Annotated in this window: 37 protein-coding genes, 1 pseudogene and 1 riboswitch; of the genes and pseudogenes, 20 read left to right on the top strand and 18 right to left on the bottom strand. The window is 67.1% G+C overall.

Translation table 11 applies throughout. The annotated features are described in order from the left end of the window. Positions 1-165 precede the first annotated feature (165 nt). From AC6CID_RS23770 to AC6CID_RS23750, 5 genes and pseudogenes are all read right to left on the bottom strand, one after another. The gene (locus tag AC6CID_RS23770) at positions 166-1323 is read right to left on the bottom strand and encodes a helix-turn-helix transcriptional regulator (RefSeq protein WP_498354588.1); all 1158 of its coding nucleotides are present in this window, start codon (positions 1321-1323) and stop codon (positions 166-168) included. Between the two features lie 148 nt (positions 1324-1471). Beyond that, positions 1472-1627: pseudogene (locus AC6CID_RS23765) on the bottom strand (3-hydroxybenzoate 6-hydroxylase); the annotation flags it as partial. Between the two features lie 139 nt (positions 1628-1766). After that, the gene (locus AC6CID_RS23760) at positions 1767-2147 is read right to left on the bottom strand and encodes an excalibur calcium-binding domain-containing protein (protein WP_120281937.1); all 381 of its coding nucleotides are present in this window, start codon (positions 2145-2147) and stop codon (positions 1767-1769) included. 217 nt (positions 2148-2364) lie between these two features. Then, on the bottom strand, positions 2365-4248 hold the full coding sequence (locus AC6CID_RS23755; protein WP_064060112.1) for a 3-oxoacyl-ACP synthase III family protein: 1884 nt from the start codon (positions 4246-4248) through the stop codon (positions 2365-2367). Positions 4249-4294: 46 nt separating this feature from the next. Next, positions 4295-5128, bottom strand: a complete 834-nt coding sequence (locus AC6CID_RS23750) for a 3-oxoacyl-ACP reductase family protein (protein ID WP_498354587.1) — start codon at positions 5126-5128, stop codon at positions 4295-4297. A gap of 672 nt (positions 5129-5800) precedes the next feature. Here AC6CID_RS23750 and AC6CID_RS23745 point away from each other — a divergent pair. Together AC6CID_RS23745 and AC6CID_RS23740 are read left to right on the top strand one after the other, a co-directional pair. Then, positions 5801-6580, top strand: a complete 780-nt coding sequence (locus tag AC6CID_RS23745) for an alpha/beta fold hydrolase (protein WP_033097343.1) — start codon at positions 5801-5803, stop codon at positions 6578-6580. Between the two features lie 97 nt (positions 6581-6677). Then, positions 6678-7058 (top strand): hypothetical protein, encoded by a 381-nt coding sequence (locus tag AC6CID_RS23740; protein ID WP_498354586.1) that lies wholly within the window; start codon positions 6678-6680, stop codon positions 7056-7058. 73 nt (positions 7059-7131) lie between these two features. On the opposite strand, the gene AC6CID_RS23735 is transcribed toward AC6CID_RS23740, so the two are convergent. Then, complete coding sequence (locus tag AC6CID_RS23735; RefSeq protein ID WP_064060109.1) at positions 7132-12609, bottom strand: ATP-binding protein; 5478 nt, start codon at positions 12607-12609, stop codon at positions 7132-7134. A gap of 793 nt (positions 12610-13402) precedes the next feature. On the opposite strand from AC6CID_RS23735, the gene AC6CID_RS23730 reads away from it, so the two are divergent. The 6 genes from AC6CID_RS23730 to AC6CID_RS23705 all read left to right on the top strand — a co-directional run bounded on the left by AC6CID_RS23730 (position 13403) and on the right by AC6CID_RS23705 (position 18727). Then, positions 13403-14605 carry a hypothetical protein gene (locus AC6CID_RS23730; protein ID WP_498354585.1) on the top strand — a complete coding sequence of 401 codons (1203 nt, stop codon included), beginning with the start codon at positions 13403-13405 and terminating at the stop codon, positions 14603-14605. A gap of 152 nt (positions 14606-14757) precedes the next feature. Beyond that, the gene (locus AC6CID_RS23725; RefSeq protein WP_231780921.1) at positions 14758-15216 is read left to right on the top strand and encodes a hypothetical protein; all 459 of its coding nucleotides are present in this window, start codon (positions 14758-14760) and stop codon (positions 15214-15216) included. A 95-nt stretch (positions 15217-15311) separates the two neighbouring features. Then, positions 15312-16169 carry a ParA family protein gene (locus AC6CID_RS23720; RefSeq protein ID WP_498354584.1) on the top strand — a complete coding sequence of 286 codons (858 nt, stop codon included), beginning with the start codon at positions 15312-15314 and terminating at the stop codon, positions 16167-16169. Continuing rightward, a complete protein-coding gene (locus AC6CID_RS23715) occupies positions 16166-16678 on the top strand; it encodes a hypothetical protein (RefSeq protein WP_006553962.1) in 513 nt (170 codons plus the stop codon). The genes AC6CID_RS23720 and AC6CID_RS23715 overlap by 4 nt, the downstream gene beginning before the upstream one ends. Before the next feature lie 145 nt (positions 16679-16823). After that, positions 16824-17549, top strand: coding sequence for a hypothetical protein (locus AC6CID_RS23710; RefSeq protein WP_033097347.1), 726 nt, complete (start codon positions 16824-16826; stop codon positions 17547-17549). A 194-nt stretch (positions 17550-17743) separates the two neighbouring features. Then, positions 17744-18727, top strand: a complete 984-nt coding sequence (locus AC6CID_RS23705) for a TauD/TfdA dioxygenase family protein (RefSeq protein WP_498354583.1) — start codon at positions 17744-17746, stop codon at positions 18725-18727. Positions 18728-18832: 105 nt separating this feature from the next. On the opposite strand, the gene AC6CID_RS23700 is transcribed toward AC6CID_RS23705, so the two are convergent. From AC6CID_RS23700 to AC6CID_RS23690, 3 genes are read right to left on the bottom strand one after another with little or no spacing between them, the layout of a single operon-like run. Beyond that, the gene (locus tag AC6CID_RS23700) at positions 18833-18991 is read right to left on the bottom strand and encodes an acyl-CoA synthetase (protein ID WP_498354589.1); all 159 of its coding nucleotides are present in this window, start codon (positions 18989-18991) and stop codon (positions 18833-18835) included. Next, on the bottom strand, positions 18919-19185 hold the full coding sequence (locus AC6CID_RS23695; protein ID WP_230810126.1) for an AMP-binding protein: 267 nt from the start codon (positions 19183-19185) through the stop codon (positions 18919-18921). The genes AC6CID_RS23700 and AC6CID_RS23695 overlap by 73 nt, the downstream gene beginning before the upstream one ends. Beyond that, on the bottom strand, positions 19179-19508 hold the full coding sequence (locus AC6CID_RS23690; RefSeq protein ID WP_064060106.1) for a hypothetical protein: 330 nt from the start codon (positions 19506-19508) through the stop codon (positions 19179-19181). Before AC6CID_RS23690 ends, AC6CID_RS23695 begins: the two co-directional genes overlap by 7 nt. A gap of 219 nt (positions 19509-19727) precedes the next feature. On the opposite strand from AC6CID_RS23690, the gene ctaD reads away from it, so the two are divergent. Next, positions 19728-21476 carry an aa3-type cytochrome oxidase subunit I gene (gene ctaD, locus AC6CID_RS23685; protein ID WP_065996090.1) on the top strand — a complete coding sequence of 583 codons (1749 nt, stop codon included), beginning with the start codon at positions 19728-19730 and terminating at the stop codon, positions 21474-21476. 59 nt (positions 21477-21535) lie between these two features. Further along, positions 21536-23107, top strand: a complete 1572-nt coding sequence (locus tag AC6CID_RS23680) for a flavin-containing monooxygenase (RefSeq protein ID WP_231780917.1) — start codon at positions 21536-21538, stop codon at positions 23105-23107. Here AC6CID_RS23680 and AC6CID_RS23675 read toward each other — a convergent pair. Further along, positions 23004-23690, bottom strand: coding sequence for a TetR/AcrR family transcriptional regulator (locus AC6CID_RS23675; RefSeq protein ID WP_071934601.1), 687 nt, complete (start codon positions 23688-23690; stop codon positions 23004-23006). The two genes, AC6CID_RS23680 and AC6CID_RS23675, sit on opposite strands and share 104 nt — an antisense overlap. Positions 23691-23864: 174 nt before the next feature. Here AC6CID_RS23675 and AC6CID_RS23670 point away from each other — a divergent pair, with 174 nt between their 5' ends. The 6 genes from AC6CID_RS23670 to AC6CID_RS23645 are packed head-to-tail and all read left to right on the top strand — an operon-like array spanning position 23865 to position 30633. Beyond that, positions 23865-24713 (top strand): urea amidolyase associated protein UAAP1, encoded by an 849-nt coding sequence (locus tag AC6CID_RS23670; RefSeq protein WP_024103516.1) that lies wholly within the window; start codon positions 23865-23867, stop codon positions 24711-24713. Next, complete coding sequence (locus AC6CID_RS23665) at positions 24710-25360, top strand: urea amidolyase associated protein UAAP2 (protein ID WP_064060103.1); 651 nt, start codon at positions 24710-24712, stop codon at positions 25358-25360. The genes AC6CID_RS23670 and AC6CID_RS23665 overlap by 4 nt, the downstream gene beginning before the upstream one ends. A 7-nt stretch (positions 25361-25367) precedes the next feature. After that, positions 25368-27338: a 5-oxoprolinase/urea amidolyase family protein gene (locus AC6CID_RS23660; RefSeq protein WP_006550406.1), complete on the top strand. Its 1971-nt coding sequence runs from the start codon at positions 25368-25370 to the stop codon at positions 27336-27338. Next, positions 27335-28102 (top strand): hypothetical protein, encoded by a 768-nt coding sequence (locus tag AC6CID_RS23655; protein WP_498354582.1) that lies wholly within the window; start codon positions 27335-27337, stop codon positions 28100-28102. Before AC6CID_RS23660 ends, AC6CID_RS23655 begins: the two co-directional genes overlap by 4 nt. Further along, positions 28099-29130, top strand: a complete 1032-nt coding sequence (locus AC6CID_RS23650) for an isopenicillin N synthase family dioxygenase (protein WP_094980754.1) — start codon at positions 28099-28101, stop codon at positions 29128-29130. Before AC6CID_RS23655 ends, AC6CID_RS23650 begins: the two co-directional genes overlap by 4 nt. 21 nt (positions 29131-29151) lie before the next feature. Next, positions 29152-30633: a high affinity choline transporter 1 gene (locus AC6CID_RS23645; RefSeq protein ID WP_498354581.1), complete on the top strand. Its 1482-nt coding sequence runs from the start codon at positions 29152-29154 to the stop codon at positions 30631-30633. A 52-nt stretch (positions 30634-30685) separates the two neighbouring features. Here the strand turns inward: AC6CID_RS23645 and AC6CID_RS23640 are convergent, their stop codons facing one another. Both AC6CID_RS23640 and AC6CID_RS23635 read right to left on the bottom strand, forming a co-directional pair. Then, entirely contained in the window at positions 30686-31582 is an 897-nt protein-coding gene (locus AC6CID_RS23640) for a type IV toxin-antitoxin system AbiEi family antitoxin domain-containing protein (protein ID WP_037215797.1), read from the bottom strand. 85 nt (positions 31583-31667) lie between these two features. Continuing rightward, positions 31668-31790: a hypothetical protein gene (locus AC6CID_RS23635; RefSeq protein ID WP_498354580.1), complete on the bottom strand. Its 123-nt coding sequence runs from the start codon at positions 31788-31790 to the stop codon at positions 31668-31670. A 280-nt stretch (positions 31791-32070) separates the two neighbouring features. On the opposite strand from AC6CID_RS23635, the gene AC6CID_RS23630 reads away from it, so the two are divergent. Continuing rightward, entirely contained in the window at positions 32071-32991 is a 921-nt protein-coding gene (locus AC6CID_RS23630) for a phosphodiesterase (protein WP_064060100.1), read from the top strand. On the opposite strand, the gene AC6CID_RS23625 is transcribed toward AC6CID_RS23630, so the two are convergent. Beyond that, positions 32988-34460, bottom strand: a complete 1473-nt coding sequence (locus tag AC6CID_RS23625; protein ID WP_064060099.1) for a stealth family protein — start codon at positions 34458-34460, stop codon at positions 32988-32990. The two genes, AC6CID_RS23630 and AC6CID_RS23625, sit on opposite strands and share 4 nt — an antisense overlap. Positions 34461-34746: 286 nt before the next feature. Continuing rightward, positions 34747-34838: riboswitch (TPP riboswitch) on the top strand. A gap of 54 nt (positions 34839-34892) precedes the next feature. Here AC6CID_RS23625 and AC6CID_RS23620 point away from each other — a divergent pair. Continuing rightward, positions 34893-35657, top strand: coding sequence for a 3-oxoacyl-ACP reductase (locus tag AC6CID_RS23620; protein ID WP_363888450.1), 765 nt, complete (start codon positions 34893-34895; stop codon positions 35655-35657). Continuing rightward, the gene (locus tag AC6CID_RS23615; protein WP_498354579.1) at positions 35657-36961 is read left to right on the top strand and encodes an LLM class flavin-dependent oxidoreductase; all 1305 of its coding nucleotides are present in this window, start codon (positions 35657-35659) and stop codon (positions 36959-36961) included. The genes AC6CID_RS23620 and AC6CID_RS23615 overlap by 1 nt, the downstream gene beginning before the upstream one ends. Positions 36962-36976: 15 nt before the next feature. Here the strand turns inward: AC6CID_RS23615 and AC6CID_RS23610 are convergent, their stop codons facing one another. Both AC6CID_RS23610 and AC6CID_RS23605 read right to left on the bottom strand, forming a co-directional pair. Beyond that, positions 36977-37921: a type IV toxin-antitoxin system AbiEi family antitoxin domain-containing protein gene (locus AC6CID_RS23610; RefSeq protein WP_498354578.1), complete on the bottom strand. Its 945-nt coding sequence runs from the start codon at positions 37919-37921 to the stop codon at positions 36977-36979. 133 nt (positions 37922-38054) lie between these two features. Beyond that, positions 38055-39335: a serine hydrolase domain-containing protein gene (locus AC6CID_RS23605; RefSeq protein WP_220665992.1), complete on the bottom strand. Its 1281-nt coding sequence runs from the start codon at positions 39333-39335 to the stop codon at positions 38055-38057. A gap of 180 nt (positions 39336-39515) precedes the next feature. Between AC6CID_RS23605 and AC6CID_RS23600 the strand changes: the two genes are divergently transcribed. Next, on the top strand, positions 39516-40562 hold the full coding sequence (locus tag AC6CID_RS23600; RefSeq protein WP_498354577.1) for a zinc-dependent alcohol dehydrogenase family protein: 1047 nt from the start codon (positions 39516-39518) through the stop codon (positions 40560-40562). Positions 40563-40574: 12 nt separating this feature from the next. Here AC6CID_RS23600 and AC6CID_RS23595 read toward each other — a convergent pair whose 3' ends face one another. The 3 genes from AC6CID_RS23595 to AC6CID_RS23585 form a co-directional block, all read right to left on the bottom strand. After that, a complete protein-coding gene (locus tag AC6CID_RS23595; protein WP_498354576.1) occupies positions 40575-42812 on the bottom strand; it encodes a glycoside hydrolase family 3 C-terminal domain-containing protein in 2238 nt (745 codons plus the stop codon). After that, positions 42809-44002 (bottom strand): DUF3322 domain-containing protein, encoded by a 1194-nt coding sequence (locus AC6CID_RS23590; protein ID WP_231782095.1) that lies wholly within the window; start codon positions 44000-44002, stop codon positions 42809-42811. Before AC6CID_RS23590 ends, AC6CID_RS23595 begins: the two co-directional genes overlap by 4 nt. Positions 44003-44013: 11 nt before the next feature. Further along, on the bottom strand, positions 44014-44999 hold a 986-nt coding region (locus AC6CID_RS23585; protein ID WP_498354575.1), incomplete at its 5' end, for an SbcC/MukB-like Walker B domain-containing protein.

Below are 44999 nucleotides of genomic sequence, written 5' to 3'. Positions count from 1 at the left end.
GTAGCCGCAGAAGACGAGGCCGGCATCCTCTGCGACCTTCCGTTGCGATTCGTGACGGAGAACCCGAACGTGATGTCCGCGGCGGTGCAACTCGCATCCGAGCGCTGCTTCGGGCGGGTAGTTCCCGCCGCCCTCCAGGGTCACGATCAGGATGCGTGCCACGGTTCACCTCTTCCGATGTGCACCGACCGGGACGTTCGTCGGCGCCGGCTTCTCGACGAACCACCCGTCCGGCCCGATCTCCGTACCGACCCGGGGGAGGCAGTGCGTGAAGAACAGTCGTGCGACGAGTTCCTGGCGACTGTTCACACCCGTCTTCGCATAGATGCTCTTCAAGTGGTCCTGTGCGGTGTACGGACTGATGAACAGTCCACGTGCGATCTCGGTGCGTGTCTCGCCCGCGAGAACGCGGGCGAGGACATCGGTCTCCCGTTCGGTGAGACCGTGAAGGGCAGCGGTCAGAGCCACGAGCTGACCGGGCTGCGCCGGTTCGATCGCGACGACGATCCGGGCCGATTCTCCTCGGCCGTCGAGCAACCCGGCCCGCAGGACGAGCCACTGACCGTCCTCCGTACGGGCACGGACGACGCGCGCGGCAGCCCCCTCGTAGCGGAAGCGGACGGCGACGACCACCGCGGGGAGCATGAAGGAACCTTCGGCACCGAGTCGCTCGAGATACTCCACCGCCTGGGGAGTGGCCGATTCGATCTCGTTGTCCGCGCCCACGACCACGACTGCGGGACCGGAACCGCCGGGCGATGCGTCCGCCGCGAGTCGAGGGGATTCGCGGAGCAACGACAACCGCAGTCCGTCGCTGATCTCGCCCACGCATCCCGCGAGTGCCGCCACGTCGTCGGCGTCGAAGCGTCGGCCGGGGCCGCGCATGAGAGTGCCGCCGCCCCAGACGCGCCCGTCACGGCCTCGGAAGACGAGGCGCACCTCGTCGTCCATCCCCTGCGGTTCGAGGATCTCGCTGTAGGGCAGGGAATCGCGGATGTCGCAGTCGAGCGCCTCGCGGATCGTCTGGACACCGGTGCGCGTCCGGGCGAGCCTGCGGTAGGTGTTCGCGAAACGCGACGTGCCGTACTCGATGTGCGCCACCGTCTCCGCGGCACGTCCGGCCGGGGCGTCGGCGTCGAGCATGGTCACGGACGTGAACAACATGCTCGCCGGATCGACGAGAGCGATACATCCGATGTCGTAGCGGATGCGCCGCCGGATCGTGTCGAGGACGGCGTGCCGGAACTCGACCGGGTCGGCGGTTCCGAGTGCGATGTCCCGAACCTCGCTGCGGAGCGCCGACGCCTGCCGTGACGCGGTCATGCTCCCAGTATGTGCTGGTCACCGCCGCTTCGGCACCCTTCGGTGCAGGACGAACGACGCATATACGGCGAATACCGTCCCCGATCGGTGGATCGGGGACGGCATTGTCCGGAACGGGACGAATTCCTCTGCGGCGCTGTGTGAGTGCTCAGCGGTTGCGATCGGAGCTGTAGCCCCAGAGCCAGTCCGTGTACTTGTAGCTCGAGGTGTCGCGGGTGCGGAACAGTTCGTTGCGGGCCTCGCGGCCGGCACCGTCGAGGTGCCACAGGTCGCCCCACATGCGTCCGGTGGTGAGGATGCGGTCGGTCGCGGAGCCGTCGGCGTCACCGGCGGAGAACTCACGCCGCCGCGCTGGCTCTGAGGTTTCCGCACGTACGAACGACGAAGGCTCTTCCATCCCGGAGAGGATGGAAGAGCCTTCGCTCTTTTACGGGACGGACCGATCAGCGCGGATCGCGCTCGCAGCCGATCCCGTCGTTGTCGCGGTCGAGACGCGGAGCGTATCCGGGGTCGTTGCGGTGGACCGGAGCAGCGCCCGCATTCCATGCCTCGGTGCAGTTCTCGAACCCACCGCTCGGTGCGGCCGGAGCCTGACGGGCCGGGGGTGCCGGCGCGACCTGCGGAGCCGCCTGGGGTGCCGGCGGGGCAGGGGGAGCCGGAGGTGCCGGCGGCGGAGCGAACGGATTGAACGATCCGCTCGGAACGAGATCGGCGATGCCCTTCGGGAGCAGGTCCACGAGAGGGAAGGCGGTGGCGGTCGACGGTGCGGCGACCGTCAGAGCCACACACCCCAGCGTCGCAGCGACGATGCGGCGGAACTTCATGCGCGAGGCCTTTCTGTACTTCGTCCGGATCCGATTTGCCGGATCCGATCGAAATGTCGGCCTGGGCGTCGCGGGTGTTACGTCGCCCGCTCGCAGACGACGATCGGCCCGCTCGCGACCGGATGTCGCGAACGGGCCGATGTACTCCGGGCCTGCCGGGGGACGGCCCGGATGCCTGTCGTACGCCGGGATCAGCCGGCGTGTGTCATCTGCCGGCTCAGCCGGCGGCAGTCTCCTCGAACGGCACGACCACCTTCGGGTCGATCCGCATGACGGTGTACCCCGCCACCGCTCCGGCACCGAAGCCGGGAGCGAAGATGCGCACCGGTTCGGTGATGACCCCGTCGCGGACCGCGTCGTGGATCGCGAGCGGGATGCTCGCCGACGACGTGTTGCCGACCTTCTCGATGTTGAAGTACAACCGGTCGGCCGAGAGTCCGGCGTTCGCGGCGAGCTCGATGACCATCGTCTTGTTCGCCTGATGGGGAACGATGAGATCGATGTCGTCGAGCAGCGAACGCTCGGCGTCGTCGGGAGACGGGAGGGCCTTGATCTCGTCGAGCATCTGCGCCAGATAACGACCGGCGAGCGTCTTCACCTCGGGTCCGTAGACCGTGATGAAGTTGTCGAAGTCCGGGTTCGGCCAGATGATCGAGTTGACCTCGCTCGTCGGGCCGCTCGCGTAGCTGTTGAAGAACTCGAGATCGGGTGCCTCGCCCTCGGCGGCCGGAGAGATGACCATCGCCGCGGCGCCGTCACCGAAGATCATCCGGGACGGCCGGACGGTGCCGATCTTGTCCGAGAACTTCTCGACGCACACCACGAGGACGGGGCGCTTGACCTGCTGCAGGATGCGGGTCGCCTCGGCCAGGCCGTAGGGCATTCCCGCGCACGCCGCGATCAGGTCGAACGAGGCATGGGTCTGCCCGATGCCCAGTTCGCCCGAGATCCACGTGGCCAGCGACGGGATCAGCCGACCGCTCGTGCACGTGCAGGTGATGACCGCGCCGATGTCCTGCGGGCCGACTCCGGCGTAGGTGATCGCCTGCTTCGCCGCCGTCAGGGCCAGGTCCTCGAAGGTTCCCGAGGTGTACCGGCGCTGCTCGATCCCGGTCTTGGCCGTGATCTCGTCGGCCGACATGGGCGACCAGTTGTAGGCGGTGTTACGGATCAGGTCCTCGTTGGTGCACACCTGGTCGCCGTGCGCGACCGCGATCGCATCGATGCGGGGTGCGATCGCGAACTCCGAGCGCACGTCGACGGCCGGGTAGGGCGCAGACGGTGCCACCGGTTCGTGCCGCGTGTACGAGGTGGCCTTACGGGTCTTGCCCGACATGACCCGGTTGATGAACCGCTGGACCTCGCGATTGCGCGGATGGGAGGCCACGACGTAGTCGTCGTCCTTCAGGTCCGCGACCCGGACGAGTTCGGTTTCGCTTCCGTCCCAGGGCTGCTGGTTGTGCAGAACCATCGACCAGCGGCTCAGTGCCTCGAGTTCGGCGACGTCCTCGTGACAGTCGAGGATCTCGTCGTATCCGAAGACGGGGTGGTTCGGATCGTAGTGGCGAACACGCAGGGTGATGTTCTCCGGATCGGAGATCAGCTGTGGCACGGTCGGTTTGACCGTGGGCAGGTCGCCGGCGAAGTGACGACGCGAACCGAAGACCGCGAAGAGTCGATCGAAGATGCGGTCCTCGGCGGCACTGTCCCATGCGCGGGGGAGAGCGCGGTAGGCCTCCTCGACCGCCCCCAGCCGCTCTTCGGCCTCGGGCCAGGGAGTCAGACGAGGCATGTAGACGTCGTCGCGGTTGCGGGGAACGTCGCCCCAGCGAATGACGCGCCGCTCGAACATCATCAGCGGGAATCGGTCGGCCCAGAAGACGTTCAGGGCCATGTCCCGCATGATCTCGAACTTCGAGGCGTACTTGCCCAGTTCGTGCCGGGAGAGGATCTCCGAGACCGTGGGTGCCTTGGTGTCGAAGTCGCGTCGGATGACGGCGTCGAGGTGGTCGACGCTGCTCAGCGTGGAGAAGTCGAGTTCGGGAACGAAATTGGAGGGGAAGACAATTCGGCCGTGCCGATTGAGCTCGAATGGCTGCATGTGCGAGGGGACCGTTCGATTCGAAGTAGTGGGTGGGGAGACCGGATCACATGTCCAGGCCGCCGTTGACGCCCCATACCTGACCGGTGATGTACGAGGAGGCGTCCGCGGCGAGGAAGTGCACGACCCGGGCGATCTCCTGCGGGTCGGCCAGTCGTTTCACGGGGATGGTGTCGGTGATGCGTGCGAGAACCTTCTCGGGGATGGCCTCGACCATCTCGGTGGCGACGAAGCCCGGGGTGACGGTGTTGACGGTGACGCCGATGCCGTTCGGGTCCAGCTTGTCGTTCTTGGCCAGGTAGAAGGCCGCTTCCTTGGCGAGGGTCTTGGTGAGACCGAACAGGCCGGCCTTCGATGCCGCGTAGTTGGCCTGGCCGATGTTGCCGGTCTCGCCGATGACGGAGGAGACGTTGACGATGCGTCCGGTGCCACGCTCGAGCATGTGGCGCAGTGCGGCCTGCGCCAGGTAGAACGCACCCGAGAGGTTCACGCCGATGACGGTGTCCCAGTCCTCGTCCTGCATCTTCAGCACCGTGCGGTCGATGGTGATGCCGGCGTTGTTGACCAGGATGTCGAGACGGCCGTGCGTTTCGATGACCTCGTCGATGGTGCGTCGGCAGTCGTCGGCGTTCGCGACGTCACCGCGGTGCACGGAGTAACGGACGTCCTTGCGGCCCGTCTCGTTCAGGTCTGCGAGGAACTGATCCGCCTGAGCCGTGTTGCGTCCGTAGCCTGCGGCGACGGCGGCGCCCTGGCTCGCCAGGCTGCGGCTGATCGCCGCACCGATGCCGCGTGTGCCGCCGGTGACGAAGGCGACGCGTCCGCGGAGTTTGTTTCCGCCGGCAGCGATCTGCGAGCTGGGTTCGATGGTGCTGGTCATGCTGATCTCCTCGCTGTGCGAGGGGGCGACGGGCGCGGCTGTTCGCCGACGTCGCACAAACGCCCCCTGCGCGTTGATTTCTCTGTGGAGGAGCACGTTTCGAATCCCCCTGACTCGAACGCGTGTCCCCCGAAACGAGCCTTCATTGGCTCATAACTCCCTGCGGCACCAATCATGCACCACCTCGATGATGTTGTCACCAGAAACAATTCGAGTCTCGAATGTCGTCAATTTGTCCAAATAGTTCGAGAAGTATTGGAGCACAATCATATTCGACGAATATTCGGGGTTACCCCACGGTACGAACATGCTGAATGTTCGTATCCATCCGGACGTACAGCCTGCACGAATCGGACTGCTCCAGAATGGCACAACGTGCTACCGGGGAGTCAGGTACAACCGTGTGCACATGGCGTGGACGCGAACGTGTTTCGCGCACGGTCCCGAAAGTAATTGCAGATGAAGGGATTCGGGGTCGATTTCCTACCGTGGGCGGTCGCTTGACGCCTGTCGGGGAGAGGCGCACTCCGTGCCGCCGAAGCTCGACCAAGACGAGCTCGTTGGTATTCCCCGTTCGAAAACGCGCCACACCTGGCGTCGGTGTGATTCTCGACACTACAGAGGGTCGTTGTGGCGAAGCACAGGTCTTTCCGGCGATGAGAGGATGGCCCCGTGAGCAACACTCGTCTTGTCGAAACACCGGTGGCCGAACTCGAGGTACGTCTCGACGGGGAAGGGCCGGCAGTCGTCCTGCTGCCCTCCCTCGGGCGCGACTCCTACGAATTCGATCCGATCGCGAGCGACCTCGCCGCAGCGGGATTCACCGCTCTGCGACCGCAACCCCGGGGTATCGGCAGCAGCCGCGGACCCATGACCGGTCTCGACCTGCACGATCTCGCGGGCGACGTCGCCGCCGTCATCGAGCATTTCGACGCCGCACCCGCTGTTGTGGCCGGTCATGCGTTTGGGCACTACGTGGCCCGGGTACTCGCCGCCGACCGGCCCGAACTCGTCCGGGGGGTCGCCGTGCTCGCCGCCGGGGCCCGCCGGTTTCCGGCTTCGCTGACCGAGCGTGTCGCCAAGTGCTCCGACCTCTCGCTTCCCGACCACGAACGACTCGTGCACCTGCGCGACGTCTTCTTCGCCGCAGGACACGATCCGGCGGTGTGGCTCGACGGGTGGTGGCCCGACGCGATCGTGTCGCAGCGGGCAGCGATGGCCGCGACCGACAAGGAATCGTGGTGGACGGTGGCGCCGTCACCTCTGCTCGACGTACAAGCAGGAGAGGACGTTTTCCGGCCCGCGGAGACCCGAGGTGAGCTCGTCGACGAGTTCGGGAGTGAACTCGTCTCCACGGCCGTCGTGCCGGCTTGCGGGCACGCCCTCGTCCCGGAGGCTCCTCACGAGGTAGCCAGGATCCTGGTCGAGTGGATCCGTACGCGTCTCGGATGAAGGTTTCGTCATCTTCGGCTCATCGACCCCTCATCGTCGTGCGCCAAAGTTACCGGTGACCAGGACGAACACCGAGTCGAGGAGAACGATCATGGCGATGAGCCGCACCGCATGGGCCGTGACCGCTGTAGCGGTCGCGATGACGGCCGGCACCGTCGGTTTCGTGTCGGCGAACCGAGGTGAGTCCGCTCCCTCCGAACCGTCGTCGTTCACCGTCGCCCGCGTGGTGGACGAGACGACGACCGGCGGCCCGGATGGAACTGTTCGGGCGGGCGTCGACCCGGCCCGGGATGCGGGGCCGGGTGACCTGCCCACCGACATCCCCTACATCGACGTCACGAGCTGCGACGCGTGGTTCGAGGACTGGGACGACACGGTGCCGGACCACGTCGAGGACTTCTACGACGAGTGGGACGACCGCTGTGACGATGTGCACGACGACCGGGACGACGACCGGGACGACGATCACGACGACTGACCCGCACGACGGCCCCACGACGACGAGACCCCACCGGAAGTGTTCCGGTGGGGTCTCGCTCTCGTTGCGTGGGTTACGCGAGCGTGCGTGCCATGCCGCGCTCGACGGCCGCGATGATCTGCGGCCGCAGCTCGACCGCCGGCACGATCGCGTCGACCGAGCCGACCTGCTGTGCGCGCTGGATGTTGTGGATCGCCTCGAACTCGGCTGCCACCTCACCGAGCTTCTCCGACCGCACCGCGGTGCGCAGAGCGGTGAGCTCGACGCCCAATCGTGCCTTGTCGCCGTCCTCGGCGGCCCGCAGCTGCGCCTCGAGTTCCACGACCCGCGGATCGCTCGCGGTGCGCTTGTTGACGTCGCGGGTGAAGACCACCGCAGCCGCCGGAGCGCCACCGAGCACCGAGGCGAACGAACCCTCCACGGCGAGGACTTCCATGTTCTCGTTCAGTGCGCCCGAGAACACCACGAAGGCACCACCGTGGTAGCGGGAGACCACGACGAACACGATCGGACCGTCGAAGTTGACGATGGCCCGGCCGATCTCGGCGCCGTACTCGAGCTGCAGGTTGCGCAGCGACTCGGGGGAGCCGTCGAAGCCCGACAGGTTGGCGAGCACCACGAGCGGACGGTTGCCGCTCGCCGCGTTGATCGCCCGTGCCGTCTTCTTCGACGACTTGGGGAACAGCGTGCCCGAGGTCCACTGGTCCGGTCCGTCGGCGGGGAACCAGCCCTTGCGCGGGATTGCGCGGGACTCGATGCCGATGACCGTCACCGGGTTTCCGCCCAGGTGCGCGTCGAACACGACCGAGGTGTCGGCGTCGGCCATGTCGGCCCACCGTTCGAGCACAGCGTGGTCCTGGTCGACCACCGAGCGCATCACCGTACGGATGTCGAACGGCTTCTTGCGATCCGGGTTGGTCTCGGACGAGAAGATGTCGCCCACGGTGGTGAAGTCGCTGGACGGATGCACGTGCGGGTACACGCACACGTTGCGGTCGACCGGGTCGGTGGACGCGGCCTTGCGCGGGAAGCGCTCGCCCGGCGCGACGTAGGCGTGGGCGTAGTGCGCGAACAGTGTCTCGATGGCGGCCCTGAGGTTGGGGGCCCAGTACTGCGCCTGACCGTTGGGGCCCATGACGCGGTCGTAGCCACCGATACCGAAGTTGTCCTCGGCGGAGACGCCACCCGAGTAATCGAGCGACTGCTTGCCGGTGAGCACCATGGCGCTGTCCGGGGTCATCACGAGGATGCCCTTGGTGTGCATGAGCATCGTCGCCTCGGCGTTCCAGTACGGCTGCGCGCCGACATTGATGCCGGTGACCACGACGTTGATCTCGCCGCCGTTCTGCGTGAATGTGATGATGCGACGCAGACCGCGCGACACCCAGTCCATGTTCTCGGTGCCCGAGTCCATGGAGATCGTCGCGCCGGACGACAGCGCGAACCACTCGACGGGAGCGTTCAGGCTCTCCGCCAGGTCGATCGCGGCGACCACACGGGAGCACTCGGCCTCCGCGACGGTGCCCAGCGCCTTGGTGGGATCACCGAACAGCGTGACGCGCTTCATGCCCTCGGGGTACCGCGGGGTCGGGGTGTCGACGACGCCGACGATCAGACCCGCGGTGTTGCGGCCGTAGGGGCGGTCGACGGGCACGAGGGTGCCCTGCTCGTCGAAGTCGTACTCGACGAAGGTGCCCTCGCCGCCGGTGAGCAGCGGGATCAGCTCGTACGGGTAGACGGTGCCGCGGGCACGGGACCGCTGGACCTTCTGGGTGTACTCGTCGAGCGGCTTCAGCGGCTCCTTCGGCGGCTCAGTGACCCGCACGATGACGCCCGCACCGGAGCGGTACGAGAAGCGCAGGGCGACCTCGCGTGCCGGCTCGTCCTGGCGATCACGCCACGACCCGATGACGGTGATCTCCTCGAGTCCGGCACCCACGGTCAGCGGCGCGGCGTTGCGGCCGATGCGGCGTAGGTCCTCCATGTCGAGATCGACGGCGGGCCACACGTAGAGCACCACGCGGTTCGCGTCGAGACGTCGCCCGCCGCGGTTGGCCTGGGCGCGTCGCATGCCGTCGAGCGAGCTCGCGAGAGCGCGTTCGAAGGCCGGCAGTCCGACGATGCGACCGGACTCGTCGCGCTGCGGCGTCAGGTCGCGCACCTCGGCGAGGGCGATGAACCGCTCATCGGACGGATTGTCCTGCGACACCAGGTGATACAGGTAGGTGTCCGGGTTGGCGGGCAGGCGGGTGCCGTCGAAGTTCTTCAGGCGCCACAGATCCAGACGCTGACCCGTGAGCGGGTGGATGTCGCGGATGTTGGTCTCCTCCGCGTATCCGGTCTCGTAGGGGCGGAAGGTGAACACGTGCTCTTCGGCCGTGTCGGTGTGGCAGACCGTCACGGTCACGCGACGGGCCACGCCGGTCACCGGGCGTGCGGCGAGTTCAGCGCGCAGCGCGTCGGCCTGGGCGTCGGCATCGGCCGGAGCGTCGTCCCACGCGAGGTACAGGTCGATCACGAGGTTCTTCGTGTCGGGAACCGAGGCCGCCGACTCCTCGACGGCGTCGAGCAGCGACGCGAACTCGGCCTGCGGGGCCTCGGCGGAGATCAGGTACAGGCGCGTGCCGCGCAGATCGAAGTTGCCGGTGACGAACTGGTGTCCGCCGACGGTGCACGAACGCACGTCCTCGAGGGTGCGGATCTTGTACGCCCGGCGAGCGATGACCTCGAGCAGCGGGCCCGGAACGGTCTCCGGACGCGTGATCTGCTGTGCGAGAAGGTCGATCAGCGGCTCGGGTGTGGCGACCAGCGAATCGATGCGCTGCGCGTAGTCCGTCGCCTGCGGATGCTCGGCGAGGTACGCGAGCGAACCGCGGACCCCGTCGTAGACCTGCTCGCGGGCCTTGCGGATCACCGGCTCCTCGAAGTAGCGGTACCGCAGGTTGCGGGCGGTGTCGCCGATGACCGGGAAGCGGACCTGGGTCGCGACGATCAGCCGGTCGAGGACTTCGTTGAGCTCGTGGGAGATCCCCACCTCGGTGTCGTCGCGCTCGACCCAGCGGTCGAGCAGCGAGGTGACCACGGGGACGTGGGCCTCGATGCGCTCGAGCGCGAGGAACAACCGGTAGACGGCCTCCTCGAGCTCCGGGGTGCGATCGAGTTCCAGGACGTCGTAGTGCCGCAGGGCACGGGCGAGACGCGCGCGGAAGCTGTCGGGCAGACCCCCGACCTCCACGTCGAGCGACTGCAGGTAGCCGTGGAAGAACTCGCGGGGGCTGTGGACCCGGTCGTCGCTGTTCTTCTCCTCCTCGGTCGGACGGTTGCGCGACAGTTCGCACACGTCCGCGAAGGTCGTCAGCAGCGAGAGCTCGGCGCGGACGAGCGCGCACGAGTCGACCGAGCCGGAGAGACGCTCGTACTCGGCGAGCAGTGCCGCGGTGCGCTCGGCGGACACGTCGTATCCGGTGACCAGAGCGGCGAGCGAGTCGAGGCGAGCGAGTGCGTCGGCGGCGACATCGTCGCTGAGCGAGGGCGCCGGTGCAGCGAACTCCACGCGCTCGACGGTCTCGGTGACGACCTCCTCGACGATCTGGTCGACCCGCAGAAGCGGGGCGCCCGCGTCGACCTGCGCGTTGACGACGGCGAGGATCTCGCGGACCTTGCCGGCGAAGGGAGCGCGGACCGCGGTCTCCATCTTCATTGACTCGAGCACGACGAGGGTCTGACCGGCCTCGACCTCGTCACCGACGGCGACGGGAACCGCGACGACCACGGCCGGGGCAGGGGTGCGCACCACGCCGGCCTCGTCCTGGCTGATCTGGTGGCTGATGCCGTCGACCTCGACGAGGAAGTGGGCCGGACCGGCGATCGACACCACGTTGTGGCGGCGTCCGCCGAGGGTCAGGCGCGACTCGTAGTCGCCGAGCCGCTCGACGTCGACGTCGAACTCGGCGGAACCGGTGTCGACCCGGTAGCGGTGCGGGCCGACCTGGCCGACGACGAGCTCGTAGGCCTGGCCCTGGTAGCTCAGCTCGATCTTGCGTCCGACGGCGTGTCCGGCACGCGGGCGACCGCCGCGGGCGGAGGCGAGGAAGGCGGAGCGCTCGTGGGCCTCGTCGGTGTCGTAGACATCGACGGCCGTCGCGATCAGAGCGACGTCGGCGACCTTGGACGGACCGGTCTCGGCGCCGGCGCCGGTGCGGTCGAGCCAGCCGGTGTCGGCGGAGGCGTCGATGACCTCGGGACGGTCGAGCAGGTCGAGCAGGAACGACTTGGTCGTCGTGCCGCCGTCGAGGACGACGGTGGTCTCGCGCAGAGCGGTGCGCAGGCGGGCGAGTGCCTCGTCGCGGTCGCGGCCCCACGCGATGATCTTGGCGACCATGGAGTCGTAGTCGGGCGGAATGACGTCGCCCTGGGCGATGCCGGTGTCGACACGCAGACCGGAGCCGAGCGGGAACTTGAGCAGCTGCACGGTGCCGGGAGCGGGTGCGAAGCCGTTGGCGGCGTCCTCGGCGTTCAGGCGGGCCTCGACGGCGTGCCCGAACTCGCCGGGGCACTCGCCGGGAAGCTTCTCGCCGGAGGCGACGAGGATCTGCAGCTTCACGAGGTCGATGCCGGTCGTGGCCTCGGTGATGGGGTGCTCGACCTGGAGACGCGTGTTGACCTCGAGGAAGGTGAAGATCTTCAGGTCGGGCTGGTAGAGGTACTCGACGGTGCCGGCACCGGCGTAGCCGGCGGCGCGGACGAGATCGGCCGAGACCGTGCGCAGGTGGTCGGACTGCTCCTTGGTGAGCAGCGGCGAGGCGGACTCCTCGATGACCTTCTGGTTCTTGCGCTGGATCGAGCAGTCGCGCACGCCCGGGGCCCAGACGTTGCCGTGCTTGTCGGCGATGACCTGGACCTCGACGTGGCGTGCGTCGGTGACGAGACGCTCGATGAACACGACGGGGTCACCGAAGGAACGCTCGGCCTCACCCTGGGTGCGCTCGAGGGCGAGCTCGAGCTCGTCTTCGGCGTAGACCTTGCGGATGCCACGGCCACCGCCGCCGGAGCGGGCCTTGATGATCAGCGGGTAGCCGATGGCCTGCGCGTGGCGGCGCGCGTCGGCGCGGGAATCGACCGGTCCACCGGACCACGGTGCGACGGGAACGCCGACCTTCTCGGCGAGGAGTTTCGCCTCGACCTTGTCGCCGAGCAGACGCATGGCGTCGGCGGAGGGACCGATGAAGGTGATCCCGAGGCGGGCGCACAGCTCGGCGAAGGCGGGGTCCTCGGCGACGAAGCCCCAGCCGACCCAGACGGCGTCGGCCTTCGCCTCGAGGAGCGCGCGCTCGAGTTCTGCATGATCGAGGTAGGGGGTCGCCGCCGTCGTCGACGGCCGGAGGGTCACTCCTTCGTCGGCCTGACGGACGAACATCGCCCGTCGCTCGGCATCGGTGTGCAGAGCGATCGTCTTGATGTCGTAGCCGTGCTCGGAGTTGAGCTCCCGGACTGCCCGGATGAGGCGTACGGCCGCCTCACCGCGATTGACCACTGCGATCCGCTTGAACATACTCGTTGCCACCGTTCTCCATGGTTTGTGCACGCATCGGGCGCGCGTCTCGAAGCTCCACCCCAATGAGGAAGTCAAACTAACCGGTCCTACCTTCCACGTCTCGTGTTGGCGACGCGAGCGGGAACATGTAGCGGTCGGCTCCTCGTGGTTGGCATGGGCATGCGTGTTCGTCGTCGATCCACCGGGCAACATCCGCGGTGTCCGAAGGACCGTTTCGAACAGGTCTCCGCAGCTACGGCCGTCGGTTGCGACGGTCACGTCCCCCTGGGCGAAGGCTCCGTTCGGATTACAGCATGGAGGAAACATGAGGGTTTGTCACGTTTTGCTTCCATGTGGGGCGATCGGCGGCGCCCTCGTGGCCGACTTCTCTCACAGGCATTCGCGCGCAGAGGATTTCGCTCGGGAACGGGTGTCGGGGAGGGGGTCTCCGGTCCCGGAGGCCGCCGGTACTGTGCAGTAACACCGATCGGTAACTTCCTGAGGGGTCAGGGACCCGTCGCCGGCGTCCTCTCGCTTCTGCTGGTACGCAACGGTTTTCGAGCGCCCCCGTCTCGGGCGCGATCCGGGATCGGGCAAATCGTTCGGAGCTACCTCGATAATGCTGTGACATCCGTCACGAAGGGCGAAAAGGTGAAGGTCTCAACCGAACCAGAGCGCGGCCGTGGACGTGTGGGATCGTGCCCGTCGAGCGCCCGGGACCGGGGCCGTTACCGGGCATTTCTCCGAGCCCGCGCGGAATCTGGAACAGTGGACGGTGCATGCCTGCGGACGAGCCGCGAGGAGGATCCCCGTGTCCGAAGCCGATCGACCCCACCTCCCGGGGCGCGACGACGCGCCCGGCCGGGACATCCCGTCGGTGGACCGGCGGACACGTATCGCCGGGCAGGTCCGCCGGTGGTGCGAGACCGGCAGTATCGAGGGCGGGCACGCTCCTCTGTCGGACGCCGCGGCGGTCGCACTGGCCGCCGGCTACCTCGACGAATCGGCACGTGCTGTGCTGGCGAACCGCCGGCGCGTCGGGCGCCGGTTGCCCACCCTCGACGGATTCGGTGAGCTGCGCCGCCTGTCCGACGAGCACGCCCGCCTCCGCACACGGATCGACGGCCTGCGTCCCGGCGCTGCGCGACTCGCACTCGAATACCGGGCCAATGAGCTCGGCAAACGCATCCGGGCGGCGCGACAGACCGTCGTGCACTCGCCGCTGCACTACGCCCAGGGCGTCCGCGCCGTGCGCCGCGACCGACGCGACGGGCTGCATCTCGAGATCGAACAACGCGAGGCGCTGTTCGCTGCACTGCGACGCACCCCGGCGCCCCTGCCCGTCACGCCCGTCGAGCAGGCCCGGGGAGTGGTGCTCGGTGTCGCCGTCGACCGCGTGGGTCGCTGGTCCGAACGCACCCCGCTGGCCGAGACGGGGCGTCGCGTCGCCGAACGGCTCGGACGCGAGGTGCCCTCCGGCGACGACCGCTTCGTCGACCGCTACGACACCCTGCTCTTCCTCGCCGGTTCCCTGTACGACCGCGTCGAGGCATCGGCGGCGTGGCGTTCGAAGTACTTCGAGGTTCAACGAGCCCAGCTCGATCTCGCCGAGGAGCTCACCCAGATCGCGGTGGACACCGTCGCCCTGCGCGACCTGCTCGACGAGTTGCAGTCCGCGATCCGATCGGCGCCCGAGGCGCGGTCCGGTCTCGAATCCCGGGTGGCAGCGCTCGAACCGGTATGGGACCAGATCCTTGCGCGCGTCACCGCGCTCGCGCGCATCGGCGACCTGCTCACGCGCGCGGAGGGCCATCTGCATCTCACACACATCGCGCAGCGGACCGCGAGTCTCGACCAGCGGATCGACGACCTGATCGGCAGATCGGGTGCGCGCGAGTTGTCCGCCGAGAACACCGATTTCGTCGGCGACCAGCTCGGCGCCGCAGCCGAACCGATGGTCGCGCTCCGCAGTGCTCTGTGGACGGACATCGCCGAGCTCACCGCAAAGGAGTAACTCGGAGTTACTGTCATCTGTCACATCGATTCGGCTGCGTTTCGGGTCGTATCCCCGAACTCGTGGAAAGTGACCGTCTTCACTGGTGTATTCGTCCGAACCGGTGGTAGCTTCCTCGCGTCCTATCGGGGGTCGATACACAGGGGGGTGCGGTGGCGTCGCGGTTCGTGCGTACGGGTTTCGCGCTGGCTGTCGCTGCGGTGCTGGGGGTTTCGGGTTGTTCGGGGGCGACGAGCGTGTCCGTCGTCGACGACCCGCAGCTCGAGGCCGAGTTCGAATCGGTGCTCGTCTCCGGACAGTCCCGCACGCTCGGGGAGGTCGCGGCCGCAGCGGGTGTCGAGTCGTGGGACCGGATGTACTACTTCCGCGTCCCGGTGCTGATGAGCGAACTCAACCGCGTGATGCACACCCCCGGAGTCACCTGGCGGAACATGCCGGGATCCGATGCCGAAGGGCTCATCGTCTTCGTCTCGGAGGGGCAGATCGTGCGCGCGGTCGCCGACCGCAAGCCGCCGCTGTACCTGAGCGGTTTCGCGACCTCCGATTCGTACGTCACGCCCGACGAACTCGCCGGCATGCCCCGTCTCGCGGTCGAGTCGAGGGGCCGATGATCCGGTAGCTGTCACCCGGCTGCCTCGTATGTCCACCTTCGGGTAGTTTTGCTCGCGATATCGAGTAATGAATTTCTTTCCCGAAGAGGTGTGGGGTGGCACGGGTAATCGCGACGATCAACCTGAAAGGTGGCGTCGGCAAGACCACGACGACGGCCGCTCTGGGCGAGTTCATGGCGGCGGAGTTCGGGCAGCGGGTGCTGATGATCGATCTCGACCCGCAGACCAACCTCACCACGATGATGGTGGGGGAGGAGCGCTGGCAGGAACTGAACGAACTCGGTCTGACCCTCGCGACTCTCTTCCGTAGGGCGATCACGCCCCACGCCGACGCGTTCGACATCGAGAAGGCCGTCCAGAAGAACGTCTCGCCCGTGCGAGCGGTCCGTGATCTCGACCTGCTCGCGTCGTCGCTGGATCTCATGGACATCCAGGAGGGGCTCACCCACCAGCAGTACGCCGATCCCGGCTCGCACCGTCCCGTCGAGGTGCTGCTCTCCGCTGTCCGGCCCATCGCCGACCGGTACGACTACATCCTGATCGACTGCCCGCCGAATCTCGGGATCCTCACCCTCAACGGATTGCGTCTCGCCGACGGCTATCTCATCCCGACGATTCCCGACATCCTGTCCACCTACGGAATTCCGCCGCTGCAGACGAAGATCCAGGAATTCGCGACACGGACCGGGCACACCGTGCGGGAGATCGGTCTCGTCATCACGAAGTACCGCAGTGCCTCGAATCTGCACCGCACGATCATCGAACAGCTCCAGCGCGACCCCCGGATTGCGAGCGTCGTTCCCGCCTGGGTGCCCGAGGCCAATCAGATCGCGGCGTCCGCCGAGTTCGTGCCCTACGGCACGCTCAAGCGAAAGTACGGCAACACCGGCCAGTACGACGCACTGCGAATCCTCACCGAGACGATCATGATGAATGCGCAGGTGTACCTGTGACGAATCCCGACCCCGATACCGACATGGCACAGGCGCGTCTGCGGGTGCGCATCGGCGAGGCGAGTTCGGCGTTGCTCCGTCTCGACGAGGCGGCACCCGGCACGGCCGGCGCGCTCGTCGCTCTCGTCCAGGTGATCGCCGATGAGGCGGCACGCACGCCGCGGTTCGCGAGGGCACTCGCGGGAGCGCTCTCGGTTACCGCGGACGCAAGCGCCCCGACCCCTGCTCCCGCTCCTGCAACGCGCCCGGCCGCGGCCCGAACGTCTGCGCGTCGCAGTCGTCGCGCACCCGGGGCCTTCGACCCGTTCGTGGTGTTCCGCGAGAGCGGCGAGGCGACTCTGCGGGAGAGGCTGTCGACCCTCGGGGTCGAACAACTCAAGGACATCATCGCCGAGCACGCCATGGACTACGACAAACTCGCGATGCGCTGGCGCACCCCGTCCAAACTTCAGGACCGCATCGTCGAACGGGTCAAGGCGCTCACCACGAAGGGTGATGCTTTCCGGTGATCGATCACATGCAGTTCTTCTTCTGCTCGTAGCCACGTATGGTCGCACCAGACCTCCGGTCTCGATGAGACCGCGCAGGACGTGGGCACATCGCGCGTCGATCCCGATTCACTGCTCGATGTGCGCACCGAGAAGAGGAGTCGATATGGGGGACATCGTTCGACAGGGAGTCGCGGCCTTCGTGGCCGAGGTTCTGGCGCGAGGCGGCCGGGCCGAGCCGATCCCTGGACAGCGGGACGTCCGCGTACAGGGCGCGGACGGATCCGAACGTGTGGTGCGGGTGTGCTCGACGGCGAGCGATCCGTGGCTCGCGCGACGCCGCGACGGAGTTCCCGCCGCCGACGGTGCGGGCGTGTCGTACTGGGTGTTCGTCGATCTCGCACCCGAGCTACCGGAGTTCTATGTGGTGGACGCGGACGACATCGAAGGGGGAATCGAGGAGGAGGTCGCGCTCTGGCTCGCCGACCGCCCCGGCCGGACACCGACCGGCAGTCACCCGATTCAGCGCAGCAATGTCGTTCACGGTCAAGACCATTGGGATCTGCTCGGTCTCGACGCGGTCAAGGATCCCGACCACGACGCGGCGCCGGTGCCGGCAGCGGCCGTCCGCGTAGCACGTCCGGCCACACCGGCGGTCGCCGAACCCGACACCGACGACGGACGGCTCGCGGTGGTCGCCGACATCGGGGGATACCGCGTGCAGGGGCGCGTCGATCCGGTGTCCGGGACGCTCGAGATCAACCGGGGACCGATGGAGGGGCGTCGCTTCCCCGACGCCGCGGCAGCCGCACAGGCGCTCGTCACCTTCTTCGACGACCACGAGACCGTCCCCGACGGCGACACCTTCTGGCGGAGCGAGATCCTCGAGTGAGAACGCACTCCCGATAGCGGCTTCGGCTCGTTTCGATCTCCCGTAAGCGAGCTCGGCTCGTTTCGATCTCCCGTAAGCGAGCTCGGCTCGTTTCGATCTCGCTGACCACAACCGTCGACTCTGCCGACGGATGGCGGTGAACTGAATCGGCGCAAGCGACAACGCCAGGTTCAGATCATCGAAGGAGAGATCGCATGACCATCACCGAACTCGATCGCGATACGACCACCGCCGAATCCGTCTACACCGCCGGGGGCATCGTCGTCACCAAGCTGGGGGAGCACATCGGTGCGCGGATCGACGGGGTGCGGTTGTCCGGCTCGTTGGCGTCCGAGACCGTCGAGGCCATCCGCTACGCACTCGCCGTGCACAAGGCGATCGTCTTCCGCGACCAGCATCACCTCGACGACGAGGAGCAGTGGGCCTTCGCCGGCCTGCTCGGCACGCAGACCCAGTCGCACCCCACGGTCCACTCGAAGGGTAAGCGGCTGTTGCCCATCGAGGGTGCTGCGAACAGCTGGCACACCGACGTCAGTTTCGTCGACCGCATTCCGAAGGCGTCGATCCTGCGGGCGGTGACCCTGCCGCCGTACGGCGGTGCGACGACGTGGGCCTCCACGACCGCGGCCTACGAGCAGTTGCCGGATGCGCTGAAGGCGCTCGTCGACAACCTGTGGGCCCTGCACACCAATCTCTACGACTACGCCGAGAAGCTCGACGCGGGCAGCTCCGATCCGGCGCTGACCGAGGAGCGACGCCGCTACCAGGACGAGTTCCGCCGCAACACCTACGAAACGATCCACCCGGTGGTGCGGGTCCATCCCGAGACGGGTGAGCGCACCCTGTTGCTCGGTCACTTCGTCAAGGAGTTCGTCGGTCTCAAGCCGTCGGAGACCGCCGCGCTGCTCCAGCTGCTGCAGAGTCGGATCACGAAGCTGGAGAACACGTTCCGCTGGTCGTGGGAGAGTGGCGACGTCGCGATCTGGGACAACCGCGCCACGCAGCACTACGGCATCGCCGACTTCGGCGACCACACCCGCCGCCTGCATCGCATCACCCTCGCCGGCGACATCCCCGTTGGCGTCGACGGCTCGCGCAGCAGGGTCGTGCAGGGCGACGCAAGCGAGTACTCGGTGGTCGAGGAGTCGGCGCGACTGCCCGGCTTCGACGGGCACTGACACAGCAGAGCGCGAAACGGTCATAGGAGCGCGAAACATCCCGCGCCGAAGACCGTTTCGCGCTCCTCAACGTCAGGCCACGACGTACTTCTCCTTCTCGCGGACTCACAGCACGCCGTCGCCCGCTGTGGGTCCTTCCTTCTCGAATTCCTCGGGTACGAGCGACGTCTCGTCGCGCAGCACGATCGCGGTCATGATAGGGGCGGCGGCGAGGTTCTCGCCGTCCACGCGCATCCAGTCGGCCGTGCGACCGGCGAGGTAGATCCAGCCGTCCGCGTCCTTGTAGGCCACCCGGTGAGGATCGCGTTGGAGTGGAACAACGGCATCGACAGGTAGATTACGTCGTCGCTCGTGATCGAGAACTGCGGGACGAGCGTGCTGCCCGAGAACAACACCATCATGTGGGCGAGCATCACCGGCTTCGGATCGTCGCTCGTCCCCGAGGTGAAGATCAACATGAACGGATGGTGGGCCCGACCTTCCGGTACGGCTCGAGCGGACAGGCCCCGTCGACGAGCGCCCGCCACTCGGGGCTCGCGACGTCGAAGACGGCGACGTCGCCGAGATCCAGGCCGTCCAGCAGAGGGGCGTGCTCGGCATCGGTCAGCAGGATCTGGCAGTCCGCACGCAGGATGTCGCGTGCCAGACCCTCACCGCGTCGGGTGTTGTTGAGGCCGACGAGCGGGAAGCCCGCGAGCCCGGCCCCGGCGATCGCGTGGACGACGGCCGCGGTGTTGTTCTCGAACAGGTCACGGAGTGCCTGCTGGACGGTCTCTGCCATGGCTACCTCGGATATATGGAGAACACGTTCTCTTCGCCGTACACGAGTCGTTCGGGTCGCTCGTCGTCGCGTCACAATTCGGTCCGCGAACCCGGTGCGCGTGTGAGGTGGAACGCCTACTCTGAGTTCACCTGCAGCATCGCGGGTGGTGATCGCCGTGCGCCGTCGATCCCGTCCGCGCCGCACCGTTGCCGCCTCACGGCGGCTCGAGGAGGCCCGATGAACGCGGTTGTCGCTCCCGTCAAGCCCACGCGGCCCTATCCACCGCGAGCGAAGTCCAAGGGGGCGGTCCTCCATGACCTGATCACCACCACGGACCCGAAGACGCTCGGGCTGATGTACATCTTCACCTCGTTCGCGTTCTTCCTGTTCGGTGGTCTGCTCGCCCTGCTGATGCGCGCGGAGCTCGCGGTGCCCGGGCTGCAGTTCCTGTCGAACGAGCAGTACAACCAGCTGTTCACCAACCACGGCGGCATCATGCTGCTGATGTACGCCACGCCGGTCGTCTTCGGTTTCGCGAACTACATCCTGCCGCTGCAGATCGGTGCCCCCGACGTCGCCTTCCCGCGCCTGAACGCCTTCAGCTACTGGCTCTTCCTCTTCGGCGCACTCACGGTCGCCTTCGGATTCATCACGCCCGGCGGCGCTGCCGATTTCGGCTGGACGTCCTACATGCCGCTCGCCGACGAGATCCATTCGCCGGGGATCGGCGGCAATCTGTGGTTCCTCGGCCTGATCGTCATGGGTCTCGGTACCATCCTCGGCGGCGTCAACATGATCACCACCGTGGTGTGCATGCGCGCGCCCGGCATGACCATGTTCCGAATGCCGATCTTCACCTGGAACATCTTCATCACGATGATCCTCGTGCTCCTCGTCTTCCCGCTGCTCGCCGCGGCCTTCATGGGTGCCTTCGTCGATCGGGTGATCGGCGGCAACATCTACGACCCCGCGACCGGCGGTGTGCTGCTCTTCCAGCACCTGTTCTGGTTCTTCGGTCACCCCGAGGTGTACGTCATCGCGCTGCCGTTCTTCGGCATCGTCTCGGAGATCTTCCCGGTCTTCTCCCGCAAGCCGATCTTCGGATACAGCGGCCTCGTGTACGCGACCATTGCCATCGCCGCGCTCTCCATCGCGGTGTGGGCGCACCACATGTACGCCACCGGCGCCGTGCTGCTGCCGTACTTCTCGTTCATGACCTTCCTGATCGCCGTCCCGACGGGCGTGAAGTTCTTCAACTGGATCGGCACGATGTGGAAGGGCCAGATCACCTTCGAGACGCCGATGCTGTTCGCGGTCGGCTTCATCGTGACCTTCCTCTTCGGTGGCCTGACCGGTGTCATCCTCGCGAGCCCGCCGCTGGACTTCCACCTGCACGACTCGTACTTCGTGGTCGCGCACTTCCACTACGTGCTCTTCGGCACCATCGTGTTCGCGACCTACGCCGGCATCTACTTCTGGTTCCCGAAGATGACCGGCAGGATGATGGACGAGCAGCTCGGCCGCTGGCACTTCTGGCTGACCTTCATCGGTTTCCACACCACCTTCCTGGTGCAGCACTGGCTCGGTAACGAGGGCATGCCGCGTCGCTACGCCGACTACCTGCCCTCCGACGGGTTCACCACCTTGAACACCATCTCGACGATCGGGGCCTTCGTCGTGGGCGCGTCGACGCTGCCGTTCCTGTGGAACGTCTTCAAGAGCTACCGCTACGGCCAGGTCGTCACGGTCGACGACCCGTGGGGTTACGGCAACTCGCTCGAATGGGCGACGACCTGCCCGCCGCCGCGGCACAACTTCTACGAGCTGCCGCGGATCCGCTCGGAGCGTCCCGCCTTCGAGCTGCACTATCCCGACATGGTCGAGCGGATGCGTGCCGAGGCGCACGTGGGTCCGGGTAGCGACAAGCACGAGGTGAACGTGCTCGAAGGTGCCGACCGCACGCCGGGCGACATCCCCCGGGAGTGATCGACCGCGATAGCTCCGCGCATCGAACGAACCCCGCCGAAGGACGGAGTCGAGCGAACATGACCGCAGTCGAACCCGGCGGGAGCGTGCCCGCCGAGGTGGATGTCCTGATCGTCGGTGCCGGTATCTCCGGCATCGGCACGGCCTACCACCTGAAGACGAAGAGACCGGGGACGAGCTTCGCGATCGTCGAGGCGCGTGACGCGCTCGGTGGCACGTGGGACCTGTTCCGATATCCCGGCGTGCGCTCCGACTCCGACCTCCACACCCTCGGGTACGAGTTCAAGCCGTGGCGGAAGAAGCATGCGTACGCCGGAGGCGGCGAGATCCTCGGCTATCTCCACGAGACGGTGGACGAACACGGACTCCCTCCCTACCTGCACCTCGGGCACCGCGTCGTCGGCGCGTCCTTCTCGTCCGATACCGGCAGGTGGACGGTCACGCTCCTGCGCACGAGCGACGACACCATGCTTACGGTGACCTGCTCGTTCTTCTTCTCCGCGACCGGCTACTACGACTACGACGAGGGGTACAGCCCGGAGTTCGAGGGCAGCGACGACTTCCGCGGCACGATCGTCCATCCCCAGCACTGGCCCGAGGCTCTCGACTGTGCGGGCAAACGCGTCGTCGTCATCGGCAGTGGCGCCACCGCGGTGACGCTCATTCCCGCCCTGGCCGGCGTCGCCGAGCACGTGACGATGCTGCAGCGCTCTCCGTCCTACGTCCTGGGGTGGCCGAAGGAGAACAAGGTCGCCAACGCGCTGCGACGTGCACTCCCGACAGCGGCGGCCGACCGCGCCGTCCGTTCCCTGAGCATCCGGATGCTGCACGAGATGTACCGGACGAGTCGCCGGGCGCCGAACCTTTTCCGCCGTCTCCTGCGCCTTCGGATGACGAGCGTGCTGCCCGACGACTATCCCGTCGACGTGCACTTCAACCCGTCCTACGACCCGTGGGATCAGCGCCTGTGCGTCGCGACCGACGGTGACCTCTTCCACGCCATCGCCACCGGCGAGGCGTCGGTGGTCACCGATCGGATCGCCCGGTTCACGCCCACGGGGATCGCCCTCGAATCGGGGCGCGAGATCGAGGCCGACGTCATCGTCACCGCGACCGGCCTGAAACTGGTGCCGTTCGGGAGGATCGAAGTCGACGTCGACGGCGTCCCGGTCGACTGGCACGAATGCGTCACCTACAAGGCGACGATGCTCACCGGCGTGCCGAACTTCGCCTTCGCGTTCGGCTACACCAACTCGTCGTGGACCCTCAAGGTCGACCTCACCGGCCATCATCTGTGCCGGTTGCTCGACCACATGGACGACCAGGGCTACGACGTCGTCACCCCGATCTGCGACGATCCGGCCGTCGGCGGAGGGCCGTTCTGGGACCTCACGTCGAACTATCTCCGGCGCTCGGCCGACGTGTTCCCCACATCCGGGGAAGGCGGCCCGTGGTCGATGGAGCAGAACTACTATCTCGACCGCAGACGGCTGCGCCGCGAACCGGTCGACGATCCCGCCCTGCGTTTCACGCGGGTGGCCGAGCCGGCGGGTTCATCGAGCCCAGCAGGTAGCCGGGAACCCCCACCACGAGTGCCCGGGCCGCGCTCGTCACTGCCGCAAGGTCGCTGACACCGAGCACCGTCAGCGATGCCGTCGCCAGCGCTTCGGGGAGCCCGGCGTCGACGTCGCCGTCGTCGGCTCGCATGCCGATGACCGATTCGACGACCCGGAACGGCAGATGGGTGCGAGGATCGCCGTCGCCCACGATCTGCGCCGCCAGGGTCCGGTAGCGCTCCATCAGGTGCCGACGTTCCTCCCGGAACCGATCGAACGGTTCGGTGCGAACCTCCGGAAGGTGGTAGAGCGCACCGAGATTCCATCTGCCCGCGGACAACTGAGCCGTGTCGAACCAGGCGAGTGTGCACAGGCGCACCTCGGGCGGCAGCGCGGGGTCGAGATTGTCGTCGAAGTCGAGGGTCGGTTCGACGGTGTCCTCGAGCAACGCGACGAGGATGTCGTTCTTCGTCGCGAAGTGGTTGTACAGCGATGCCTGCCGGATCCCCACGGCCTCGGCGATCGTGCGTGTCGATGTGGGGGAGAACCCGCGGGTGGTGAACAGCTCCGCGGCGGCGTCGAGGATCTCGGCACGCGCGGTCGGCCCGGGCCGTCGCGGGGCGTGGAGGCGGGGGCGTCCTGGTCCTGCATGGGTCACGCCTCCACTGTGACACGACGAAAGGTGCTGCAGCGCCACTGTCTTCGTGCGTGAAGTTTTTGTCACACGTACGAAACACGCGTCACGGACTCGTTACGCCATGGACATTCCCCGAAGATGCGCGATGGGAAAACTGTCGATCGACAGTTTCCCCGGACCGCCGATCGGAGCACCATGACCGAGACCCTCGCGACCGCCACCACGCACGCTGCTCGTGCCCATGCCCGAGCGCAGGCAGGAACCGTCACCGACGCCATGCCGATCGTCCCGGCATCGTCGTGGCCGGCTCCGCCCAGCGGTCGCGCAGCGTCGATGACCTGGGCCGAGACCGTCCCCGGTGGCCGCTACACCAGCAAGGTCCTCGCCCGCGGCACCCGCCTGCGCCTGCGGGACGTCCACGGCACCGCCTGCGCCAACATCCTCCTGTTCCGCGCCGACGCCCCGCACGAACGGCTCAACGTCGCCGACACGGTGAAGGTGCCGTGGCAGGCCTATCTCGGTGTCGGGCACCCACTGCTCTCCGATCAGGGCCGCGTCCTCGCCACGATCGTCGCCGACACCTCCGGACGCCACGACGCGCTGTGCGGCACCACCCACGTCGCGGGGAACACTGCGAAATACGGTGAGGGATCGCTCCATTCGAGCTCTCCTGCGGGTCGCGAACTGTTCACCGTCGCCGCCGCCAAGCACGACCTGCAACCGCGCGACCTGCCGCCCTCACTGTCCTTCTTCCACGGTGTCCGCGTCGAGGAGGACGGCAGCCTCGTCAGCACCGGCAACGCCGGTCCCGGTGCCGCCGTCGACCTGCTGATCCACCTGCCGGTGATCGCCCTGATCGCCAACACCGCACACCCGCTCGATCCGAATCCCGAGTTCACCACCGGCAGCCTCGAAGTCCTCGCCTGGCGAGCACCCGGCGAACTGAACTCGCTGCCGAACACCGACCCCGAGTGCCAGCGCGCCGTGCTCAACACCGACGACGCCTGGGCCGCCGCCACGTCCGAAACGGAGATCCACCGATGACCATCACCGCCGACACCGCAGACCTCGCCCTCGTTCCCGGTCGCGTCGTCCTCGACGAGATCGTCGGACTCCGTGGCCCGTGGTCGGCCGTCGTCGCCGCCGGCGACGTACTCACCATCGTCGACCTGCACGGCAACCAGGCGGTCGACACCCTCGTCTACGACGCCGCCGACCACACCCGCCGCTACAGTGCCGCTGCCACCGTGGCCGCCCAGCGGAACCTCTTCCTGTCCACCGGTTCGGTGTTACGCGACGCCGACGGTGAGCCGCTGATGACGCTCGTCGCCGACGAGGTGGGCAACCACGACACCGTCGGCGGTGCCTGCTCGCAGGAGTCCAACACCCTCCGCTACGGGCACCACACCAAGCACCAGCACGCCTGCGTCGAGAACTTCCTCATCGAAGGCACCAAGTGGGGACTGGGCAAGCGCGACCTCGTCTCCAACATCAACTTCTTCATGAACGTGCCGGTCGAGGCCGACGGCACCCTCGGCATCGTCGACGGCCTGTCCGCACCCGGCAAGCGACTCGCAATCCGCGCCGAGCGCGACGTGCTCGTCCTCGTCTCCAACTGCCCTCAGATCAACAACCCGTGCAACGGCTTCGACCCCACGCCGGTCCGCATGATCGTCACCCGCGGGGAATGAGGTAGTCATGACCACGAAGATCACCGTCGAACGTCCCGGAATGCTCACGACCGTCCAGGACTATCCCGGACGCACCGGTTACTGGCAGATCGGTGTGCCACCCTCGGGCCCGATGGACGACCTGTCGTTCCGCCTCGGCAACGTCGCGCTCGGCAACGACGAGGGCACCCCCGGTCTCGAGACCGCCATGGCCGGCCCCGCCCTGCGGTTCACGGAGGAAACCGAGGTGTGCGTGACGGGTGCGCCCGTCACCGTGCGCGTCGACGGGGCCGCCGTCCCGCAGTGGCGCCCGGTCACCGTCCCGGCGGGCGGCCTGCTCGACGTCGGAGCTGTCTCCGGGCCGGGGTTGCGCGTCTACGTCCTCATTCGCGGTGGTCTCGACGTTCCCGAATTCCTGGGCAGCGCAGCGACCTTCACGCTCGGAACGTTCGGCGGTCACGAGGGGCGCACGCTGCGCGAGGGTGACGTCCTCGTCGTCGGGGAGAACGCTCCCGGCGCGAGCGCCCCGGTCCCGTCCGAGCACGTGCCCGCACTGAGCACGCGCTGGGAGATTGCGGTCACCGAAGGTCCGCACGGCGCACCGGAATTCTTCACCCGTGCCGACATCGATGCCCTCTACGCCACCGACTACGAGGTGCACTTCAACTCCGACCGCACCGGCGTGCGGCTCATCGGCCCCAAGCCCGAATGGGCGCGCACCGACGGTGGCGAGGCGGGCCTGCACCCGTCGAACATCCACGACAACGCCTACTCCGTCGGCGCACTCGACTTCACTGGCGACACCCCGATCCTGCTCGGCCCCGACGGTCCCAGCCTCGGCGGGTTCGTGTGCCCGGTGACCGTCGTGGCCGCCGACCGTTGGAAGCTCGGCCAACTCGCTCCCGGCAACACGGTCCGGTTCGTGCCCGTGAAGTCGCAGCACACCGCGTCCCGCCGCGAACTCGGCGTCGCGCGTCGCGCCGGACTGTCGCTGGTCACCTCGGCCGGTGGCGACGGTGACGACGGAGTGCTCACCCGCCGTGACGGCCACACCGCCGTCACCTACCGCCGTAGCGGCGACGACAACGTCCTCATCGAGTACGGCGACATGACCCTCGACCTGGCGCTGCGGGCCCGCGTGCACGCGCTGCACCAGCGCCTCGAGGCCGACCGTCCTGCGGGTCTGCTCGAACTCACCCCGGGAATCCGGTCGCTGCAGGTCAAGGTCGACCCCGACGTCCTGCCCGTGCCGACCCTGCTCGGCCTGCTCGGCGAGGTCGAGGACACCATCGGCGACAGCGACGAACTCGAAGTCCCCAGCCGGCAGGTACGACTCCCGCTGTCCTGGGACGACCCGGCGACCCGCGAGGCCATCCAGCGCTACATGCACGGCGTGCGCTCCGACGCCCCGTGGTGCCCGTGGAACATCGAGTTCATCCGCCGCATGAACGGCCTCGACACCGTCGCCGACGTCTTCGACACGGTCTTCGCCGCCGACTACATGGTCCTCGGCCTCGGCGACGTCTACCTCGGCGCCCCGGTCGCGACGCCGCTCGACCCGCGGCACCGTCTCGTCACCACCAAGTACAACCCCGCGCGCACCTGGACCCCCGAGAACGCCGTGGGCATCGGCGGCGCCTACCTGTGCATCTACGGCATGGAAGGCCCCGGCGGCTACCAGTTCGTCGGCCGCACCACCCAGGTGTGGAACCACCGGCACCCGCAGCCGGCCGGCCCATTCGAGGACGGCACCCCGTGGCTGCTGCGCTTCTTCGACCGCATCTCGTGGTACCCCGTCGACCCCGACGAACTGCTCGATCTGCGAGCGGATCTCGCTGCGGGTCGCGGTGGGGGAGTGGAGATCACCGACGGCACATTCTCCCTGACCGAGCACCGGAAGTTCCTCGCGGACAACGCTGCTTCGATCAGCGGGTTCCAGGCGACGCAGTCCGTCGCCTTCGGCCAGGAACGCGCGCGGTGGAAGGCGGACGGCGTATGACGGCCGCCGAACGGATCCGTCCGGTGGGAACCCGTTTCGAGCGAACACTGTTGGCTCGGCCGGGAGCAATCCCGGACACCACCACCCGCGTCACGTGGCTGCAGGGTGAGCGGTTGTACTGCGACCTGCGACGACCGGCGACACTGCCGACGGTGACGGCCTCTACTCTCGCCGAGATGGAGATCGACGACCTCGTCGCTCTCGCGAGCCAGGACGGATTCGCCGGCCGACTGCTCGACAGCAGCAACCATGTCGAATGGGAACGGGCCGTGTCGTTCCATCCGCTCGGACCGACACCCGACGCCGGCACCCTGGAGGCCCTCGACACCGACACCCTCGTCGAACACGGTGTGTTCGAGGAGTACACCGAGCACTGGCGCATCATGGATGTCTCGCCCGACATCGAGGAGTACCTACTCGAGGACGTCGAGACCGGAGCGACCGCAGTGCTCGTGCGGGTCGGAGAGTGCTTCGCATTCGGGCGGAGTCGCGATCACGCGCTCGGATCCGAACCCCTCGTCGAACAGATCCTCGGCGCAGCGACGGTGTCGGATGCCCGAGCGTTGCTGGACTGCGAGATCGCGGTGGGTCGCATCGAAGACAGCCGGTGGGCCATCTCCGCATCGACCCTCCCGTACCGAAGCGGGCGCAATCTCCACCCCGTCTTCGGTCACGAGATCCGCACCCGAGACACAACATTCGACGGAACGTCCATCACCCGTCGGTGGCGTTCCGTCCACCCGACCCCGAGGGGTGACACATGACGTTCACGAGTATTCCCATCGTCGATGTGCATGCGCTGGTGTCCGGCGACGAAACCGGACGCGACGCCGTCGTCGCCGAACTCGGGCGCGCCGCGCGAGAAGTCGGCTTCGCGCAGATCGTCGGACACGGAGTCGACCCCATCCTCGTCGACGGATTGAAGGACGCGGCCGAACGCTTCTTCGCTCTTCCCGACGACGCGAAAATGGATGTGTACATTGGTAATTCCACCAACCACCGCGGCTACGTGCCGCCCGGTGAGGAAGTGTTCGCCGGAGCCACACCGGACCACAAGGAAGCATTCGACCTGTCGATCGACCTTCCGTCCGATCATCCCGAGTATCTCGCCGGCAACCCGCTGCTCGGCCCGAACCAGTGGCCCGACCTGACGGACTTCGACGAGCCTGTGAATGCGTACTACGAATCCGTCTTCGCTCTGGGACGTGTGTTGTTGCGTGCCTTTGCCGAAGCACTCGGCGAGGCGGCGGATCGGTTCGACCGCTATGTGACCACGCCGCCTGCTCAGCTTCGAATGATCCACTATCCCTACGATCCCGACGCCTCGGACCGTCCCGGCATCGGTGCCCACACCGACTACGAGGTGTTCACTCTTCTGCTCCCCACGGCACCGGGACTCGAGGTCCTCAACGCCGACGGCGACTGGATCGACGTGCCCTACCGCGAGGATGCCTTCGTCCTGAATATCGGTGACCTGCTGGAGATCTGGACCAACGGAGTATTTACAGCGACGTCACATCGGGTGCGTAAGGTTGCCGAGGAACGTTACTCGTTCCCCTTGTTCTTCAACGTCGATCACGACACCCGGGTCGACCCGCTGGAGAGGTTCGTCGACGCCGACGGACCGCGCTACGGCGGAGTCACTGCCGGCGAGCACCTGTTCGCCCAGACGGCCCAGAGCTTCACCTATCTCCGCAAGCGGCTCGCCGCGGGCGAGATCACCCTTCCCGACAATGCACGCCCCCTCTACTCGCTCGGACGCGAAGCCCAACGCAGCGCTCCTGCCGTCTGACCCTCTCCATACGGAGCAGCCATGATCATCATCGGTGTCGCCGTGTGCCTCGTCGTTCTCCTCGGGGCCGGCTTCTACTCCACCCGCAAGGTCCGCGGACAGGCCGGGAACTTTCTTCTCGCAGGTCGCTCGCTCGGTGCCCCTGTCCTTGCCGTCCTGCTCATGTCGCAGGTCATCGATTCCAACGCGACCCTCGGTTCCGCCGACCTCGCGGCCGGATTCGGATTCTGGGCGGGTGCGGCGATGCCGCTGGGTGTCGCATCGAGCGTGCTGCTCGTCGGACTGTTCTTCGCGAAGCGCCTACGCGCGACGGGCGTCGTGACCCTGCCCGAGTTCTTCGCCCGCCGCTTCGGCCGCGGCACCGAGATCACCGCGTCCGTGCTCACGGTCGGCAGCTTCGGCATCCTCCTCGCCGGCAACCTCGTCGCCCTGGGCTACCTGCTCCAGTACTTCCTCGGCCTGAACTACACGGCGGCGGTGCTGGTGATCATCCCGTTCGTGCTCGCCTACACGGTGGCCGGCGGCATGTTCGCCAGCGTCTACACCGGCATGGTCCAGTTCGCGATCATGGCCGTCGGTATCGTCTCGCTCCTCGTGTGGACGGCCTTCGGACCCGGCTTCACCCACGGGGACGGCCTCGGCATCGGCGATCTCGGACAGCTCACCGATCCGGCGCAGGGGGCCGCGGTCAACTGGGCCACCATCGTCGCTCTCGGTCTCGGCAACCTCGTCGCGATCGACCTGATGCAGCGCGTGTTCTCCGCCAAGTCCCCGATCGCTGCGCAGCGCGCCTGCTTCTCTGCGGCGACCGGCATTCTCGTCCTGTGTGTGCCGCTGTCCTTCGTGGCCCTTGCTGCCGTGTCGATCGTCGGTGACAGCGCAGCCGACGCCCCGATCCTCTACGTTCTGCTGGGCGAGTACACGCCGCAGTGGTTGTCGATCCTTGTGCTCTCCGGTCTGGTGACGGCTTCGCTGACCACGATCAGTGGTGTGCTGCTGTCCACCGCGACGGTTCTGGTGCGCAACGTCTTCCGCGTAGGCGGCGAGAACGCCGCGATGTCGTCGGACGTCATGAAGGCCACTCGCCTGCTCATGCTGCCGATGGCTGCCTTCGGTGCCCTCGTCGCGCTGCGGGTCCCGCAGACCGGCATCCTGCTCACCCTCACCTTCGACCTGCTGCTCGCCTCGCTGGTAGTGCCGTTCATCCTCGGACTGTTCTGGTCGCGCGGTGACGGTCGCGCTGTGGCTGCCGCAGCGATCGCCGGTATCACGGTGCGCGCCGGCTTCTTCGTCCTCACCCCGACGATCTACGGCGTCGACAACACCCTGCTGTACATCCCGAACTCTCTGGTCACCTCGAGCGTCGACGGCTGGACGACCTTCATCGGCTTCCTCGTCTCGCTGGTCGCGTACGTGACCGTGGCGCTGGTGCGCAGCCCGGTCCCCGCGATCACGGCGCCGGAGCCCGTCGTCGTCCCCGTGAAGCAGCCGGCTGCGGTGTAGTTCGCGCGCCGAACCGGGGTTCGCTACCGCAACACGCGGGGCGAGCCCCGGTTCACCGCGTCAGCTTCGCAGCACGACGCGCAGCTTGCCGCAGTCTCTCCGCCACGACGTCGAACCGCTCGAGTTCCGCCCAGGTCCAGCGCACCACCTCGTAGCCCGCGTCGCGGATCGCGTCCTGCCGGAGCTTCTCGTCGAACACGTCGCGCGGAGCGGAATACTTGATCCGTCCGTCGAACTCTCCGACGATGCCGTTCTCCCAGAAGAAGTCGACGCGATAGCGTCGACCGTTTCCACCCACGATCTCGTACTGGAGGATCGGCCGCGGGAGGCCCGCCTCCGCAATACGTAGACGCGACAGCGACTCTCCTGCACTCTCGCTCCGACCGTCCAGGAACGGAACGACGGCGCGGGCCTTCGCGAGACCGTGCCTGTGTCCGGATCCGGCGAGCACCCGGAGCAAGTCCGCCGCGGCGTCCGGATACAGTCGCAGAGCCGAGTCACCCACGACGACGGCCTGATCTCTCGGCAACGTCCGGGCGAGGTCGACGACCGTCCGGGCGACCGATGTCACCGGCAGGCCGTCGAGGAGAACGACGTCGTCACCGACTTCGGTCGGGTGCACGTGGATCTGCGACGTCATCCGCCCGTGCCGGTGCGGTGGCCTGGAGACGTGTACGTGTTCGAGCGAGGCCTTCCACAGATCCAGCCCATGAAGGGACGCCGCAGAGACGTGGCTCAGGACCGATCCTGCGGAGAGTTGCCGACCGAGATGCCGTGCCCGGACCCGGTGCACCCCGACCTCGCCGAGCGCCTCGACGTCCGATCGGTGCAAGAACATACCGCGTCCGAGGCGGACGAGGTCTCCGGCCCTGGTTGCTCTGCGGATGTCGTTGTCGGACATGCCGGATTCCGTCAGTGTCGCGGTCGTGAGTATAGGTGGATCGCCCATGAGTCGATCGTCGCAGCCCGTGCGGGTGCCGAAACGCCGCAGAAAGGCCACAGGCGAGGTTCTGCCGAGTATCCGTGTTCGCTCACTATGCGCGGATCGATGAAGCCACCCCGACCGACGTCTCCCAGAACCGCCCATAGCGGCCGCTGCGACGCACCAGCTCTTCGTGGATTCCCTGCTCGACGATCTGCTCGGATGGCACCCTCACCGCCGGTACCCATCACACCCTCCCGATGTACCCGAGCGACGAGATCGACACCGTGCTGCGGGATGCGCTGGGTACCGGTGCTCCTGTCGATCAGAATTATGATCCAGATCACCGATGAAGGTCGGATTGTTCGTTTCCGCAGGTCACCACGTAGTAACGGACTGTTCTCCGCAGGTTCGGGGTCTCTATGTGCGCCGGAAGTCGTGGAGCCGTAGAAATACACTCGCTACCGTTGAAAGCGACGAAGTGCCCCGAAACGGGCGAATGGAAGTGAGAAATCATGGGCAGTTCTCCGGCCCCTGAACGAATTGCCGAATACCCCAGACCTTCGCACACGCTGCTCCACCTCACCGACACCCACCTCGTCGGTGGAGACGAACTCCTCTACGGCACCGTCGACGCCGACACCCGCCTCGGCCTGATCCTCGACGACATCCGTGCCTCCCGGGTCCGACCCGACGCCCTGGTGTTCACCGGCGACCTCGCCGATCGCGGCCAGCCCGACGCCTACCGCAAGCTCCGCGGACTCGTCGAACCACTGGCCGCAGCGCTCGACGCCGAGATCGTGTGGGCGATGGGCAACCACGACGACCGCGCGACCTTCCGTGAAGAGCTGCTCGACGAAGCGCCTCTCGGCGCACCGATCGACGCCGTCCACACCGTGGGCGGACTTCGGATCGTCAGCCTCGACACCTCGGTCCCGGGCCATCACCACGGTGAGGTGACCGACGACCAGCTCGCCTGGCTCGCCGACGAACTCTCGACACCCGTCCCGTTCGGTACCGTTCTCGCACTGCATCATCCGCCCGTGCCGAGCGTGTTCGACATGGCTGTCCTCGTCGAACTGCGCGACCAGGCCGGTCTCGCCGAAGTGCTGCGCGGCACCGATGTCCGCGCCATCCTCGGCGGTCACCTGCACTACTCGACCTCGGCCACGTTCGCGGGCATCCCGGTGTCCGTCGCCTCGTCGACCTGCTACACGCAGGACCTGAACGTCCCGGTCGGTTCGCAGCGCGGGCACGACGGCGCGCAGGGTTTCAACCTCGTGCACGTCTATCCCGACACGATCGTGCACTCCGTGGTGCCCAGCGGAAGTTACGCCACCGCCGGGCAGCCCCACACGGCCGAGGACGCGGCGCGGCGTCTGGCCGAAGCCGGCATCCGCATCCCCGAGAACCCCGACCTCACCGTTCGGATCTAACCGACGTCCGGTCGGCCCGGGTGGCCGGTCTCCCAGGGTGCCGGGATCGGGTAGTACCGCTCCAGGAACTGCGTGACCTTCGCGGTGCGCAGCTCCAGGTCGACCTCGGGCGTGCTGCCGTCGTTGAGGCAGAACAGGTCGAGATTGCGGCGCGCCAGGATCGTGTCCAGATGTCGCAGACCGGACTTCACAGTGGTGTCGACGTACTCCACCTTCGCCGTGGTCTGCTGCACCGCGCGGCCGGTCAGCAGCGTGTAGTAGTGGTAGAAGGAGTTCGTCACCGAGATGTTGTCGGCCGCCCGGAACGGGCTCGCCGCCGTCGCAGCGAACTCGTCCCCGAACTCGCGTTCCATCTCCGCCATGATCGACCTGCGCAACGGGACCGGGGTGTGTTCGAGGTGCCGAGTGATGGTGACCCCGAAGCGATCCTGCAGGAGCTTGCGGTTCATGCGGGCGGAGTTCTCGAATCCGCTGCGCGACGGGTCGTTCCGACCCAGCCCGATCCGCACGTCGCACTCGATGAACTTGCTGACACCCCCGCCGGAGAAGAACAGGCTCGGGCTCACCCGGCGACCGAAGAACATGTCGTCGTTCGAGTACAGGAAGTGCTCGGACAGCCCCGGGATGTGGTGCAGTTGCGACTCGACCGCCATCGAGTTGTAGGTGGGCAGCGCTGACGGGTCGGCGAAGAACTCCTCGCTCCGCACGAACGTCACACGCGGGTCGTCGGCGAGCCACGCCGGTCGCGGCGAGTCGGTGGCGACGAAGATCCGCCGCACCCACGGCGCGTACATGTGGACCGAACGCAGGGCGTACTTGAGTTCGTTGATCTGCCGGTAGCGCGCCGGCGTGTCGTCACCTTCGCCGACGACGTAGTTCTGCATCAGCTTTGCGCGCTTGGCCTGGAACGACTTCGACGACCCGTCCACCCACGAGAACACGAGGTCGATCTCGAACGGGATGTCGCCGGGGTGGCGGTCGAACATGCCCTCGATCGTGGGCCACAGCTGTCCGTACCGCTCGACCGTCGTCCGGCGCATCTCGTCGCGCAGGGCGACCGTGCGGGTGAGGGCGTTCGGACGAGGCATGATCACCTCGTCGTCGGTGTAGGTCCACAGCTCGATGTCCACACCGTTCGACGCGCCGTACCGCAACCCGCTGGTCAGCTCGACGCGCGGGCGGAACAGCCGGAACACCCGGTCCTTCCTGTCGCGCGAGAGCCGACCGTCCGCCACCGGAACCGGGCGTCGCTTGGAGCCGACAGCCTTCGAGTAGAACGGCTCGTCGGCGCATCCCTCGGCGAGCGCGGCACGCAATCTCTTCCGATCGGCACGGTCGATCGCCAGGATCGGGCGGTCGCTGTCGTCGCGGACGAGCAGGTAGTCGATGTGCGCCCGGTCGAGGGCGCGGCGCAGGAGCAGTACGTCCTCGATCTGCGCTTCGTCGGGCGTCGTGGTGGTGATGGGGATCGCGTAGCGATCCTCGAACCATACGACGTCCTCGTGGCGCGCGGGTCCGCGGACCGGGGCACGGTCGAACGGCGGGGCGTCTCCGACCTGCTGGGAAAGGGAGACGTAGGGAGCGTTGTAGGGGGCCGGCGTGTGCGTCGGAATCTCCTTTCACGGGTCGGGGCAGGAAAGGCTCATTTTAACGCCGATCTGAGCTAAGTTCCCGGGTCGGTGATGTGACGATCCGATGAATGCCGACGCCGACAGTCTCGACGGGGTCGAGATCCCGAGGTGTAACCTGTGCGCAGGACTCGACACGGGGTGCCGGACACGGCTGAGAGAACACCCGTCGAACCTGATCTCGATTATGCGAGCGAAGGGATGCCGAGCCGGCGCCGGGCCACAGGTCTGTCGCCCTCACGCACCCTTCCCGACACAGGGAAGGCACAGAAGATGTCATTGCAGAACCAGGTCGTCCTCGTCACCGGTGCCGGGCGCGGCCTCGGCCACAGCATCGCGCAGGCGTTCGCCGACGAAGGAGCCGCCGTCGTTCTCGATTACCGGCGCAGCGGCGAGGGCGCTCACGAACTGGCCGACAAGATCGGACCCGAGCGGGCCGTCGCGCTGAAGGCCGATGTCACCGACCGCGCCGAGGTCGAGTCGCTGTTCGCGCGGGCCCGCGAGCACTTCGGGCGACCCGTCACCACGGTCGTCAACAACGCCCTGCCCGACTTCTCGTTCAACGGCGACGCCCGCGTCAAGGCGGACGAGATCGGATACGCCGAATTCGGTGCCCAGTTCGACGGGGTCGTCGGTGGTGCCGTCAACGTCATCCAGGCCGCGCTGCCGGGCATGCGGGAAGCCGGCGGCGGCAGCGTCGTCAACATCGGCACCAACCTGTTCCAGCACCCCGTCGTCCCGTACCACGACTACACCGCCGCCAAGGCCGCGCTGCTGTCGCTGACCCGCACCTTCGCCGCCGACCTCGGCCCCGACGGGATCCGCGTCAACATGGTCTCCGGTGGTCTGCTGCGCACGACCGACGCATCGTCGGCGACCCCCGAAGCGGTGTTCGACCTCATCGCGTCGTCGACGCCGCTGCGGAAGGTCACCACCCCCGAGGATTTCGCGGCCGCGGTGCTGTTCTTCGCCTCCGACTGGTCGCGGGCCGTCACCGGGCAGAACCTGGTGGTCGACGGGGGACTGGTGATGAACTGATGACCGGACCACGCACCCTCCACCTCAACGCCTTCCTCTACGGCGTCGGGCACCACTCGTCGGCATGGCGGCATCCCGACTCCGCGGCCGAACGCATCGGCGACATCACGTATTTCGAGGAACTCGCACGCACCGCCGAACGCGGATGTCTCGACGCGGTGTTCTTCGCCGACGGTCACAGCGTCAACCCGAAGTACACAGCGGGCACCACCTGGTTCCTCGAACCGCTCACCGCACTGTCGGCGATGGCCCGCGCGACCGAGCGCATCGGTCTGGTCACCACCGTTTCTGCAAGCTTCTTCACGCCGTTCCACGCGGCACGGATGCTGGCCTCACTCGACCACATCAGTGGTGGCCGCGTAGGAGCCAACATCGTCACCTCGATGTTCGACGAGGAAGCGCGCAACCACGGATTCGACGCGCTCCCGCCGCACACGGAGCGATATGCCCGGGCGGAAGAGTTCATCGAAGTGCTCTGCGCACTGTGGGATTCGTGGGACGACGGCGGTGTCCTCGTCGACCGGGCCGGCGGCAGGTTCCTGGACTCCTCCGCGATCCGTCCGATCCATCACCGGGGCAAGCACTTCCGCGTCGACGGTCCCCTGACCGTGCCGCGGTGCCCGCAAGGCCGACCCGTGCTGTTCCAGGCGGGGGCGTCGGAGACCGGGCGCAACCTGGCGGCCCGCCACGCCGAGGCCGTCTACTCCGTCGCGTGGGACATCACTGCGGCGCTCGAGTACGCCACCGACCTGCGCGCGCGGATCGCCGCGGCCGGCAGGGATCCCGGTACGGTCGCCATCCTGCCCGGGCTCGTCACCTACGTCGGTCGCAGCGAGGAGGAGGCGTGGGCGAAGAAGACGGAACTCGATGCGCTCCTCGACGTAGATGCTGCCATCACCCAGCTCGGCGTGTTCACGGGTCAGGACTACACCGGCCACGACCTCGACGCTCCCGTCGACGACCTGCCACCCATTGAGGAGTTCACCGGGCCGCAGGGGCGCTACGCGACGGTGCAGCGCATCATCGAGACCCGCCGTCCCACCCTGCGCGAACTGCTCGGCTACCTCGCCGCGGGTGGTGGTCACGCGACGATGATCGGTACTCCCGAGACCGTCGCCGACAGCATCGAGGAATGGTTCGCCGCGGGTGCCTGCGACGGCTTCAACCTCATGTGCCCCGCCTATCCGGATTCCCTCGACGACTTCGTCGACCTCGTCGTCCCGGAACTGCAGCGTCGCGGCCTGTTCCGGACCGAGTATCCCGGCTCGACCCTGCGCGACTCTCTCGGTCTGAAGACGGTATAGCGGAGCGCGAAGCGGTCATCGGAGCGGGTTGTAGCGCGCGCCGATGACCGTTTCGCGCTCCAGAGCAGCCCGACGTGCCTGCTGCCGACGACGTGCGCGCTCGAACCGATCGACGACGACGTGGAATCGCGACAGCTCCGCCCAGTTCCAGCGGATCACCTCCAGCCCGAGATCCCGTAGCGCATCCTCACGCTCCTTCTCAGCGAGCAGATCGTGGCGCTCGGTGTACTTTCCGGCACCGTCGAACTCGCCGACGATGCCGAGTTCGCGCCACAAGAAGTCCACGCGGTACCGGCGTCCGTCACGAACGACGATCTCGTGCTGCAGGTCGGGCATCGGTAGACCCGCCTCGATCATGTGCAGCCGCGACAGCGACTCCCCGACACTCTCGCTCCGGCCGTCGATGAAGCGCGCCACCGACTCCGCCGCGACGATCCCGGTCCTACCTCGACATGCAGCAAGGATCCGGGGCAGGTCGAGATGCGCCGTCGGATCCGCACGCAACGCCGAATCGCCGATGACGAGAGCACGCGGACGCGACAGCGTGCGTGCGACGTCGACGACGGTACGAGCGAGCGACGTGACGCGCAGACCGTCCACGTCGACGACGTCGCCGTCCAGGTCGGAGGTGTGGATGTGCAGGTCGTCGCTCACCCGGCAGCTGCGCGTCGGTGGGCGCGTGACGTGGATCCGTCTCAGCGGCGCGTCCCACACGTCGAGGCCGTGGACGACCGCGGCCGTCACATGACTGAGCGCCTCGTCGGCGTCGAAGCGGGAGCCGACGAGGCGTGCCCGGGCGAGATGAACTCCCACGGGGCCGAGGGCGTCGACGTCCTCTCGTGTCATGTACGTGCCGCGAGCGATCCTGACGAGCCCGCCGTGCCGGAGCCGTGTGCGCACCGCACGATCCGATATGCCGGCCTCGGCGAGCATCGCCCTCGTCCACACCTGTCGGGTCATGGACCCGATCTTCGGGCACGGCCGGACCCGATCCGGGGCCGTCGCACCCCGATCGCCTCGGTCTGTGGAGAACACGAATGCCTGTGGACAACCACGTGACGCGGCCGTGCTCGCCCACCGGACGCCGGTACGATCAGCCTCCCGGCGTCGGCACGGGAGTGCTTTCCTCCGCTCCGGGAGCGCGTGCCGGATCGCTCGGCGCCTGATAATCGGAGCCGTAGAAGATCGGCAGGATGCCCTTGACGAGGGTCAGCGCCGAACCTTCACCCGACGGCACCGTCGACAGATTCGTGGCGATGACGATCGTCAGGTCGGTGTCGGGGTCGTGTCCCATGAAGGTCATGAAGCCGGGAAGCTGACCGTCGTGCCCGAGCAGGGGACCGAACTGCGCCATGCCGAGTCCGTATCCGGCGGTTCCCCCGCCCACCGACTGCACGCTGTCGAGCCGGGTATTCTGCATCTGCTCATCGAGCAGACCGCCGCCGACCAGTGCCTTCACATAAGTGGTCATGTCGTCGACGGTGGAGATTGCGGCGCCCGCGGTCCACGCCCAGGAGGGATTGTCGTCGGTCACGTCATTCGGCTTCAGTGTTCCGGCGACCGCTGCGGCCTGCTGGTCGTCCGGCAATTCGAAGGTATCGATGGTGGAGACGTTGGTGCCGAACATGTAGCCCCGCGGATGCGGATCCGGGATCGAGGCGTCCTCGATCGCCGGGAACGAGGTGTTCGCCAATCCGAGCGGAGCGAAGATCCGCTCGTCGAACGCCTCAGCGACCGGCATGCCGGTCAGTTCCTCCACGACGAGTCCGAGGAGCACCGTGTTGGTGTTGCTGTATTCGAACTGTTCGCCGGGCGAGAAGTTCACCGGCTGGGCGAACGCGATCTGCAGCAGTTCCTCCTGCGTCCACACCTTCTCGGGTTCGCGGTCCAGTGTCGCGTTGAAATCCGGATCGAAGGTGTAGCTGTACAGGCCGCTCCGCATCTCGGCGAGCTGCGCGAGGGTGATGGTGTCGCCGTTCGGGACACCGTCGATGTACTTAGATATCGGGTCGTCGAGCGACAGGCGACCTTCCTGCACCAGCTGCAGGATGGCGGTGACCGTCATCGTCTTCGTGTTGCTCCCGATCCGGAAATGATCGTCGGCGGAGATCGGATCGTCGGTGTCGAGGGCGGACGTGCCGAACGTGCCGGTCCAGTCGCCGCGGTCGGGGGAGCTGATCTGGACCACCGCGCCGGGAATGGCGTTGTCGCGCATCAACTGCTCGACGGTCGATTCCAGCTCGGCCACGTACTCGGGCTGAGCTTGATCGGAGGAGGTCGGCGACGGTGTGGATTCGGGCTCGGTGGTATCGGAACTGCACGCCGAAGCGGCCAGTACGACCACAGCCACGAGTGAGGTTGCGAGTGTCTTCATCGATCGTCTGCTTTCGGGATCGGTGGTCCCCCAAAGAGCAGGGGACTCTGTGGTGGTGTCACGAATCCGGACATGTCCCACTGTCGAGGTGAATTTTTCACCCCCTCCGAACGATTCCGATCGCAGTGTCCCTCATGTCATCCTTGGAACAGGGCCGAATCCGTGTACGGAGGTCAGATCATGAAGGCACTGGTGTTCCACGGGCCGGGGAAGCGATCCTGGGAGGACGTTCCCGACGCAACCATCCAGGACAGTACGGACGCGATAGTGCGGGTCGACGCGGTCACCATCTGCGGCACCGACCTGCACATCCTCGGAGGGGATGTGCCCGAGGTGACCGACGGCCGGATCCTCGGCCACGAGGCCGTCGGCACCGTGGTCGAGGTGGGGGACGGAGTGCAGACACTCGCTCCCGGCGACCGAGTGCTCGTCTCGTGTATCACCGCGTGCGGTACGTGCCGCTTCTGTCGCGAGAGCCGGTACGGGCAGTGCCTCGGAGGCGGCGGCTGGATCCTCGGGCACCTGATCGACGGCACCCAGGCCGAACTGGTCCGAGTTCCGTACGCCGACAATTCGACCCACCGCATTCCCGACGGCGTGAGCGACGAACAGATGCTCATGCTCGCCGACATCCTGCCCACCTCCTACGAGGTCGGCGTACTCAACGGCCGTCTCCGGCCGGCGGACGTCGTCGTCATCATCGGAGCCGGACCCATCGGACTCGCCGCGATCCTCGCCGCACGACTGTTCAGTCCGAGCCGCATCGTCGCCGTCGACCTCGCCGACAGCCGGCTCGACGCGGCGAAGGCATTCGGGGCGAACATCGTGGTCAACAGCGGTCGCGACGACGTCGCGACGGTCGTTCGCGATCTCACTGGAGGTCTCGGCGCAGACGTCACGATGGAGGCCGTCGGCTATCCGGAGACGTTCGAACAGGCGGTCGCGCTCGCTCGGCCGTGCGGACACGTCGCGAACATCGGCGTGCACGGCAAACCTGCGACCCTGCACCTCGAGGACATCTGGATCAAGAACCTGACGATCACCACCGGCCTGGTCGACACCTACTCGACGCCCACACTGATCGGTCTCGTGAGCAGTGGTCAGCTCGACACGTCGCCGATGATCACGCACCGGTTCGCGCTCGACGAGTTCGAACAGGCCTACGACGTGTTCTCTCGCGCCGGCGAAACCGGTGCGTTGAAGGTGCTCCTCACCGCCGGTTCGTGACCGGCTCTGCCTTCACTCCTGCTGGTTGACCACATCGAGAAGCTGCTGGATCTGCTCCGGCTCGACCCCTGGAGCGAATCCGGCGAGGCGACCGAGCGGCATCGACGCTGCCATCTTCAGAACACTCTCGTCGACCCCGACCTCGCCGCCGAGCGAACCGAACGTCTGCAGGACGATCTCGGCGGCCGCGGGGTTCTGGAACAGTTCTCCGAGAGAGGATTCCATCGTCAGCGGAATTCGCACCGCGTCGCCCGTCATGTCGACGGTGAGCGTCTGCCGGATGTCGCGGCTCGACGCACCGATGTCGATGCTGTACGTGCCACCTTCGACCACCCAGGAATCGACGCGGGTGTCCCAGTAGGCGAGGTCGTCGCGTCGGATACTCACGGCCACACGTTGCGATTCGCCGGAATCCAGACGGACCTTGGTGAAGCCCTTCAACTCTCGCGGCGCCCGAGCAACGGACGAACCGGGTGCACCGGCGTACACCTGCACGACCTCGGCGCCCGCACGCCCACCCGTGTTGGTGACGGTGACGTGCACCGTGAGATCGCCGTCGGATTCCACAGCGGCATCGGAGTATTCGAACGTCGTGTACGACAAGCCGTGACCGAAGGGGAAGGACACGTCGAGGCGACGCGCGTCGTACGAGCGGTATCCGACGAACAATCCTTCTCCGTACCGCACGTGGCCGTGTTCGCCCGGGAAGTTCGTGTGCGCCGGGGTGTCCTCGAGCCGGATCGGGACGGTCTCCGCGAGGCGTCCGCTCGGATTCACGTGCCCGTAGAGCACGTCGGCGACGGCGCCCCCACCGGCCTGCCCGAGCAGCCACCCTTCCACGATCGCAGGAACACGGTCGGCGAAACCACTGAGCCGCACGACACCGCCGTTCGACAACACGACGACGACGTTCGGGTTCGCCGTCAGCACAGCATCGAGCAGCGCGGTTTGACGCTGCGGGAGTTCAAGGTCGTCGCGGTCGAAACCTTCGGATTCGAGTTCGGCGGGTACACCGAGGAACACGACCGCGATATCGGCGTCTGCGGCACGCTTCACTGCCTCATCGACGAGTTCGGCCGAGTCCGATCCGTCGAGCGCGTAACCGGCGGCGAAGGGAACGTCCCGGCCGGACAGCGACCGGATCTCGTCGAGCGCGTTGTCGAGGCGCGTCGGTTCGATCCGGGACGATCCAGCGCCCTGGTAGCGCGGCGTGCGGGCCAGTTCGCCGATCACCGCAATGTTCGCGTCGCTGGCGAGGGGGAGCAGGTCGTTCTCGTTGCGGAGCAGCACGATGCTCTGCGCGGCCACCTCGCGTGCGAGGGCGTGATGGGCATCGGCGTCGAAGGTCGCGCCGGGATCGGACGCAGCGACGGCCTTCTGCACCAGTTCGATCACCCGCGCGGCTGCCGTGTCGAGGACCGATTCGTCGACCGTGCCCGCCCGTACCGCCGCGACGATCTCGGCGTCCGTTCGACCTCCTGTGGACGGCATCTCGAGATCCAGACCTGCCGCGAGGGACGCGACGCGGTCGTCGACAGCACCCCAGTCGCTCACCACCAGACCCTCGAAACCCCACTCGCCGCGCAGGACGTCGGTGAGCAGCCACGGGTTACGGGACGAGTACACCCCGTTGATCCGGTTGTACGAGCACATCACCGTCCACGGCTGCGCGTCGCGCACGACCCGCTCGAAAGCACGCAGATAGATCTCCCGCAGTGGCCGCGGGTCGACGTCGGCGGAGACCCGCATCCGGTCGGTCTCCTGATTGTTCGCCGCGAAGTGCTTGAGTGACGCACCGACACCCTGCGACTGCATGCCGTGCACGAGCGCAGCGCCCAGAACACCCGAGAGCAGCGGATCTTCCGACAGGTACTCGAAGTTCCGGCCGCACAATGGGGAGCGCTTGATGTTGATACCGGGCCCGAGCAGGACACCGACCTGCAGTGCGCGGGCCTCCGCGCCCAACGCCGCGCCGACGCGCTCGAGCAACTCCGGGTCGAAGGAACACCCCAGCGCGACGGCAGGCGGGAAGCAGGTCGCGGGCACGGACGAGTGCAGACCGAGATGGTCGCCCTCGGCGGTCTGCTTCCGCACACCGTGCGGCCCGTCGGTGAGCATGATCGAGGGGATGTTCTCGCGCGCAACCGGTTCGGTGTGCCAGAAGTCGAGGCCGCTGGTGAGCGACGCCCTCTCCTCGACGGTCAGTCGCGCCACGATCTCGAGAGGTGAGCGGAGGGCCGGTTCGGTCATGAGACTCCTTCTCCAAGCGCGGTCGGATCCATCCTGGTCGAGTCTCGATCATGTCCGATCGCGCCGGTGAAGGCGCGGGCAAGTTCCTCCATCACGTGCGGCCACGGAATCCGCTCCTGCTCGAGGCGGAGTCGTTCCACGCGCAACCGCGTGAAGACCTCATTTTCCGCGGGCGTCAGTCGCATCGGCACGTGCGAGCTGGGGGACGGTTCCTCTACCGCGAGAGCACTCCACGCTTCCAGGGTGTGGAGGTCCATGAGGAAACTGCGCACGTCAGGCAGGTAAGCGCGGAAACGGTCGAGAATCACGAAGCCGTGCGTGTCGAGATCACCCCAGTAAACGACATCCGAGTCGGCGAGCCAGGATAGTGCGGCCAGTTCGTGCACTGCGTAACCACTGCCGTGTACGGCCACGGTGCCCGGCAGATCAGGCAGCGCATGGAGGCCCTCTTTGTTCTCGAGGACCAGTATGCGCTCCGGGTGGAGCGGCAACTCGGCGAGCTCGTCCAGCGGCGCTGCACAATGTCGCGGTGCCGTGGGTAGCAAGGTGCGGTCACAAACCGCAATTTCGCACAATCGAGGCACCGAACGCACACCGAGGTCACGATTCCCCACAGCGCCTTCGAGAAGTACCTCGACCAGTCCGCGATGCCGCGAAATCCACTTGGTATCCACACCGGGCACCGGAAGCTGCCGAATGAAAACGTCCGAAGCCGGATGGTCGGCCAGCCACCGGACCACGCCGACAAGGCGCACGAAGTCGGCTTCGCCGAGTTCGAGCCACCGTGAAAGCGTCGAGCCGATCGCGTCGGCAAGCGCGGGGGTACCGGGTGCCAGAATCTCCACCAACTGCACCCGCCGGGCGGTGAGCCTGTGCCATTCGGACATCCGGCCTGCCGCGGCGGCAATCTCACCGGGACCTGCAAACACGACCCGCACCGGCACATCCTGCGTGCCGAAGCTCGGCCAGCGCCGCGTCTCCCAGTGCACGCGACCGATTCCGCGGTGCATCTGCCAGGCGCGCACCCATGCGACCACGGCGTCGGGATCCTCCGCGACCTGCCGTTCCGAGGGTGGGTGCAACGCAATCGACAGTGAATCGGATTCGGCTGCAATTGGATCGGCCACCCACTTGCTGCGACGATTCCGGTAGGCCGTCTCTGCCCTGGTACTTACGGCTGACGGCGGCACGCACACTGTACTCACTCGCGGGGCTCCTCCGCGCTGCGGATCGGCAACAAGGCCAGCTGCGAGTACTTCTTGTCCCTGATGCTCACCGCGGCCACCCCATCAATGTAATCGTCGAGGGTTTGCAGCAACTTCAGCGGCGTCGCGAGCACCATATGGAAACCGAATCGGGTGAACACGTCGAGTGCTCGCCGCGTGTACGCAGGATCTGCACGGTCGAATGCCTCGTCGAGGATCACCGTGCCGTAGCGCGGCAACTCTTCCCCCGATGCCGCCAGCTGATAGCGCAGGGCGGCGGCGAGACAGAAGAACACCAGTTTCTGGGCCTGCCCACCCGACAGGCCGGAGCTGGAGTCGTGGAAATTGACGTCCACGCCCTCCCCGTCGACCTCGACTCCGATGAAGCCGACGTGCAGGCGGGTGTCCAGTACCAACTGCCGCCAGCGCCGGTCGGCGGGTTCGCCCGAGTCGAGGCGTTCGAGGATCCGCTCCATCTGTTCGAACCGTTGCTCGGCGGCGACCCGGTCCTCTTCCTTGAACGAGCCGCTGACAATGCGCTGCAGTTCCGCGAGGAAATCGGCCGCGGCAGGCGAACGCCGATCCTTCACATCGATCCGCAGAGTCCGGTCGGTGTCGAACGGAGAACGCCGGAGCGATTCGTTCACCGGCTCGATACGGGAACGGATCTCGCCCGGTGCCCTGCGGATCGCGCGGGCCAGCTCTCCGATGTTGCGGCTCGATTGGTCGTTGAGTAGCCGGAAGAACTCGTCCTCGTATGCGGGTAATCCGTCGTTGCGCAGTCGAGTGAGCACCGCGAGAGCATCGTCTACGTACTCTGCGTCGGAGCGCATCTCGGCGCGTCGTGACTCCCATTCGGCGAGATAGGCGGTGAGGATCGCGGTGATGCGCCGCTCGGCGTCCGTGGTTCTCGTGAGCGCCGCACGGTGCTCGTCCGTGATGGTTCGTCCGACGGTATGCAGTAACCGGTCGATGTTCTCGC

This window comes from Rhodococcus sp. GQ147, assembly GCF_059759155.1.
Note: the sequence above shows the minus strand (reverse complement) of the source record. Positions and strands in the feature narration are given on the sequence as shown.

Coding starts and splice junctions, on each gene's coding strand:
- AC6CID_RS23760 (WP_120281937.1), bottom strand. CDS start 2,147: ATGAAGTTCCGCCGCATCGTCGCTGCGACGCTGGGGTGTGTGGCTCTG.
- AC6CID_RS23755 (WP_064060112.1), bottom strand. CDS start 4,248: ATGCAGCCATTCGAGCTCAATCGGCACGGCCGAATTGTCTTCCCCTCC.
- AC6CID_RS23705 (WP_498354583.1), top strand. CDS start 17,744: ATGACCATCACCGAACTCGATCGCGATACGACCACCGCCGAATCCGTC.
- AC6CID_RS23740 (WP_498354586.1), top strand. CDS start 6,678: ATGAGCCGCACCGCATGGGCCGTGACCGCTGTAGCGGTCGCGATGACG.
- AC6CID_RS23680 (WP_231780917.1), top strand. CDS start 21,536: ATGACCGCAGTCGAACCCGGCGGGAGCGTGCCCGCCGAGGTGGATGTC.
- AC6CID_RS23640 (WP_037215797.1), bottom strand. CDS start 31,582: ATGGGCGATCCACCTATACTCACGACCGCGACACTGACGGAATCCGGC.
- AC6CID_RS23600 (WP_498354577.1), top strand. CDS start 39,516: ATGAAGGCACTGGTGTTCCACGGGCCGGGGAAGCGATCCTGGGAGGAC.
- AC6CID_RS23735 (WP_064060109.1), bottom strand. CDS start 12,609: ATGTTCAAGCGGATCGCAGTGGTCAATCGCGGTGAGGCGGCCGTACGC.
- AC6CID_RS23710 (WP_033097347.1), top strand. CDS start 16,824: ATGGGGGACATCGTTCGACAGGGAGTCGCGGCCTTCGTGGCCGAGGTT.
- AC6CID_RS23770 (WP_498354588.1), bottom strand. CDS start 1,323: ATGACCGCGTCACGGCAGGCGTCGGCGCTCCGCAGCGAGGTTCGGGAC.
- AC6CID_RS23670 (WP_024103516.1), top strand. CDS start 23,865: ATGACCGAGACCCTCGCGACCGCCACCACGCACGCTGCTCGTGCCCAT.
- AC6CID_RS23650 (WP_094980754.1), top strand. CDS start 28,099: ATGACGTTCACGAGTATTCCCATCGTCGATGTGCATGCGCTGGTGTCC.
- AC6CID_RS23660 (WP_006550406.1), top strand. CDS start 25,368: ATGACCACGAAGATCACCGTCGAACGTCCCGGAATGCTCACGACCGTC.
- ctaD (WP_065996090.1), top strand. CDS start 19,728: ATGAACGCGGTTGTCGCTCCCGTCAAGCCCACGCGGCCCTATCCACCG.
- AC6CID_RS23620 (WP_363888450.1), top strand. CDS start 34,893: ATGTCATTGCAGAACCAGGTCGTCCTCGTCACCGGTGCCGGGCGCGGC.
- AC6CID_RS23665 (WP_064060103.1), top strand. CDS start 24,710: ATGACCATCACCGCCGACACCGCAGACCTCGCCCTCGTTCCCGGTCGC.
- AC6CID_RS23655 (WP_498354582.1), top strand. CDS start 27,335: ATGACGGCCGCCGAACGGATCCGTCCGGTGGGAACCCGTTTCGAGCGA.
- AC6CID_RS23695 (WP_230810126.1), bottom strand. CDS start 19,185: ATGTTGATCTTCACCTCGGGGACGAGCGACGATCCGAAGCCGGTGATG.
- AC6CID_RS23595 (WP_498354576.1), bottom strand. CDS start 42,812: ATGACCGAACCGGCCCTCCGCTCACCTCTCGAGATCGTGGCGCGACTG.
- AC6CID_RS23645 (WP_498354581.1), top strand. CDS start 29,152: ATGATCATCATCGGTGTCGCCGTGTGCCTCGTCGTTCTCCTCGGGGCC.
- AC6CID_RS23615 (WP_498354579.1), top strand. CDS start 35,657: ATGACCGGACCACGCACCCTCCACCTCAACGCCTTCCTCTACGGCGTC.
- AC6CID_RS23630 (WP_064060100.1), top strand. CDS start 32,071: ATGGGCAGTTCTCCGGCCCCTGAACGAATTGCCGAATACCCCAGACCT.
- AC6CID_RS23690 (WP_064060106.1), bottom strand. CDS start 19,508: ATGGCAGAGACCGTCCAGCAGGCACTCCGTGACCTGTTCGAGAACAAC.
- AC6CID_RS23605 (WP_220665992.1), bottom strand. CDS start 39,335: ATGAAGACACTCGCAACCTCACTCGTGGCTGTGGTCGTACTGGCCGCT.
- AC6CID_RS23750 (WP_498354587.1), bottom strand. CDS start 5,128: ATGACCAGCACCATCGAACCCAGCTCGCAGATCGCTGCCGGCGGAAAC.
- AC6CID_RS23610 (WP_498354578.1), bottom strand. CDS start 37,921: ATGACCCGACAGGTGTGGACGAGGGCGATGCTCGCCGAGGCCGGCATA.